The 40,472-nt window shown below is 41.0% G+C and carries 42 protein-coding genes, 2 rRNA genes and 1 pseudogene (2 of these 45 cut by a window edge); 35 read left to right on the top strand and 10 right to left on the bottom strand.

The features are described from left to right. A 5S ribosomal RNA gene (gene rrf, locus EEL30_24965) occupies positions 1–112 on the top strand; it begins 3 nt to the left of the window's first position. Between the two features lie 273 nt (positions 113–385). Next, positions 386–3,317, top strand: a 23S ribosomal RNA gene (locus EEL30_24960). Between the two features lie 504 nt (positions 3,318–3,821). On the opposite strand, the gene EEL30_24955 is transcribed toward EEL30_24960, so the two are convergent. Continuing rightward, positions 3,822–4,385 carry a class I SAM-dependent methyltransferase gene (locus EEL30_24955; protein ID QDX95262.1) on the bottom strand — a complete coding sequence of 188 codons (564 nt, stop codon included), beginning with the start codon at positions 4,383–4,385 and terminating at the stop codon, positions 3,822–3,824. A 160-nt stretch (positions 4,386–4,545) separates the two neighbouring features. On the opposite strand from EEL30_24955, the gene EEL30_24950 reads away from it, so the two are divergent. Then, positions 4,546–5,244, top strand: coding sequence for a class I SAM-dependent methyltransferase (locus tag EEL30_24950; protein ID QDX95261.1), 699 nt, complete (start codon positions 4,546–4,548; stop codon positions 5,242–5,244). Positions 5,245–5,350: 106 nt separating this feature from the next. On the opposite strand, the gene EEL30_24945 is transcribed toward EEL30_24950, so the two are convergent. Continuing rightward, entirely contained in the window at positions 5,351–6,055 is a 705-nt protein-coding gene (locus EEL30_24945) for a glycosyltransferase (protein ID QDX95260.1), read from the bottom strand. A 265-nt stretch (positions 6,056–6,320) separates the two neighbouring features. Here EEL30_24945 and EEL30_24940 point away from each other — a divergent pair. The 7 genes and pseudogenes from EEL30_24940 to EEL30_24910 all read left to right on the top strand — a co-directional run bounded on the left by EEL30_24940 (position 6,321) and on the right by EEL30_24910 (position 12,449). Further along, positions 6,321–7,170: pseudogene (locus tag EEL30_24940) on the top strand (glycosyltransferase family 2 protein). 175 nt (positions 7,171–7,345) lie between these two features. Then, entirely contained in the window at positions 7,346–8,107 is a 762-nt protein-coding gene (locus EEL30_24935) for a spore coat protein (GenBank protein QDX95259.1), read from the top strand. Then, positions 8,100–8,555 carry a spore coat protein gene (locus EEL30_24930; protein ID QDX95258.1) on the top strand — a complete coding sequence of 152 codons (456 nt, stop codon included), beginning with the start codon at positions 8,100–8,102 and terminating at the stop codon, positions 8,553–8,555. Before EEL30_24935 ends, EEL30_24930 begins: the two co-directional genes overlap by 8 nt. A gap of 13 nt (positions 8,556–8,568) precedes the next feature. Beyond that, complete coding sequence (gene rfbB, locus EEL30_24925) at positions 8,569–9,624, top strand: dTDP-glucose 4,6-dehydratase (GenBank protein QDX95257.1); 1,056 nt, start codon at positions 8,569–8,571, stop codon at positions 9,622–9,624. 27 nt (positions 9,625–9,651) lie between these two features. Continuing rightward, positions 9,652–10,512, top strand: a complete 861-nt coding sequence (gene rfbD / locus EEL30_24920) for a dTDP-4-dehydrorhamnose reductase (GenBank protein QDX95256.1) — start codon at positions 9,652–9,654, stop codon at positions 10,510–10,512. Further along, positions 10,509–11,330, top strand: coding sequence for a glycosyltransferase family 2 protein (locus EEL30_24915; protein ID QDX95880.1), 822 nt, complete (start codon positions 10,509–10,511; stop codon positions 11,328–11,330). The genes rfbD and EEL30_24915 overlap by 4 nt, the downstream gene beginning before the upstream one ends. Positions 11,331–11,351: 21 nt before the next feature. Further along, positions 11,352–12,449 (top strand): glycosyltransferase, encoded by a 1,098-nt coding sequence (locus EEL30_24910; protein QDX95255.1) that lies wholly within the window; start codon positions 11,352–11,354, stop codon positions 12,447–12,449. A 75-nt stretch (positions 12,450–12,524) separates the two neighbouring features. Here EEL30_24910 and EEL30_24905 read toward each other — a convergent pair whose 3' ends face one another. Beyond that, positions 12,525–12,761 carry a hypothetical protein gene (locus EEL30_24905; protein ID QDX95254.1) on the bottom strand — a complete coding sequence of 79 codons (237 nt, stop codon included), beginning with the start codon at positions 12,759–12,761 and terminating at the stop codon, positions 12,525–12,527. 208 nt (positions 12,762–12,969) lie between these two features. Here EEL30_24905 and EEL30_24900 point away from each other — a divergent pair, with 208 nt between their 5' ends. The 16 genes from EEL30_24900 (at position 12,970) to EEL30_24825 (ending at position 26,292) form a co-directional block, all read left to right on the top strand. Then, positions 12,970–13,200 (top strand): hypothetical protein, encoded by a 231-nt coding sequence (locus tag EEL30_24900; GenBank protein ID QDX95253.1) that lies wholly within the window; start codon positions 12,970–12,972, stop codon positions 13,198–13,200. 166 nt (positions 13,201–13,366) lie between these two features. Further along, positions 13,367–14,137, top strand: coding sequence for a hypothetical protein (locus EEL30_24895; GenBank protein QDX95252.1), 771 nt, complete (start codon positions 13,367–13,369; stop codon positions 14,135–14,137). A gap of 69 nt (positions 14,138–14,206) precedes the next feature. Next, complete coding sequence (locus EEL30_24890; protein ID QDX95251.1) at positions 14,207–14,629, top strand: holin; 423 nt, start codon at positions 14,207–14,209, stop codon at positions 14,627–14,629. 409 nt (positions 14,630–15,038) lie between these two features. Then, positions 15,039–15,353, top strand: coding sequence for a YbjQ family protein (locus tag EEL30_24885; protein ID QDX95250.1), 315 nt, complete (start codon positions 15,039–15,041; stop codon positions 15,351–15,353). Between the two features lie 131 nt (positions 15,354–15,484). Beyond that, on the top strand, positions 15,485–16,750 hold the full coding sequence (locus EEL30_24880) for an MFS transporter (GenBank protein ID QDX95249.1): 1,266 nt from the start codon (positions 15,485–15,487) through the stop codon (positions 16,748–16,750). Between the two features lie 104 nt (positions 16,751–16,854). Further along, the gene (locus EEL30_24875; GenBank protein QDX95248.1) at positions 16,855–17,682 is read left to right on the top strand and encodes an amino acid ABC transporter substrate-binding protein; all 828 of its coding nucleotides are present in this window, start codon (positions 16,855–16,857) and stop codon (positions 17,680–17,682) included. 15 nt (positions 17,683–17,697) lie between these two features. Next, complete coding sequence (locus EEL30_24870; GenBank protein ID QDX95247.1) at positions 17,698–18,378, top strand: amino acid ABC transporter permease; 681 nt, start codon at positions 17,698–17,700, stop codon at positions 18,376–18,378. 15 nt (positions 18,379–18,393) lie between these two features. Beyond that, complete coding sequence (locus EEL30_24865) at positions 18,394–19,137, top strand: amino acid ABC transporter ATP-binding protein (GenBank protein QDX95246.1); 744 nt, start codon at positions 18,394–18,396, stop codon at positions 19,135–19,137. 299 nt (positions 19,138–19,436) lie between these two features. Continuing rightward, entirely contained in the window at positions 19,437–20,627 is a 1,191-nt protein-coding gene (locus EEL30_24860) for a WG repeat-containing protein (protein QDX95245.1), read from the top strand. A 141-nt stretch (positions 20,628–20,768) separates the two neighbouring features. Beyond that, positions 20,769–20,969, top strand: a complete 201-nt coding sequence (locus EEL30_24855; GenBank protein QDX95244.1) for a hypothetical protein — start codon at positions 20,769–20,771, stop codon at positions 20,967–20,969. A gap of 128 nt (positions 20,970–21,097) precedes the next feature. Then, complete coding sequence (locus EEL30_24850) at positions 21,098–21,364, top strand: hypothetical protein (GenBank protein QDX95243.1); 267 nt, start codon at positions 21,098–21,100, stop codon at positions 21,362–21,364. Between the two features lie 389 nt (positions 21,365–21,753). Continuing rightward, positions 21,754–22,464, top strand: coding sequence for a 2,3,4,5-tetrahydropyridine-2,6-dicarboxylate N-acetyltransferase (gene dapD / locus EEL30_24845; GenBank protein QDX95242.1), 711 nt, complete (start codon positions 21,754–21,756; stop codon positions 22,462–22,464). Between the two features lie 75 nt (positions 22,465–22,539). Then, a complete protein-coding gene (locus EEL30_24840) occupies positions 22,540–23,760 on the top strand; it encodes an aminotransferase class III-fold pyridoxal phosphate-dependent enzyme (GenBank protein ID QDX95241.1) in 1,221 nt (406 codons plus the stop codon). After that, complete coding sequence (locus EEL30_24835) at positions 23,761–24,903, top strand: N-acetyldiaminopimelate deacetylase (protein QDX95240.1); 1,143 nt, start codon at positions 23,761–23,763, stop codon at positions 24,901–24,903. 333 nt (positions 24,904–25,236) lie between these two features. After that, positions 25,237–25,830, top strand: coding sequence for a hypothetical protein (locus EEL30_24830; protein QDX95239.1), 594 nt, complete (start codon positions 25,237–25,239; stop codon positions 25,828–25,830). Positions 25,831–25,926: 96 nt separating this feature from the next. Further along, positions 25,927–26,292 (top strand): DUF4912 domain-containing protein, encoded by a 366-nt coding sequence (locus EEL30_24825; GenBank protein ID QDX95238.1) that lies wholly within the window; start codon positions 25,927–25,929, stop codon positions 26,290–26,292. 58 nt (positions 26,293–26,350) lie between these two features. On the opposite strand, the gene EEL30_24820 is transcribed toward EEL30_24825, so the two are convergent. Continuing rightward, the gene (locus EEL30_24820) at positions 26,351–26,989 is read right to left on the bottom strand and encodes a muramidase (GenBank protein QDX95237.1); all 639 of its coding nucleotides are present in this window, start codon (positions 26,987–26,989) and stop codon (positions 26,351–26,353) included. A gap of 141 nt (positions 26,990–27,130) precedes the next feature. Continuing rightward, positions 27,131–27,559 carry a DUF1885 family protein gene (locus EEL30_24815; GenBank protein ID QDX95236.1) on the bottom strand — a complete coding sequence of 143 codons (429 nt, stop codon included), beginning with the start codon at positions 27,557–27,559 and terminating at the stop codon, positions 27,131–27,133. Positions 27,560–27,739: 180 nt separating this feature from the next. On the opposite strand from EEL30_24815, the gene EEL30_24810 reads away from it, so the two are divergent. From EEL30_24810 to EEL30_24795, 4 genes are all read left to right on the top strand, one after another. Further along, positions 27,740–28,264 carry a MarR family transcriptional regulator gene (locus tag EEL30_24810; protein ID QDX95235.1) on the top strand — a complete coding sequence of 175 codons (525 nt, stop codon included), beginning with the start codon at positions 27,740–27,742 and terminating at the stop codon, positions 28,262–28,264. 225 nt (positions 28,265–28,489) lie between these two features. Further along, complete coding sequence (locus EEL30_24805) at positions 28,490–28,786, top strand: DUF3055 domain-containing protein (GenBank protein ID QDX95234.1); 297 nt, start codon at positions 28,490–28,492, stop codon at positions 28,784–28,786. A 321-nt stretch (positions 28,787–29,107) separates the two neighbouring features. Then, on the top strand, positions 29,108–29,230 hold the full coding sequence (locus EEL30_24800) for a GapA-binding peptide SR1P (protein QDX95233.1): 123 nt from the start codon (positions 29,108–29,110) through the stop codon (positions 29,228–29,230). 181 nt (positions 29,231–29,411) lie between these two features. Continuing rightward, entirely contained in the window at positions 29,412–31,322 is a 1,911-nt protein-coding gene (locus EEL30_24795) for a hypothetical protein (protein ID QDX95232.1), read from the top strand. Between the two features lie 73 nt (positions 31,323–31,395). Here EEL30_24795 and EEL30_24790 read toward each other — a convergent pair whose 3' ends face one another. Next, complete coding sequence (locus tag EEL30_24790) at positions 31,396–31,905, bottom strand: hypothetical protein (GenBank protein ID QDX95231.1); 510 nt, start codon at positions 31,903–31,905, stop codon at positions 31,396–31,398. A gap of 162 nt (positions 31,906–32,067) precedes the next feature. Further along, positions 32,068–33,540, bottom strand: a complete 1,473-nt coding sequence (locus tag EEL30_24785) for an aminotransferase class I/II-fold pyridoxal phosphate-dependent enzyme (protein ID QDX95230.1) — start codon at positions 33,538–33,540, stop codon at positions 32,068–32,070. Between the two features lie 164 nt (positions 33,541–33,704). Between EEL30_24785 and EEL30_24780 the strand changes: the two genes are divergently transcribed. Continuing rightward, on the top strand, positions 33,705–34,676 hold the full coding sequence (locus EEL30_24780; protein ID QDX95229.1) for a nitronate monooxygenase: 972 nt from the start codon (positions 33,705–33,707) through the stop codon (positions 34,674–34,676). A gap of 118 nt (positions 34,677–34,794) precedes the next feature. Here the strand turns inward: EEL30_24780 and EEL30_24775 are convergent, their stop codons facing one another. Continuing rightward, entirely contained in the window at positions 34,795–35,427 is a 633-nt protein-coding gene (locus EEL30_24775) for a DUF1054 domain-containing protein (protein QDX95228.1), read from the bottom strand. Between the two features lie 377 nt (positions 35,428–35,804). On the opposite strand from EEL30_24775, the gene EEL30_24770 reads away from it, so the two are divergent. The 4 genes from EEL30_24770 to EEL30_24755 all read left to right on the top strand — a co-directional run bounded on the left by EEL30_24770 (position 35,805) and on the right by EEL30_24755 (position 39,206). Further along, positions 35,805–36,407: a hypothetical protein gene (locus tag EEL30_24770; GenBank protein QDX95227.1), complete on the top strand. Its 603-nt coding sequence runs from the start codon at positions 35,805–35,807 to the stop codon at positions 36,405–36,407. Positions 36,408–36,625: 218 nt separating this feature from the next. Beyond that, the gene (locus tag EEL30_24765; protein ID QDX95226.1) at positions 36,626–37,132 is read left to right on the top strand and encodes a DUF4446 family protein; all 507 of its coding nucleotides are present in this window, start codon (positions 36,626–36,628) and stop codon (positions 37,130–37,132) included. A 341-nt stretch (positions 37,133–37,473) separates the two neighbouring features. Then, complete coding sequence (locus EEL30_24760; protein ID QDX95225.1) at positions 37,474–38,070, top strand: hypothetical protein; 597 nt, start codon at positions 37,474–37,476, stop codon at positions 38,068–38,070. 731 nt (positions 38,071–38,801) lie between these two features. After that, positions 38,802–39,206: an adenosylmethionine decarboxylase gene (locus tag EEL30_24755; GenBank protein ID QDX95224.1), complete on the top strand. Its 405-nt coding sequence runs from the start codon at positions 38,802–38,804 to the stop codon at positions 39,204–39,206. Positions 39,207–39,350: 144 nt separating this feature from the next. On the opposite strand, the gene EEL30_24750 is transcribed toward EEL30_24755, so the two are convergent. Then, positions 39,351–40,073 (bottom strand): sporulation protein, encoded by a 723-nt coding sequence (locus EEL30_24750; GenBank protein QDX95223.1) that lies wholly within the window; start codon positions 40,071–40,073, stop codon positions 39,351–39,353. Positions 40,074–40,124: 51 nt separating this feature from the next. Next, positions 40,125–40,472, bottom strand: partial view of a hypothetical protein gene (locus EEL30_24745; protein ID QDX95222.1) — the 3' portion only. 822 nt of this gene lie beyond the right edge of the window; only the last 348 of its 1,170 coding nucleotides appear in the window; the start codon falls outside the window, past its right edge — the gene reads right to left on this strand; it ends in the stop codon at positions 40,125–40,127.

The raw sequence follows: 40,472 nt of genomic DNA, 5'->3' as shown, positions 1-40,472 counted from the left end.
GGTGATGATGGCAGAGGGGTCACACACGTTCCCATTCCGAACACGACCGTTAAGCCCTCTAGCGCCAATGGTACTTGCTCATTCGAGCCGGGAGAGTAGGACGTTGCCAGGCCGGTAACCTCATTAGGTTACTGCAACTAATTCTATAGCCAATGAAGTAGTAAACGTCTCGACGTTTGCTATAAAAGCTTCAACCCCGACCGCTTGCGGTCAACAATTGGCGTAGACAATTGTTCTTTGAAAACTGGATAATGTAGAAAGCATACAAGGCAAACGTTCTTACTTTTAGTAAGGACATGCAACAACATTAGTGCAAACCGCATGGATGGTCTACTACAGACGCCACGTCATGTGGCAACGTAGACACTAGCACATCCTGTGCGTCGTGGTTAAGTTAATAAGGGCACACGGTGGATGCCTTGGCGTTAGGAGCCGAAGAAGGACGCAGCGAACTGCGATAAGCCTCGGGGAGTGGTAAGCACACTTTGATCCGGGGATTTCCGAATGGGGGAACCCACCATCTGTAATGGGATGGTATCCTTCACTGAATACATAGGTGATGAGAAGGCAGACCCGGTGAACTGAAACATCTAAGTAGCCGGAGGAAGAGAAAACAATAGTGATTCCGTCAGTAGTGGCGAGCGAACGCGGAAGAGCCTAAACCGTAGGATTTATCCTACGGGGTTGTGGGGCGTTTCATATAGGAGTTACAAAGGACAGATGTAGGTGAACAGTTTGGGAAGACTGACCAAAGAGCGTGATAGTCGCGTAACCCAAACATCTGTCCCTCCGAGACCAACCCCGAGTAGCGCGGGACACGAGAAATCCCGTGTGAATCTGGCAGGACCATCTGCTAAGGCTAAATACTACCTAACGACCGATAGTGAACCAGTACCGTGAGGGAAAGGTGAAAAGCACCCCGGGAGGGGAGTGAAATAGTACCTGAAACCGTGTGCTTACAAATAGTCGGAGCACTTTCTATGTGTGACGGCGTGCCTTTTGTAGAATGAACCGGCGAGTTACGATAGCGTGCGAGGTTAAGTCGAAGAGACGGAGCCGCAGCGAAAGCGAGTCTGAATAGGGCGAAAGTACGTTGTCGTAGACCCGAAACCGTGTGATCTAGCCATGTCCAGGGTGAAGGTAGGGTAACACCTACTGGAGGCCCGAACCCACGCACGTTGAAAAGTGCGGGGATGAGGTGTGGCTAGCGGTGAAATTCCAATCGAACTCGGAGATAGCTGGTTCTCCCCGAAATAGCTTTAGGGCTAGCCTCGGATTTAGAGTCTTGGAGGTAGAGCACTGATTGGACTAGGGGCCCTCATCGGGTTACCGAATTCAGTCAAACTCCGAATGCCAAGTACTTATATCCGGGAGTCAGACGGTGAGTGCTAAGATCCATCGTCAAAAGGGAAACAGCCCAGACCATCAGCTAAGGCCCCCAAGTGTATGTTAAGTGGGAAACGATGTGGAGTTGCCCAGACAACCAGGATGTTGGCTTAGAAGCAGCCACCATTTAAAGAGTGCGTAATAGCTCACTGGTCGAGTGACTCTGCGCGGAAAATGTAACGGGGCTAAACATACCGCCGAAGCTATGGCAGTCCTTATGGACTGGGTAGGGGAGCGTTCCAAGCAGCAGTGAAGCCGTATCGTAAGGAGCGGTGGAGCGCTTGGAAGTGAGAATGCCGGTGTAAGTAGCGAAAAGACAAGTGAGAATCTTGTCCACCGAAAGCCTAAGGTTTCCTGGGGAAGGCTCGTCCTCCCAGGGTTAGTCGGGACCTAAGCTGAGGCCGAAAGGCGTAGGCGATGGACAACTGGTTGATATTCCAGTACCACCTCTGTTCCGTTTGAGCAATGGCGTGACGCAGGAGGATAGGGTGAGCGGCCTATTGGATGGCCGTCTAAGCAGTAAGTGTGGTGTGTAGGCAAATCCGCACACCAGTAAGCACAAGCTGTGATGGCGAGGGAAATTATAGTACCGAAGTCCCTGATTTCACACTGCCAAGAAAAGCGTCTAGCGAGGAACAAGGTGCCCGTACCGCAAACCGACACAGGTAGGCGAGGAGAGAATCCTAAGGTGCGCGGGATAACTCTTGCTAAGGAACTCGGCAAAATGGCCCCGTAACTTCGGGAGAAGGGGCGCCTCGGTAGGGTTTATAGCCCGAGGAGGCCGCAGTGAAAAGGCCCAAGCGACTGTTTAGCAAAAACACAGGTCTCTGCGAAGCCGCAAGGCGAAGTATAGGGGCTGACGCCTGCCCGGTGCTGGAAGGTTAAGGGGATGGGTTAGCGCAAGCGAAGCTTTGAACCGAAGCCCCAGTAAACGGCGGCCGTAACTATAACGGTCCTAAGGTAGCGAAATTCCTTGTCGGGTAAGTTCCGACCCGCACGAAAGGCGTAACGACTTGGGCGCTGTCTCGGCAAGAGACCCGGTGAAATCATAATACCTGTGAAGATGCAGGTTACCCGCGACAAGACGGAAAGACCCCATGGAGCTTTACTGTAGCCTGGTATTGAAACTTTGTGCATCATGTACAGAATAGGTGGGAAGCTGTGAAGCGAGGGCGCCAGCCTTCGTGGAGCTGTCGTTGGGATACCACCCTTGATGTACGGAGTTTCTAACTTGCCGCCCTTATCGGGTGGAAGGACCATGCCAGGTGGGCAGTTTGACTGGGGCGGTCGCCTCCTAAAGAGTAACGGAGGCGCCCAAAGGTTCCCTCAGAATGGTCGGAAATCATTCGTAGAGTGTAAAGGCACAAGGGAGCTTGACTGCGAGACCTACAAGTCGAGCAGGGACGAAAGTCGGGCTTAGTGATCCGGTGGTTCCGCATGGAAGGGCCATCGCTCAACGGATAAAAGCTACCCTGGGGATAACAGGCTTATCTCCCCCAAGAGTCCACATCGACGGGGAGGTTTGGCACCTCGATGTCGGCTCATCGCATCCTGGGGCTGAAGTAGGTCCCAAGGGTTGGGCTGTTCGCCCATTAAAGCGGTACGCGAGCTGGGTTCAGAACGTCGTGAGACAGTTCGGTCCCTATCTGTCGCGGGCGTAGGAAGTTTGAGGAGAGCTGTCCTTAGTACGAGAGGACCGGGATGGACGCACCCCTGGTGCACCAGTTGTCACGCCAGTGGCACAGCTGGGTAGCTATGTGCGGACGGGATAAGCGCTGAAAGCATCTAAGCGTGAAGCCCCCTTCAAGATGAGACTTCCCATAGCGCAAGCTAGTAAGACCCCTCATAGACGATGAGGTTGATAGGTTCGGTGTGGAAGTGCAGTAATGCATGGAGCTGACGAATACTAATCGGTCGAGGACTTATCCACATTGCCTGTATGCTGACTTTCATTATCTAGTTTTCAGCGAATAAAAGTAAACGTTCTTTCTTTAAACAAAGAGGGAGCGTTTTTTGGTTGTTAATAACCCTAGTGTCCTTTAGAAAAAACAGTATATACATATAAAAGAAGATTTAGATAGAATGACAAGATACAAAAGTAGGAATTAAGAAAATAATGAAATACTTATTACATTTATGTGAAAAATTGAACAATCATGTTGCTATTCTCAGAAAATTGGGTAAAGTAGATAAAGAGAGCAAGAAGAAAAAAGGGAGGGAACCTCATGAACAGAAGAATAGCTGTAATGGAAAGGCCGGCAAAGAAAGAAGAACAAATTGTTTGGCAAAAGCAAGTGATACGTGAGGAATTGCTCAAGGAACCAACCTTAACAAAGAAGAGTAAATAGCATTAACATATATTTAAATGCGCTTGTTCTTAATCGAACAAGCGCATCTTTACTATATTTGATCAAATTACATACAAATAAAACCAGTTACGTAATATCAGAGGTACGTTTCCAATAGCTGAGTTTTCCCAGTAAACGCTCCTTAATATCCTCAGGCAAGGCACCTTTTACGCCTATTCCAACTACTGTATGAGGAAATTCTGGTTCTCCCAACGATTCGACTAATACAGTATCAAAAGCTTGCAACAAGCTCTTGAATCCTTCAGGTGTGAATCTCCAATAATCAGAAGGATAATCATGAATCGGAAAATCAAGAACAGAACTAATAACGCAGACTCCATTAGGTTTTAAGACTCGATAGCATTCTTCCATGGCCTTCCGGGGATATTCCACATGTTCCAATGTATCTAAACTGAGGATAGATCCTGCTGTTTCATCAGGTAAATCTATATCGTGTAAATTTAATATTTGATCTACTCCAGGTCCTTGTCGCATATCGCATCCGATATAGGTATGACCCGGGAAAAAGGGACGAAGATCTGCAAAGATTTCTTGGGAAGGCACTTGAAAGGAACCAAACTCATAGATGGGGTCGAGAATCGGTAGCTCCTCTGAACATAGTCGGACAAAATGTTTAATACAAAAACGCATGTATGAACCTCCTCAAAAAGCTTATTTCCTCTTATCTTATGAAGGATATTTTGGATAGTGACGGCATTACATAAATTCCTTAGACATACAAAGAGTATCGATATTTACTTTTCATCAAATTGTATCTGTAGAATATTCTGGTGAAAGGAGGGATGGAATAATGAACCGTTTTTGGGATAAAATTATTAAGCCTATACTGTTAAAAGAACAGCCAAAAAGCATTGTAGAAATTGGCGCAGACTACGGATTCAATACCGTACGAATACTGGAGTATTGCAAATGGCTTCATGCAAAGGTGTATGTTGTAGATCCGCTACCTAAGTTTGATGTGAATGCTTTTCAAAATTTATTTGGAGAACATTTGGAAATGGTTCGGCTACTGAGTCACGATGCATTACCGAAGATTCCAGAATATGATGTAGTACTCATTGATGGTGATCATAATTGGTATACCGTCTATTTTGAACTAAAAGCAATCGAAGAACGTTCCAAAACGACGGGAAAGTTTCCAATCGTTTTCTTCCATGATGTGGATTGGCCATATGGCAGACGGGATATGTATTATGATCCAAAACAGATACCTGCCGAATATTTGAAACCATATGCATTAAAAGGTATGATTCCCGGACAGTCCGAATTATCGGTTGAAGGGGGCATTAATAACAATCTATATAACGCTGAATACGAAAATGGCCCGAAAAATGGCGTACTTACAGCAATTGAAGATTTTTTACAGGATAGTAGTCTAGATTTATCATTCCAAAAGGTAGTTAGTGAGAATGGGCTGGGTGTTTTGTATGAAAATGATCCTGAAAAAGATAAGTATATCCGCTATGTGATAACCTCCTCAGGGATGTAATCCACATATATAAAAAAAGAACCCTGCAAATGGGTTCTTTTTTTATAGCTCTTATCTATATTACATACGTACAATTAATCCCTTATCTAAGTATAGGTGGGATATTCTAATTTTTTTCGCTAGTTGAGGGATTGAAGTTATATTCTTTCCAGTCCTCAAAACGATAATGGTCGAGAAAAATAGAACGTGTCTTATTATATTCTTCAAAATTAATGTCGTCTAAGCAATAATGCAGGATCCAGCTGTCTTCTTGATAAGGCACTACGACTTTATGGCCTGCTTTGCGGAAAGCTAATGACTGGGAGGTATCATAAAAATGAAAATTGGTTATATTTTCATCCCATTCCAAATCGTATTGCGTTACCATCATGACCCCATCAATACTGGTGACTTCTTGAAAAGGATGTGGAACGGCTCCAAACTTGTGTTGACCAAAGGAATTAATATAGGCCATTACCCTTCCAAAATGCCTGCTACCTTCCCACCACGCCCCTGAAGGTGGGAGATCATCTGTACCTGCCATCCCAAACATTCCAACTTCTTTATGCATAAAAACTTTGAGGCAATCAACCAAAAAATGGGTGTTCATAATGTAGGTATCCTGATGTAAATAGATTTTATAGTTAGCTTTACTTTGTCGCATTGCTCTATTATAGCCTTCCGTCATGCTAACTGCGTCATAGATCGAGATAATTTCCACTGAAAAACCAGGTGGAACCCAAAGGTGTCTAATGTGATTCAGACATTCCTTATAGAGGACATGGTCGTTCACGCAACTGATAAACGCGAAGGAAAGCTGTCTATTCTCCATTGCGTATTTCTCCTTTTTTAACGGATAAGAATGCATTCTTACCGCTTAATAGCCAATTAAATGCTCGAATGATACGAGTACTTTGACATTTGGTTTTTTAAACAAAGCTATACCTTCTCTTACCATATTCAAAACAAGCTAAATCGGCACCAAAAGAAAAGCCCGCTTCCCTCTGTTCCTTTTCTTCTACTTAACAAAGAACCGTCTCTGCCCAATTTCATAGATTGGTAAATGTGGTAAGTGTTCAAAAAAAGGAGGAAGTCGCGTGTCACATGAATATTCAAAGGTCTTTCCAAAGGTAAGTATTCTCATTCCAACTTATAATAGACCAGTTTACTTTGAACTGGCATTGCAAAGTCTTTAGCCCAGAATTATCCCAATCTTGAGATTATCGTAGGTGATGACAGCACGAATGAAGAAACCGAGTAACTGATCAAACCTTATTTGGAACAGCATCCTCATCTTATCTATTACAAAAATCCTCAAAATTTGGGGCAGTTGGATGATGATTTATTTTATTCAGATAAAATTAGCAGGATGATGGTCTATTTTTTACAAGATCCTCAAGAAGAGATTGCACTCGTTACTTCTAAGCGTGCAATTATCAATGAGGCAGGTATCATTCAACCAGATATTATGGAAACAAAAACAGGCTTCACACAAGATACAATCTTAGATGGACATGACATGATTGATATGTTAGTTGGTTTGCGATGGGGCAATTTTATTGGGGAGCCAACAACGGTACTATTTCGTAAAAAATATCTAACAGAACCGTTTGGTAGCTTATTTGGTAGAAAATATGTATGCACAGTTGATATGGCTTCTTGGATCGTATTATTACGAAATGGAAAAGGCGTATATATGACCGATACGTTAAGCTACTTCCGCATGCATGCTGCTCAACAAATTAATAACCGTCATATAACCATTTCAGGTTCTATTGATTTAGTGCATCTGATCCTACAGGTACCATCTCTTGGTTATTTAGAAGCGAAGGATAAGCTCACGATGGCCTACATTAATACTCTTCGGTTTATTCATGGCGCACTCTGTATTACCGATCCCGATCAAGTGGCGATGATACGTTAGAATTGCGTTCTTGCCGAGAATGAATCATCACAATGACACCTCATGTATAGGATTGTCATTTGTGACAGGGTACGAGATGATTTTCCATAAAAAATGAGCGAATTGGCACCTTAAGCATAATATAACATATCGTGCAGATGAAAAAGTCTGTTCTAGACGTATTGACCTGAACGTCAAACGATTTAGGGAGGCCCATATATGAAAGGAATTATTTTAGCCGGCGGAACAGGTTCTAGGCTATACCCCTTGACAAAGGTTACCAATAAACACTTATTACCGGTTGGAAAATATCCAATGATTTATCATCCTATTCATAAGTTAAAAGAGGCGGATATTTACGAGGTATTAATCGTAACTAGCCGTGAACATATGGGAGATGTAGTAAACCTGTTGGGAAGTGGAGTAGATTTTAATATGCAATTCACTTATAAAGTACAAGATGAACCAAAGGGAATTGCTCAAGCGCTAGGGATGGCAGAAGATTTTGCACACGGAGAACTCATTACTGTTATCTTAGGTGACAATGTATTCTCAGATAATATTTCGGACCATGTGAAAAGGTTTAGAGAACGCGGTTCTGGAGCCAATATCTTAATAAAACAAGTCATTGATCCAGAACGTTATGGTGTACCAAAATGGGAAGACGGAAAAATTGTTTCCATTACAGAAAAGCCGTCTAAACCAGACAGTGACTTTGCTGTAACGGGTATATATATGTACGATTGGAAGGTGTTTGAGATTATTAAAACTCTTTATCCTTCAGCACGCGGAGAATTAGAGATTACTGATGTTAACAATGCGTACATTGAGCGTAATGAAATGACTTACGATGTGCTTCAGGGATGGTGGACAGATGCAGGCACTCACCATTCGATTTTACATGCAAACCAATTAGCAGCCACATTAGAACTGGATAAATGGGAGAGCAATAAGCTAGAGGGAGAGATAGAGCGTGATTGATGGTGTGAAAGTAAAAAAGCTAGTAAAGTTTGCTGATGACCGGGGCTATTTTATGGAAGTGTGGCGTGACGATGACCTTTTATTAGAGAAATTTGGTCAATTATCAGCTTCCTTAACATATCCAGGGGTGATTAAAGCTTTCCATTACCATAAAAAGCAGGATGATATTTGGTTTTTTCCTGCTGGTAATGCACAGGTCGTCTTGTATGATGTAAGAGACGACTCACCTACTAAGGGTTTAACAGATGTCTATTATATGGGTGAGAATCATTTAATTTCACTGTTTATCCCACGTGGGGTGGCTCATGGTTATCGGGCATTAGGACAACAGCCAGCAGTTATTACTTATTTAACTAATATTTCTTATGACCCTAAAGATCCTGACGAATATAGAATTGCTCACGATGATAAAACCATTAATTTTAATTGGAACACCGTGTTTAAATAAGGAGGAAATACGCATGAAAGTATTGGTGACAGGTGGAGCGGGATTTATTGGAAGCAATTTTATTCATTATCTCCTACATCAATACCCCCATTATAAAATCATTAACTTAGATTACCTCACATATGCCGGAAATTTAGAGAATTTACAAGACATTGAAGAACATCCTCACTATCGTTTTGTGCGAGGCTCCATTTATGACAAGAAAGTGGTCGAAAGCCTTTTGTCAGGAGAAAAAGCTTTGTATTCCGATGACAAAACTCCGATTGATATAATTGTCAATTTTGCAGCAGAATCGCATGTTGATCGTAGTATTTCTGATCCGAGTTACTTTGTGAAGACAAATATAACAGGTACACAAGTGCTATTGGAATATGCCAGACGATATAAGATCAAACAATTTCTTCAGGTATCCACCGATGAGGTATATGGTTCGTTAGGAGAGACAGGATTGTTTACCGAAGATACTCCGCTTGCCCCCAATAGTCCTTACTCCGCTTCTAAAGCCGCAGCTGATTTGTTAGTACGTTCCTATCATCAAACATATGAGATGTATACCAATATCACACGTTGTTCTAACAATTATGGCCCGTATCAATTCCCAGAAAAATTAATACCGCTCGCCATTACTAACGCGATTGCTTATGAAAATATTCCCGTATATGGAGATGGACTACACGTCCGGGATTGGTTGCATGTAGAAGATCATTGTCGAGCTATCGATCTTGTTATGCATAGAGGAAAGCCTGGAGAAGTATATAATATTGGCGGCAGTAATGAATGGACTAATCTTAGTTTGCTTCAGACATTACTTCGCGCGTTAAATCGAGACGAGAATTTACTTCAATATGGAAAGGATCGCCTCAAGCATGATCGACGCTATGCCATTGATTCCACCAAAATACAAATAGAATTAGGGTGGGAGCCCATTCATACATTTGAGGAAGGTCTAACGAACACAATTCATTGGTATCAACAACATAAAGAATGGTGGCAGCGAGCTAAGTCAGGAGCATTTCGCGAATATTATAAGCAGCAATACGGTCATACCATCCAAGACCATCCTCATTAGCGTGTAATGTAAAAGGGAGGGAGCAGTGTGAAAGTGTTGGTCACTGGGGCACAAGGGCAATTGGGGCGAGACCTGGTTGCATTGTCACAGGGCATGGCTCATGTTCAGGGATACAGTCGACAAGAGTTAGATATTACACAATTGCATCAGGTAAGAGAGCAGGTGCAAGCCTATCAACCTGATGTCATTATTCATACAGCAGCTTATACAAATGTAGATCAGGCTGAAAGTGAACCTGATCAAGCTTATGCTGTAAATGCTTGGGGAACACGTAATGTGGCACTTGTTGCTCAAGAAATAGGTGCCAAAATGATTTATATCAGCTCAGATTATGTTTTCTCCGGGCAGGGAAATGAGCCATATGTTGAATTTGACCGTCCTGCTCCTACAAGTGTCTATGGGAAAAGCAAGCTAGCTGGAGAAGAATTGACTAGGAGCTTGTGCCCTAAACATTTTATTGTCCGAACGTCCTGGGTATTTGGGAAGTACGGTCATAACTTTGTGAAAACAATGCTTAAGCTAGGACAAAAACAATCAGAAATCTCAGTTGTCTCTGATCAAATAGGAGCACCAACATACACTGTTGATCTCGCTCAGTTTTTGTTGCAAATAGCTAAAAGTGAATGCTACGGCACTTATCATGTCTCAAATCAAGGTTGTTGTTCTTGGTATGACTTTGCTGAGGCTATCTTTGCGGAATATCAGCAGGATGTGAAGGTTGTTTCTATTACAACGAAAGATTTTCCCCGCCCCGCCCCCCGTCCCGCCTATTCTGTCATGGATCATATGGCCATTCGTTTGCATGGTTTTCAATTGCTTCGTCATTGGCGAGATGCATTACATGCGTATCACCTAGATTGTATGGCTACAAAGGAGGGAGAGTCATAACACTTACCCTCTCCATTGTGATATTGACGCGTAATGGGTTACCTTTTACAAAAATGTGTGTAGAAAGTATTCAAAAGCATACAACCAATTATGAACTTATTTTTGTCGATAATGGATCTTCTGATAGCACGGTTTCTTATTTGAATTCTCTTCCCCATACTGTTGTCATCTCTAATGAAGAAAATCGTGGCTTTGCAGCAGGCAATAATCAAGGATTCCGACAGGCTCAGGGCGAGTACATTGTCATGTTGAATAATGATACGTTGGTTACACCCGACTGGAGCCAATTGCTTATCAAATGGTTAGAGAAGGATTCATCTTTATGTATGGTGGGACCTCGCTCCAATAATTTGTCAGCAGAACAGCAAATTAGTACGGAAGAGAATGTACAGGTTACTACTCTTGATTCATTCGCGATTGATTGGAGCAAACACTATGCCAATCATGGATTCTATGGGCGAAAGTTAATTGGTCATTGCATGTTATTTCGACGGAGTCTTCTTGAACAAATTGGTGGATTGGATGAGCGATTCTATCCAGCAAGCTATGAGGATGATGATTTTTGTCTACGTGCTCGTCTTTACGGGAAAAAGCTGTGGATTGCTAATGACGTATTTATCTATCACTTTGGCCATGCTACCTTTCTAGCGAATAGCATTAGGTATCGCGATTATTCGTGGGATAACGCTAGACGGTTTATAGAAAAATGGCAGCTTCCGATTAGCGTGCATCAGTTAGAAACACAGGGATATGAACCAAATGATATAGTGGAGCGGATTGGAGTATTTGACCCGCAATGGCATATCGAGCCTATGTAACAGGAAATTGGGGGTGAGGGTTTGGCTACGATCAGTTTATGTATGATTGTAAGAAATGAAGAAAAATCCATTGCTCGTTGTCTACGCTCTGTCAAGGGAGCTGTAGATGAAATTATTATTGTGGATACTGGTTCAACTGACAAAACGATTAAAGAGGCAAAGGAATTTACCAAAAAGATTTTTCATTTCAAATGGGTAAATGATTTTTCTAAAGCGCGTAATTTTTCTTTTCAACAAGCTACGATGGATTACATTATGTGGATGGATGCAGATGATGTACTAGAGGAGATTGATCGGAAAAAATTGCAGTTATTTAAACATAAGATTGACCCCAGTATTGATGTAGTAGTGATGCCTTATCATACTGATAAAGATGAGTTTGGAAATGTCATCCTTCCTTATTTTCGTGAAAGAATTGTGAAGCGAACGCATAAACACTGTTGGGTTGGCATGGTACATGAATATATTCAGTATTCGTTTGGCAGAAGCTTTGAAATTGATATTGCTGTTACCCATCGTCCACGTCAACAAAAAAATTACAAGCGAAATCTAAGCATATATGAAAATGCGATTGCAGATGGCGTTTTATTAAACCCTCGAGAAAAATATTATTATGCCAATGAATTAAAAGATAATGAAAGATATGAAGAGGCTATTGGGATTTATCAGCAATTTGTAAATAATGAATTGCCACGAGCAGAGGAACCAGAGCTATTAATGGAACAAATATGCTTTTGCTATGAAAAATTACAGCTTCCAGAACAAGAGATCAAATATGCTTTAAAAAGCTTAGAGTATGGCTTGCCCCGAGCTGAAGTATGCTGTCGATTAGGATATTATTGGTTACAAAAAAATGAGCCGAAAAAGGCAGTTTTTTGGTATGAGTTGGCTACTACATTACCCAAACCTCATACGTGGGGGTTCCGTAAAGAAGCATGTTGGACTTGGCTTCCACATTTGCAATTATGTGTTTGCTACGATCACCTACAACAGTTCGAGAAATCTTACAAACATAATGAGTTGGCATCAGCATATCGTCCAGCAGATCCAGCTATTCTGGGCAATCGTGCGTACTTAACAAATCGACTGAAGGATTTGGGTATTGCCATTCCTACGTAACCCATGAAAAAACGAAAAACAGCGCGTCTCTGGAAAGTGAGACATGCGCTGTTTTTTTTGAAAGATAAGCTGTTGTTACTCTTCGGTGTTCTCTTCGTGTTGCTGTTTTCCATGATTTGAATTAATTTCCATATGTCTCAAAGTTGACTTCACTTTGTCCGTTTGTGATTGATAGTCAGTAATGACTTCCGTTAGAACGGCCACAGATTCTTTTAATGTAGGCTCATTGCTAATATGATCAATGGCTCTATGAATATGAATCATTTTATTTTCTGTTTCTCGTAAAAATTCGACTAGTTGCATGCCATTCATTTTGTTCACCTCATCATTTTTGATTCGGTTAAAACCGTTTCTTTACCCTAAGTGTGCGTTATAAAGCCATTTTGTATGCATCATTCGGTAAAGAAAATCATGTTCTTCTCGTAAGGTTACAAAAATTGGTCAAATCTACTGTTTCTATCGTCCAAGCATGGCTTCCCTCTTATACATAACTTAGAGTATCACAGTAGGAGGTGTTTTTATGAGGAAAAAGCATTCCAAACATCGTCACTATCACTATCATCACTATTATCACCATCGTCATGAAGAGCGTTCTGAATCAAGAAGGGAAGAAAGATCAGAGTTTGTTCAAAATGAATTCCGTTCTATCCAGCCTTCAGAGGATCGAGAAAATCATCGCCACGTCACAGTTATTATAAATCCTGGGGAAACTCTAGTGGTTCACGCGAGAGACAGAAGAAGCTCTCGATAAAAATCGTTATTGCTAATAATTGATTTTTTGCCAAATAAGGGGTCATTGGCTATTGCCGGTGGCTCTTTGTTTAAAGAACTGGATTGTAACTAATTTTGTTAACATAGATTGAAGCCGTGCCAAATCTTGTCTAAGTAAAATAATGTAAAATAGAGGAGGCATGGCTATGAGGAAGAAAGAGGCAAGCTGGGTACCTGTTCGAAAATATGATCGCCCTTTAGGCCCTGTTTGGCAGGTTAGAAAAGGAAGAGACGGGAACCAACAAACTGGTTTTTTTAAATATACGAATAGCAATACCGCAAAAAAGCTTGGTCCTGTTTTAGCCATGGAATTACTTTCGTATAGGCTTGCACGCAAGCTAGGCATCTCAGTCGCCAAAATTGAAGTAGTCACCATCCAAGGAAAAAAAGGCGTTATTTCCTATAAAAAAGGGAGGGGACGCCTATATAACTGGGAAGAATTTTATCAGCGAAAAGGACCAGGTGCTATCTACAAATTGCGATCCCCAGAAAGATTGATAGAGCTATTCATCTTTGATATTTGGATTGTCAATGTGGATCGACATGACGAGAATATCATAATATTCCCTACTCGGAAAGCATATGACTTTTATGCTATTGATCATAGTATGTCCCTGTTGGGGGCCTTTACTTTTCGCAAAATGCCATGGTATTCCAGACAGTGGGAGCATGTAGCTAAATATAATCATCATTATTTACAGGGTCTTCCCCACTTTATCAGAAGTTATGATCAGTTGAAGCCATTTATTCAAAAGATTCAACAACTGACACCTGTAGTTATAAAACAAACAGTAAGAAGAATTCCTCCATCCTTGTTAACAAGGGAGCAAAAAAAACAGGTGGAACGAGTCCTGTTGCGTCGACAGAGAAAATTGCATCGATTGGTACAGCTCTGGTTTTTGGAATATAAAGGATAGCTATACGCATAGAAAAGGAAGGTACCTCGGTTTACACCAGCCACCAGGCAGGAGGAGGTAGCCAGAAATATGATGTACTCAGGGGAAGACAGCTCTCATCTCATATGGACTGGGGCCGTAATTGCGATTATCACTTATTTAGTGGGTGGGATAGATAAACTTTTTACGGCATTTTGCATCTTTATGATTGTTGATTATATAACGGGAGTACTTGCCGCCTGGTATAATAGATCACTAAGCAGTCAGGAAGGGTTTCGAGGGATTGCAAAAAAAGTTGGGATGTTTGCTTTTATTATCATTGCTAATCAATTGGATTTAATTAGTGGTAGCAGTCAAGGCTTCTTACGAGATACAATCATCTTATTTATGATAGGGAATGAAGGAATTTCCATTTTAGAAAACTGTCATCGGTTAGGTTTACCTGTACCCGATTTTTTATTACGGGCTTTACAAAACGTGAAGAAGTTTAAAAAAGATGATAACTGGAAATAGTCATTTTTCAGATTAATTGGAGGTAAGGTACTTTGTCCATGCACAAAGTACCTTACCTCGTTCATAAATAAGAGAAAGAGCCTTGTGAAAAAAACTTTCTTAGAGTGTTTACAAAAATAGACAGTTTTTTTAACGAAGAGCGCGTATAATACAGCGTACTGGGAGAAGGAGGAGTTAAAGATGAAATTTACCTGCATACATTGCTGTAGTATTTTTCATGATCAACAAAGGTGTCCGATATGTGGTAGCACAGAGATAAAGCCGATTATTGTCGAGGTACAAAATGCTACTGAAACCATTGTGATACCTGCAAAAAAGAGTTATTTCTAATACAAAACATGAAACCTGCTGTCACAGTGAAACGTCATACTTGTTAAGACAAGATATGCAACAGGTAGGAGGAGCCAGCATGCTAGTAACAACAACACACACTGTGCAAGGTAGAGACGTCGAGCAGTACATTGATATTGTAACTGGTGAAGCGATTATGGCTGCCAACGTTGTTCGTGATTTCATGGCAGGCGTTCGAGATATTATAGGTGGACGAAGCGGTGCTTACGAGGACAAGTTGGCAGAAGGAAGATCAATTGCCATTAATGAAATGAAAGATAAAGCTGCTAAATTAGGCGCTAACGCAGTTATTGGAATTAACTTAGATTTTGAAACGATTGGTAATGGTATGATGATGGTTGTTGCTTCTGGAACAGCAGTTCGAATTCGTTAAGTTTCTGTTAGAATTTATAAGGGGCAAATACCTGAAGAAAGGTCTCTCTTTGCGCAAGTGAAGAGGGCTTTTTTACATGGTATGGAAAAGCCGATAAATCAGTCATTGCAAAACGAGCCTAGATCACTACAATTAAGTTATTACACAACACGTATATAACGGAGCTGATTATTATTCAACCTATTCACAAGAACAAGTCATTTCTTTTATTAATGTCAGGTGAAATTGTTGCTGGAATTACCATGTGGGTGTGCATGTTATTGAATCTACAGTTTATGTCAAAGATCATGCAAACCAATTTGGGAACTGGCCTATTACTAATGACAGGGATGCTTGCAAGCATTCTATTTTTACCTACAGTGGGGAAAATGATTGATCAGTATGATAAGCAAAAAATTCTGATTGCCTCCTCATGCATAAGGTGTTTTGCCCCTGTATGTATGTATTTTGCTATTAGCTATACCTCGATCGGCTGGTTAGTCGCTTCGTTAATTGTGAATCAAGTAGCAGGTTCCATGTATTTACCAACGGTACGCGCGGGATTACCAGCTTTGGTCGGGGAAGCTAACCTGCTATCTGCAAACACGCTCTATATGAACATTGCTACCATGGCTAGAATTGCTGGGACAGCTGTAGGTGGCTTACTGCTATCATTATTTTCTATGCAGACCGTCACAGTGGGGGCTTTTTTCGGTTTTCTGATGTTAGTAATCATTGTGTTGTTTGTTCAAATTCCACAGTCGCACCAGAAGAAAAAACAAACTGGAGAAAAGTTGAAATTCACAGAAGTTTTCGAATTAATGAAAAAGGAGCCATCAGTAACCGTTGGGCTGATTAGCACGGGGGTAGTGACACTCTTCTTGGGTGGATTTAATCTATTGGTACTTGCTTTCGGAAAATTGCAGGATTCATCAACAATCATGGGTTATATTTATGCGGTAGAAGGATCAAGTGTACTACTTGCCGGTATTTTTGTACAAAAATTGGTAAGTCGAGTAAATCTAGTACAGGTGTCGTCTTTACTCGTATTGGTGATCGGAATGGCAGAATGGGGAATGTCGTTTGGCACAAATCAAATCATGGTTTTGCTTTCCTTTGGATTGCTGGGTTTTACATTAGGTTTTATATATCCGATGGTGACCACTGTTTTTCAAAAAAGGTTACCAGAAACGGTACAGGGACGCTTTTTTAGTTTTAAAGAGATCGTGGATCGCATCATTATTCAAGTTGCTATGCTCATTACGTCAGCCAGTTTAGATTTTATTGGACTCTCTACCTTCCTTATTCTACTAGGTTTCTTCACGATATGTACGGGACTATTTACATACCTATACGGAAAAAGGCAAAACCTAGTGGTAACGCATCTTGGATCTCAGAATGAATCGGTACAGGGATAAACTTTGATGTAGTAATTTATTTTGCTTGTTATTGACAAGTTGCTTAAATGTTACTATGATTTTCAAAGGGGCAAAATCCGATAAGAAAACTGGGGGTTTAACACATGAAAAAATCTTGGTACTCTACTGCACTTGTTTCTATTCTAGCGCTCTCTCTATTTGTAGCTGGTTGTGGGTCATCTAATCAGGGAACTACAGACGAGCAGGGAGGAAACACTACAGCGAAGAACTCCTTGGAAGCAATCAAAACGGCTGGAAAGGTTCGCATTGGTACAGAAGGCACCTACGCACCTTTTACGTACCATGATTCTACAGGTCAGCTGACTGGCTTTGATGTGGATATTGCCCGTGAAATTGCTAAACGCCTCGGCGTAGAACCTCAATTTGTCGAAAGCAAATGGGATGGTATAATTGCTGGACTTGATGCGAATCGTTTTGACATGGTTGTAAACGAGGTCGGCATTCGAGCAGACCGCAAAGAAAAATTTGATTTCTCTGACCCATACATCGTATCTAAAGCAGTGCTCATCGTTAACGAAGATAATAATGAGATTACCTCTTTTGCAGATTTGAAAGGGAAAAAATCAGCGCAATCACTGACAAGTAATTTAACAGACTTAGCTCGTGATAATGGAGCTGAGATTGTACAGTCAGAAGGATTTAATCAAGCGATTGAGCTTTTATTGTCTAAACGAGTAGATGCAACGGTTAACGATGGTTTATCCTTCCTTGACTTTAAGAAACAAAAGCCTGATGCGAAAATCAGAATTGCAGCGGAGCATCCAGATGCGACTCAAAATGGAATTATGTTCGCGAAGGGCAAACATAAAGAACTGATTGAAGCAGTAAATAAAGCTTTAAAAGAGATGAAAGCAGATGGTACTTATTTGAAAATCTCCGAGAAATATTTTGGTGCAGACGTCTCCAAATAACACAGATAGGACTGAATGGAAGTGGAACAATCTGATCGTATTATTGGTATTATCGTGGATTCATTTCTCCCGCTGTTAAAGGCGGGAATTTTGTACACGATACCTCTTACGTTACTATCTTTTATCATTGGATTGATACTTGCTTTTTTTACTGCGATTGCCCGGTTATCCTCCAATAAATTGTTGTATGGGATATCCAGCTTTTATGTGTGGGTTGTTCGGGGTACTCCATTGTTGGTGCAATTATTTATTATTTTCTATGGATTGCCTAAGTTGGGCGTTACTATCGATCCATTCCCGGCTGCAATTATTGGTTTTTCTTTAAGTGTGGGAGCATATAACTCCGAAGTAATTCGTGCAGCCATTCAGTCAGTGCCTAAGGGACAGTGGGAAGCCGCGTATACAATCGGGATGACCAAAAATCAGGCAAGACGCCGAATCATTATTCCCCAAGCTTTACGTGTAGCGATACCACCGCTTGGTAATTCATTTATCAGCTTGGTGAAGGATACTTCTCTAGCTGCTACCATTACCGTGACAGAAATGTTTCAGATATCTCAACAGATCACTGCAATGACATACGAGCCTTTGGTATTGTACTGTGAGGTAGCGGTCATCTATCTATTCTTCAGTACGATATTGTCTGCATTGCAGAGCCGTGTGGAACATCGTCTGGAACGCCGTATGGCTAGGTAGGAGGAGAGGAACATTATGATCGAGATTAAAGGACTTCATAAAAGCTTTCAACAGGTTGAAGTATTAAAAGACATTTCGCTTGGCATTGATAAAGGAGAAGCTGTCGTCATAATAGGTCCCTCTGGTTCTGGAAAGACTACCTTGCTCAGATGCATGAATCTTTTGGAAATACCTACAAAGGGCAGTATGCAGGTAGGTGGTCAACGCCTAGAGTTTACACCTATAACTAAAATGAAGGAAAAGGATTTGCTACCTGTTCGTAAGCAGTCAGGAATGGTTTTTCAGAGTTATAATCTTTTTCCACACATGACAGCATTAGAAAATGTGATGGAAGGACAGGTCATTGTCAAAAAACGCTCAAAGGAAGCCGCTCAAGCAAGAGCAGAAGAAATGCTTACAAAAGTGGGGCTTGCAGATCGTATGAACATGTATCCTCATCAGCTATCTGGAGGACAACAGCAGCGGGTCGGTATTGCCCGTGCGATGGCGCTAGATCCGACAGTGTTACTCTTTGATGAACCTACCTCGGCTTTGGATCCAGAATTGGTTGGTGAGGTACTAAAGGTCATGAAACAGTTGGCAGAAGAAGGCATGACAATGGTGATCGTGACGCACGAAATGAACTTTGCGCGGGATGTAGCAGATCGTGTAATCTTTATGGACGGTGGCGTCATTTTGGAGCAAGGTACGCCTGAGGAAATTTTTGAGCATTCGAAAAATGAACGAACTCGCCAGTTTTTGCGGCGTTTACAATCTTAAATGGAAAGGGCACTGGATATTGATTCCAGTGCTTTTTTACTTTTCTCACATATTGATAAAGCTTGTATCAGCAAAAAGACGTAGGGGTTACATACAGTATGCGAAAATTGGTAAAAAAAAGATGAAAACGTTTTGGCAACTAAGTACGTCTAACAAGTAAGGAAACAGGAAAGCCTAAAGCTGAGCACAAAAACAAGAGACAAACTTTAATAAATAGCACTCATTTTTTATGTAAAGAATACATAGACGACGTGTCTCTTCTTCATATGATTTGAAATTCGAGGAAGCAGGTGGATAGAATGAATCTCTCAAAATGGACAAAAGCCGGTATTGTTGCAGTACTTTGTCTGCCGCTGATGCATGTAGCGGGTTCACACAATTTTTTGCAAGCAGCTGAGAAAAAACCAGCGTACGTAGATCAGGTTTCCTCATCATCAAAAGCATCAGTAGCTACTGGGCAAGGACTACAAACGATAGCAAAAACAAGTGGGGTGGAAGAATCCACATTAGCAGATGATAAACAAGAAATTCGCCTGTATTCCATTCAGGATCAAGATAAACATGGTTTTATCGATGCAACAGGAAAAGTGGTAATCACTCCGCAATTTGAAGTGGTTGGTGAGTTTCATGAGGGGCTAGCCGTAGCCAAAAAAGATGGGAAATACGGGTTTATCAACCAACATGGGTCTTTTGTAATTCCAGCACAATATGAAGAAGCAGATTCGTTCTCAGAAGGAGTAGCTGCTGTTAAATCTGGTGATCGTTTTGGGTTTATTACCAAAGATAATGAGATGGTAATCCCAGCAACGTTCCAGTTTGCTCGCGGCTTTCAAAATGGCTTAGCTGCTATTGGAGAAAATAATAAATATGGTTTTATTAATAAGCATGGGCAAATCGTGATTCAACCAGAATATGAGATTGTGTGGGGTTTTCAAGAAGGTACTACAGTGGCGTATAAGGATGGGAAAGCAGGCTATCTTGATCAAACAGGAAAAGTCATCATTCCATTCGCCTATCAGATTGCTAATCCATTCCAAGAGGGACTAGCTCTGGTATATGCAGGTGAAGACAAAGGATATAGTCTGATCAATAAACAAGGTCAAGAAGTAGTTAAACCAGATGGATTTGAGCCTGGTAGCTTTTCGGAAGGTGTAGCTGACGTGATGGTAGATATAGATGGCGCTGGAGATTTTAAAGCTGGCTATATCAACAAAAAAGGAGAATTTTTGCTCCCTCCCACCTATGAACGTACGTTACCTTTTTCAGAAGGGCTGGCTTCCGTTAAAGTGAATGGTAAGTATGGTTTTATTAATAAACAAGGTAAAATGGTAATTAAACCTCAGTTTGAATCAGGTGGTGTGTTTCATAATGGTTTGGCTTATGAAGTGACCCATGACGAACAAGGATATACCTTTTGCTACGTAAATAAACAAGGAGAAATCATTTGGAGAAGTTCTGTTATGAAGGAGTTTCCAGGTGATTTAGAGTAAATAAAGTGAAGCTCTCGCAAATAACCGCGGGAGCTTTTTGTTTGGAATAAGAAGTGTGTCTAAAATATGTCTTAAATCATTTGGATTTTCTGTTAAATAAAGTATAATATTGGTAATGATTTAGAAAGGGGAAATTGAACCATGGAAATTGGCATTGCCATGTATCCGATCATCGGTTTCTTAGTCTTCTCTTTCATCTTGTTCTACTACTTGTATAAAGGTCTTATGAAGGATACAACGAAACACGACGAGGAGCATGTATGGGTTGAATACGACACTAGCTTCATGAAGGAGACTCCTCACTCACAGAAGAAAAAAGCAAAAAGTAATCAGCAGATGTAAATACAAAGGATGGATGAAGCACTCCTGGCTTTAGGGGTGCTTTTTTACTTTTTTAATTTGCTGAATTTTATGGTATAACTAGTATGGAAAGAGTACGAGCTCGTCATTATGAGCAAAGGAGATCGTCAATGCGTAAACCATATCTTATTGGACTTGCGTTACTAGCTGTGTGGTTTGTCTGGCTCCTCTACGGAATTAGCGCTTATCGAGGAGAACAATTTAGTACATTGTTTTTATTAGTAGCTTTCGGAACAGGGGTTTTTCCCATCTATTTCAGTTTCGTTCATTTAGTCATTGGGGATCGTTCGAAGCAATGGATCAGTTGGGTAGGAATTGTCACTACGGCTTTTGTGATCGTACCAGCCTCGATTTTTTTATTATATCGATTTGCGTAAAAAATTCATTCAAGCAAAGCGGTTGTCAGGTAGGTATTTATCTGATAAAGTGAAGTGAATTACATAGGAATAATCCAAAATAGAGGTGCGCAGCGGATGAGTCATCCTGTTTGCTTTACATCGTCGGGACGATGAGAACAGGATAAAAGGTCAATGCGCCGAAGTCGTTGCTGACCCGCAATCTACGGCTGGGGTGTACGTGAATAACGTACGTCTTGTCATGAAAGGTGAACCTTTCGTGGAGCGCTATTTATGAGTTGCCATGGTAGAACCAGCAATGAGTAGGCGAACCCACTCATTGCTTTTTTGCTTATCTTGGGATTATTCTTTTTCCACACAGTAATTTTGCAACAGCTTATTATAAACCAAATTGGTAGGAGGAAATTCCAATGAACATGATGGATGCCCACGAAATTATCAGCTTTATTCAAAAAAGCGAAAAGAAGACGCCTGTGAAGGTACATGTAAAGGGTAATTTAGAAGGTATCGATTTTGGTGAGAATACCAAAACCTTTATTACAGGCAATGTAGGCGTATTGTTTGGCGAATGGAAAGACATACAGCCTGTAATTGATGCGAATAAGGACAGCATTGTAGATTATGTGGTAGAGAGCGACCGTCGCAATTCTGCAATTCCGATACTAGATACAAAAGGAATTCAGGCGCGTATTGAGCCAGGTGCAGTCATTCGCGATCAAGTACACATTGGAAATAATGCGGTTATTATGATGGGTGCAGTTATCAATATCGGTGCTTCTATCGGTGAGGGTACAATGATCGATATGGGTGCTATTATTGGAGGACGTGGTACTGTTGGTAAAAATTGCCATATTGGTGCAGGAGCTGTCGTTGCTGGTGTTATTGAGCCACCCTCTGCAACTCCGGTAATCATTGAGGATGATGTATTGGTTGGAGCAAATGCTGTCATTTTAGAAGGTGTACGCATTGGACAAGGTTCAGTGGTTGCTGCAGGAGCTGTCGTTACACAGGATGTTCCAGCGAACGTGGTAGTAGCGGGTACACCAGCGAGAATCATCAAAGAGATTGATGCAAAAACCAAATCCAAAACGGAGATCATGCAAGAACTTCGTCAGCTATAAACGGGTACGAAAACATGCTAGATAGAAATCATATCAGCTAGGAATTGATTGAGCTGAATAAAGGGGTGTATTCCCATGACGGATTGGCTACAAAAAGATGAAACCTATTTGATGTCCACCTACAAACGATTGCCGATTGCGATCGAAAAGGGAGAGGGCAATTATTTACATGATACAGAGGGAAAAGCTTATCTCGATTTGTTTACTGGTCTTGCTGTCTCTGTTCTGGGTCACTCTCACCCCAAAATTGTAGAAGCTCTTGTAGAACAAGGAGAAAAATTCTTGCATATCTCCAACATTTTTTTGAACAAGCCAGCCATCACATTGGCAGAGCAGTTAGTTAAGCATACCATTCCAGGGAAAGTGTTTTTTAGCAACTCAGGGGCGGAAGCAACAGAAGCTGCAATAAAGCTTGTGCATAAATGGGCCAAAGCGACGGGAAAAGAGAACGCTGGGGTTATTGTGTTACAAAACAGCTTTCACGGTAGAACGCTTGGTGCTGTCAAATTAACTAGACAAGCTCACGTTTATCAGGATTACCCTCTACCGGCGTTCCCTGTATATGAAGTCGCGCCCGGTGATGTAGAGGGGTTGCGAGAGATTATCACGAGGTACTCCCCTGCATGCTTGTTAATGGAGCCTGTCCTCGGATCAGGCGGAGTCATTCCTCTTTCTGGGAGTTTTTTGGAAACAGCTTTTGCTCTATGTAAAGAACATGATGTTCTATTTGCCATGGATGAAATTCAAACAGGTATGGGGCGAACTGGTAAGTTGTTTGCCTACCAGCATGCAGCGATACAACCTGATCTGATCTTATTTGCCAAAGGTGTAGGTGGTGGGCTACCGCTAGGTGGGGTAATTGCTGGTGAGAAACTGGCGAATCTTTTCGTTCCTGGGGACCATGGAACAACGTTTGCTCCTTCTCCATTGAGTGCAGCATTGGGTAATGCAGTTATGGAAGCGTTGCTGGTAGATGGATGCCTAGAAGAGGGTAAAAAGCAGGCTGAGTATTTGTGGGAGAGAATTGTTAGTTTGATTGCAGAATATCCACATTTACTAGCGGATATTAGAGGCAAAGGTATGATGCTTGGCATTCAGACAAAACTTACTCCAGAACAGGTTAGTCAGATTCAAAAAGAGATGCTAGAAGCGGGATTTTTAATTGATGTTACGCAAAAAACGATTATTCGTCTGTTACCACCTCTCACTTTAACCAGTGAGGAAACCGATCGATTTGTGGCGTGCTTCCGCGATGTGTTAAAGCAAACGACCCGCTTGAAGGGGGAAGTTAGTTAAATGATATCTCCCTTTGTAGCAATTCGCCGAGAGTTGCACAAAATCCCAGAGCCTGGATTTTCTGAGTTTAAAACGCAACAGTTTTTGCTTTCTTTTATCGCTCAAATGCCTCAGGAGCATATAGAAGTGACGACTTGGAAAACAGGTGTGCTGGTTAAAGTGAACGGAACCTCTCCAAAGCGGATGCTGGCTTGGCGTGCTGACATGGATGGACTACCGATTGAAGAAGAGACCAACTATGATTTTCGCTCGGAACACCCAGGATATATGCATGCATGCGGACATGATATACACATGGCAATTGGGCTTGGTATCTTGAACCAGTTTGCTCAATGTCCTGCTATAGACGATCTACTATTTATTTTTCAACCTGCGGAAGAGGGACCAGGAGGTGCGGAACCGATGCTGGCAAGCCCTGAGTTTCGTCGCTATCAACCTGATGCCATCTTCGCATTGCATATTGCACCAGAATATCCAGTTGGGACCATTGCAATGAAAGAAGGAGTTTTCTTTGCTAACACTTCTGAGTTATTCATTGATGTGAAGGGAAGGGGTGGTCATGCAGCTTACCCGCATCTTGCCAATGATATGGTGGTTGTAGCGGCCCATCTGTTGACCCAATTACAAACGATTGTTGCTCGCAATGTGAATCCATTGGATGCTGGAGTCATTACGGTTGGTAAAATAGAAGGCGGTACAAAGCAGAATATCATCGCTGAGACGGCTCGACTAGAAGGAACTATTCGTACGCTGTCTCAAGATTCCATGCAAAAAATGAAACAGCGGATTGAAGCACTTGTCCAAGGTGTGGAAACAGGCTTTGACTGTCAAGCGTCAATTGATTACGGAGCCATGTATTGTCAGGTATATAATGATCCAAAGCTTTCGGAAAAATTTATGACCTGGTTGGACCAGCAGGAAGACGTTACGTTGGTTCGGTGCACAGAAGCGATGACTGGTGAAGATTTTGGGTACTTTTTGGCTGAAATTCCTGGCTTTTTATTTTGGCTTGGGGTAGATACTCCTTATGGATTGCATCATGCTAAGTTGGAGCCAAATGAACAAGCCATTGAGAATGCAATTGGAATCGTTACACGTTTCTTTCGTCAGTATGCAAACGTGATGTCAAACGAAATCAAATAAAAAGCAATGAAAGGCGGCCTGCGGGTCGTCTTTTGCTATTCCCACAGATTAGGCATCGGTTATCCACAATCTAGTACAGATTGACGGGGAAAAAAGTAGGCTTTTAGATCAGGATTGGCACAATAATCACTATATCCACTTGTGAGTAAATTTTGAAAACATACTGTGGATACTGTGGATGAAGGTAAAAAAAGTTCCTTTTCATGCACAACTATTTGAAGTGTGGTGCGTCTAAGATTAAGAGAAACAAACAGGAACAAATATCCTTTTGACCTGGAAGCATACGAGTACAGCTTCGGCTTTCTATATATTACGATTGATGGAGGGAATGAGATGAAAAAGCAATGGATGGCAGGACTAGCAACCATAATCGTTGTAGCTACAGCTACGACCGCATGGGGCGATACAAGCATACGTACATACTTCAATGGTGAGCGCAATAGTAAAATAGAAATCACCGCTTCAACACTTGATACCACACAGGAATTAATCAATAGCCTAGGTGGATTTGCGACTTATGATAAAGATACAGGAAAATTGTTCATCGATAAGCCAAACGTGAATATTATGGTTTTGGAAGGGGTTCAACAAAACAAAAACAATGATATCGTGTTGACTAATCCAGTGACAGGATTTCTGGAAAAAAACATTCCCCGTAACTTTGGCGTGTACGTAGAGGTTGATAATGTGGTTGATGCCAAAGATATGAGTGTAAGAGTAAATATTATTGGCCCAGATGGCAATGTAGTGGATAATAGTAAGGAGAAATCCTACTCAGTACGTGACGGTGGATTCTTTTTCTCCCAGCCTTTTGTCTCTACAAAGTTAAAAAAGAATGGTACATATAAAGTTCAATTGACAATGAAAAAAGAAAAAGATGCAAATATGGTCGTAGTGGGAGAGAATTCCTTTACAGTAGGCAAATAAAATGCTATTCCACCGTTTTCAAAATTAGCTGCCTAATGATATAATGGTTAGAAGTAATTTCTATTATGTAATGTAGGAAAGGAAAGATGAAAGCGAATGAAGACAAAAGCCACGCGGTCATCAACAGATACAGACGGCCCGAGTATACGTATTGCATGGAAAGACCCCCAATCAATTTTAGCCTCTTGGCTTGTGACGGAGGAATACCAGCAAGAGATTGAACAAGAATTTGCCATCCCATTCCATGAGCTGCCGCTAGTTCTTCGTCTGTATGATGTAACGTACCGGATTGAAATTAAGAATGACGGGCTAGACAGCTACACAGATTATGACATCAATTATCGGGCAAGCAATTGGATTCTTTACGGAGTAATGGAAGGGTGCAAATACTGTGTTGATCTTGGCATACGTATGGTAGACGGAAGGTTTTATTCGCTATCCAGATCCGAAATACTTTCGTAACACCTATAGGAAAGACAGGTCCGGATCACGGAACCTGTCTTTTGTTTTCTTTCTTGGCTTATTTATTTTCAAGGCATTTGTCATACACACGTAGCGCCACAGCTAGCACAGCCCATGCAGGCATAGGTTTATCTAAATCCTGTAGCCATTCAGGGGATGTGATGATTCCCTCTTCCAAAGCACGTTTCCCCACTTCAAGCTTCCAAGCGGCTACAGCTTCCTCCGATGGGGACGTTTTTTGATCATACTGGGTCAAGCTGTAGGCTGTAATCAATTTTTGTAGCTTTTCTGCATACTGTGGGTCGGTAGCGTAGCCTGATTGCTCCAGTTGTTCAGCTGCTAGATAAGGAGTATTTGCTGTAATAACAGTCTTATAGCGAGGTTTTAATAACAATTGTGAGTGGTCTTCGATAGATTGAAGAAAACTGTTATAGGCTTTGAAAGCCTGTTTTTTCGTTATCCACTTTCCCTGCAGATACTCTTTGGTTTCTACAAGAACGGAGCCGGCTGGACCTACTCCTTTTATCCCGAAAATATTATAAGATAACAGGCCTGTTGCAGGGTCTTTTGGAATGGAGTTACCAAATCCAGATTCTAGAATAGCTTGAGCTATGATTATGGAGGCGTAAATATGATACTTTTCAAAGGCAAGCTGAGCAGGTGCACTTACAAGTGATATGAATTCTGAGCGTTCCATAAAAAGGCACCTCCTTTTGTCCAGATATTGGAGTAAAAGCAAGGTACTCATTGATGGTAAGCACCTCCACAATGTATCATATTAGGAGGATGCCATTTTGCTTGGGCAGATGTGTAGAATGCATGCATAGAAAATACAAATTTAAGGCTTGCGTGGCTGAAAATACTGAATTCTTCCGTTAAATAGATGAAGTTCTCCTTTTACTTCACGAGCTAGGTAGCGGCAGTATTCGTTTCCTTTACTTTTATCGTTTTGGGTTGCCGTGTCCGGGATACTAATTTGAATAAAAGCGCGTTCCTGATTGTCTTTATGATGTGTGCCTACGCCAATGATCACATATTTATAAAGATCTGGATCTTTACCCTTTAAAATGAAAAATGTATCTTTTCCTTCCACTGGTTCTTCGATATGATAGGGAAAGGAAGCATCTGTATAGCTCCAATCCAATTGTTGACCTGTTTTACTGGTTTTATCTCGATAGTTTTGTAAAAATGTTTTGACATCATCAAGAGTAACCGTGGAGCCGATGGAACCATCTACTAGATATACATAGGCGGATTGCATATTCACGAATCAGTTCACTCCCATATCAAAGGTACAAATCTTTTCTGTTTCAAGTGTAGCATTACAGTTTAGGCTTCTGCAAGCGGATACAAAAAGCGGAAAGTAATTGATTATATTTTCTGAAAATAGTACAATGATGAAAATTTACAATTGTAGAGAGACAAAAATCAGTTGGGGGAATGGGAAATGAAGGATACAGCGATACGGCAGGTGCATGAAGCATTAAATACATTGCGGGCAATCAATGTTGTGAACAAAGACGATTGGGAAAGAGCTGCAAAAACAGCGAACTTGGATTCATCGGTACAATTAAATATTTTGTGGATCATTTGCTGCTATGAAGGAGTGCGTGTTACACAGATTGCTGATTGGACGTTTTGGCATCCCTCATCCATTGTCATTCATATAAAAAAGCTTATGGAAAAACAATTAGTGAGCATTGAAAAATCCGATATTGATGGTAGGGTCGTTCATGTGTATCCTACAAGCGCAGGACGTCAGGTTATTGAAAAAAGCAGGGAGAACACACCTAGTCTATTCCGCTTAACAGAGGCGTTGGAAAAATTAAAAGAGCGCTACTCAGTTGTAGTAGTAGAACTGTTTTTTGAATGCATATCATTCCTTGCTCAAACCCTACACGGTGCAGATAAAGTTAGATGGATTCAGGAAGGGGAAGAGCGTTTTCCTGAGAATCAAAGCTCTGCTGGATGAATATCCTCTGTAGTAAAGTACGGATATAAAAAGGGAAAAGTTTCATATTATTTAAAAAAGGTTATATAGTAATGTGTGATTTTCCAAATGTAAGGATTGTGTGATGGGTGAACCCTTTTTAGCTCCTTCTCATATTCTGATAAAGCGATCGGTGGGCATTTATCCCAGTCGAGAAAAGAATGGGGCGAGGAGAAAAAAGATCATACAAGATGGGAGGGTATCGCGATGGAAGTAATGGAATTGTTGTATGACGTGAACGAAGAGGCCAAGGTTCGTTTTCTGGGCTTTGCAACCGAAACGACTCGCTATGATTTTGGGATAGTGTACACACACCGTTTTTTTGGAAAACCAATGGTGGTATGTATGCAGACTGGACAATCAACGTTATTAAGTTCAGAAGACACACTGAATCCAAAACATCTGCAAGAAATCTTTAAATTGTCATGTTTGACCCAAGCAAATGAGCTCTCTCAATTCTTTCGTGATAACTTACCGTCCATGCCATTTCAGGATCAATACTAACCTAGATGTAAATAGACAATCCTTAATATGACAGCCTCCTCCGTTGGAATGGAAGAGGCTGTTTTTTTTCTGAAAAGATGTAGATCTATTTCAAACAATAGCTTAAAATTTCGTGTCGCCTAAATGTGACATACTAATTAATGTGTAATAAGCTTATCAAAGTAGTTATTATAAGAAACAAAGGGATGTTACAGTTGATTTCAGTAGCCTATTGACAGATAATGTATAGCATATTAAGATGGATACAACACATACTTTAATTAATGTGACATACTAATTAAAATGTTTTTGAAAGTAGACTTATTTTATAGGGGGCTTATCATGACGACAATCGTTTGTCAGAAATGCGGAGACATCATTGAACATTTAGAATCGCCACAAGTGAAAACACTTTACGGTTTATGCGATTGCCCGTGCCATCAGCATGATAATGAACATGAATAGGCTATTTTGAAGATATATTTTTGAATATATTGAGTCTTTCGTTTATTGAACACGCTCATTATGAGTGTGTTTTTTGCTTTTTCATTTTATTTCTAAAGATTTTTATTTACTTCTTCATTTAGTTGATAAATAATAAGAAGGATAGAGAAAAATGGAATATTTTGTAGAGAGGAGTTAAATTATGACGAAGAAGAGCTTTCAGCGATGGATAGCTGTTTTTGCCATGGCAACGACTTTAGTTAGTAGTGTGAACCCAGTATTAGCAGCCAATTATGATGAGGAAAAGATTACAGTGAATGGTGACACTGCAGCTGCCCCTTATGGTATGGATTTCGATGGGGATTATGCTGTATGGGTGGAGGAATCCGGGAAGAATTATTCCATTGTGGTTTATGATGTGGATGATGAAAAAATATCAAAGAAAATTTCTAGCAATAAATCTAAGAAAGTAGCACCACGTATCGATGGAAATACGGTAGTTTGGGCTCAAGTGGAAAACAATCGTTACCAATTATATGCTTATGATCTGAAAAAGGATAAAGAGCGTGAACTTACGAGCCAAAGTGCAAGAGTAACTGATCCAGAAGAGCTAAGCTTTAAAGATGGTGTAGTTGTTTGGAAAGACAAGCGTGATGGTGGAACAAATATTTATGCGATTGAAGTAAACAACAGCAAAGAACAACGCATATCCACAAGCGGAAAAGCTAGCCATCCTTCCGTTTATGATGACCAAGTGGTTTGGCAAGATGAGCGTAACGGAAAATCTGAATTGTATCATAATATATTAGGATCTTCTAAAGAGTATAAAACTTACTGGGGGAAGGCTACACCAGCTCATCCCATCATTGTTGACGATGATATCGTTTTCTTGAACCAAATAAGCGGTAATATTGAAAAAACGCAACAAGAGAGCAGTAAATCCAAAGTGTTGACCCACGAAAGAGGAGATGAAAAGCTGTTTGATTTCAACGGACGTTATCTTTTATATGGAACGGGTAGCTCATTGTATTATCTAGATACCAATAAAGATAATTCGTATAAAGTTAATAGTGATTACAATGAAAAAATGCCTCCTGTGATGAGTGGACGCTACGTGCTATATGCTACAGGTAAAAGCAACAACTTGACATTGAAATTATATGACACGAAAAAAGAGAAAAGCAAAGTGCTTGGCAAGGGCGAAAATTTAAAAAATGTAGCTTCTCCAGCAGCTAGCAAAAACCATGTTGCCTTCTTGAAGGAAGGTAAAAAAGAATCTCGCGTTATGCTGTATGATGCCAAAACTCGTAGAACTACTACTGTTTCTCCCGAAAAGCATGAAGCAGAGCATCCAGTGGTAAGTGATTCTTACGTGGTTTACTACGATAATGATGATAATGTATTAGTGGCTTACGACATCGAAACAGGTGAATCTACCAAGATCACTACTAAGAAAACAGATGTCGTAGAAGGTTTGTATGCTATTTATAATGAACATCTTGTTTGGGTAAGTGGTAGCAAACGCTCGAATACCGCTAATCTAACCAATTTAAAAAAGAATAAAACATCTGAACTGCATGAATCCAAAGGTGGCATTCGCAGTGTTGCTATTAATCATAAAGCTGTAGCTTTGATTGATGGCGATGACGATAATTATCAAGATGTTGTCATTTATGATTATGAAGATGGCGGACGTATCATGAAGGAAGAAGTAGAAAATGCAGACAGTATCGGTCTTGGCGATGGATTTGCAGCTTGGTCTGCTTATAATAGTGATACAAAAGATAAAGACATTTTCGTGTATTCATTCAAGATGAATCGTACTGATCTTCTATATGAAGAAGAAGGAGATCAAGAGAAGCCGATCGTATCGAAAAATATCATTTTCTATGAAACTGAAGTAGAAAAAGGCGGAGACGATCTTGATCGCTATGTCATGTATGATATGGATAAGCAACGTTTCAGATCTCCATTTGATAGTGATGCTGAACCATCTGAGATCGCAATCGGTGGCAATCGTTTAGTATGGTTGGATGATCGTGATGATGAGGAAGGTCTGTATACATCCTTATTTAGTTCTTATGACGACGATGATGAGGACGAAGACGAATAATAATACAAAAAGGCTGGTAGGATATAATTTCCTATCAGCCTTTTGATATGGTAAGCAAGTAGTTTTTAGTTTATTAGAACATCTTACTGAAAAAGTATAAAAAGAATATACCGAACCCATCTAACAGCGCAAGCCACAAGAGAAGGGATAGTTGTTTTGGAAAATTTTGGGTTTTCATTTCGCTGATATAATGATCGGCCATTAAAATGTTGGAGAAAAGGACAAGTAAGATATTGGGAGTTACCATCAATAAGCTTGGGAAATGCAATCCTCTTGCTATAAGGTTAACTAAAGAGGCAGCAATAAGAACGGTAACACCGTATACGGTGGTCTCCAAGCTAATTTGAACCAGCCAGCGTAAACTGATTTTCTTATAGCCAATCAGATAGGTGATTCCAAATAAAAGAATCCAGCTACAACTAGCGGATATGATGACCCAGTACGCACCGAGATCAAATGACCAGTGATCAAAATGTAGGCTGAGACTACCTCCATATAAGGCAGAACCGCCAATAGCAAGGATAAGATACCCGATCCATAGCAAGTAGGAATAGGGATTCGTGGTGGTGGATGTGGTGTTCATGTCATTTCTCCTTTTCTCAGGCGACGTAGGGCATATATTAAGTATGGACTACCTAATTTACTATACGTCATAAAGTCTAGAAAAGTTTCGAAGTTTTGTTAAATAGAGTGACAAAAAATCCTCTCCTTGTCAATATCAGAAAGGAGAGGACCTTTTTATGTGTTATTCATGTATAGCTGCTTGGCGTTTTACGACCTTGATAGTTTGAATGGTTTCATCTTCAGGACCTTGTACAGGAAGACCTACACGCAGGTTCTCTTTGATGTAATGAATGTTGTCAGATGTGACAACCTCTCCTGGGAATAAAATGGGAATACCAGGAGGATAAACCATAATGAATTCCGTGATGATGCGTCCTTCTGCAAGTTCGAGTGGGACAATTTCCGTTTCAGAATAAAAAGCATCACGTGGTGAAAGGGAGATCACGGGGATTTCAGGCAATGAAATTTCAATTAAATCACTTGGTTCCGCATGAGCAAATTCAACTGCTAGGTGCTGCAAGGCAGAAACTAATGTACCAACGGTTTCTTCAGTGTCTCCTGCCGTCACAAAGCAAAGAATGTTGTAGAGATCGCTCATTTCTACTTCAATGTTATATTTTTCTCGTAACCAATTCTCAACTTCCCAGCCAGTAATTCCGAGGTTACGTACATGAATGAGCAATTTAGTCGGGTCCATGGCGTACTCAGCCGGCATCCCTAAAATTTCTTTTCCTATACAACGCAGACGAGGGATTTTGTTAATTTCATCTCTCGCAGCGTTAGCCATACGAATGGAGTTTTCTATCATTTGCTTTCCATGTAAGGCTAAATGCTGTCTAGCCATGTCTAAGGAAGCGAGCAAAATGTAGGAAGTGGATGTTGTCGTTAGCATGCTCAGAATGGTTTTCACTCTGTCGACGTCTACAAGCCCTTCTCTTACGTTTAAAATGGAGCTTTGGGTGAGGGAGCCTCCCAACTTGTGAACGCTGGTAGCAGCCATGTCTGCGCCTGCTCGCATAGCAGATAATGGCATATCCTCATGAAAATGAATATGAGCACCATGAGCTTCATCTACTAGGACAGGTACATTATACTCATGGGAAATTTCTACGATTTGTTGTAAATCCCCAGCTATCCCAAAATAAGTTGGATTAATGACCAATAGGGCAGCTGCATCAGGATGGGCGCTCATTGCTTTTCGTACTGCTTTTGGTGTGATGCCATGAGCAATTCCTAGCTGTTCATCCATGATTGGGTGTATAAAGACTGGAATAGCACCGGCAAAAATAATGGCAGCGGTCACAGACTTATGCACATTTCGAGGCAAAATAATCTTATCTCCAGGATTGCAAGTTGCCATGATCATTGCCATGATTGCACCGCTTGTCCCTTGTATAGAGAAAAAGGTATGGTCAGCACCAAATGCTTCTGCCGCCAAATCCTGTGCTTCTTTAATTATTGCTTTTGGATGGTGCAAATCATCTAGTGGGGCGATATTAATTAAGTCAATTGATAAAGCGTTCTCCCCAATGAATTCTCGGAACGTAGGATTCATTCCCGTCCCCTTTTTGTGGCCTGGAATATGAAATTGAATGGGATTCCTCTCTGCATGTTCCACCAATCCGCTAAACAAGGGGGTTTTATCCTGTCTCATTATCGTATCGCCTCACTTTATTTTATAATAGTTTGAAAAACAACAAAATTGAGTATAGCAAATTGGGGGGGAAAGCAAGTGTTTTTTTTTGCATAACTCCCGTAATAGCAGGATTTATCCCTTTTAAAGCAGAAGGTTAAGAAAAACAGAAAGGAGGGTTAAGGATGAATACGAGAGTTACTGAGATGCTCAACATTATGTACCCCATTATACAAGGGGGATTGGCACATCTGGCATATGCCGAATTGGCAGCTGCGGTATCCGAGGCAGGTGGACTAGGTCAAATAACGGCCATGTCGTTACCTTCACCAGATTCTTTGCGAGCTGAAATCCAAAAGGTACGTACATTAACGACAAAGCCTTTTGGTGTTAACTTTGCTATTGGTCAGCATGATCGTCCTTATGAAGAAATGTTGGATGTAGCCATAGAAGAAGGAATTGGCGTCATCAGTATCACAGGAGGGAATCCAGAGCCGCTGATTCGTCGTACGGATGGATATGGTATGAAACGTATGGTGCTGGTGGCAGCGGTCAGACAAGCACAAAAAGCGGAAGCGATAGGAGCAGATGCTGTAATGGCAGTTGGTCAGGAAGGTGGGGGCCATTTAGGACGTGATGATATTGGAACCTTCGTGCTTATTCCCCGTGTAGTTGATTCGGTAAATATCCCTGTACTTGCAAGTGGTGGTATCGGTGATGGTCGGGGATTATTGGCAGCGCTTGCATTAGGGGCGGAAGGAGTGGAAATGGGGACTAGGTTTATTGCAACACAAGAATGTGTTCATGCACATGCTGCCTACAAGCAGGCGCTTATCCAGGCGACTGAGCATGATACTACCGTTATCAAGCGTTCACTGGGTACTCCTGCACGTGTGGTGAGTACGAAAGGCTCTGAGCATATTATAGAACTAGAAAAACAAGGCGTAGGATATGAGGGCTTGCGTGAATATATTAGTGGCAGGAACAATTGTCGCTTTATCTACGATGGGGATGCAGAGCATGGATTTGGTTGGGCAGGACAAGTGGTAGGTTTAATCCATGATGTCCCTACTGTTCAGGAGTTGTTCAATCGAATGATGGGGGATGTAAATGAGTTTCAAACCATTATACAAAAAACGTTCCAAGGGAAGCCATGACGCTCTTTTTGAACTTTTTATTAAAAAGAAGAACAGGTTCTTTACAATTGCATGAAAAAGGACCTGTTCTTTTGCATATAGATAGTAGAAAGCATACCAATTTACTAGAAAGTGCCCCCTATACTTGCCGATTTAGCATGTACAAACGAGTAAGGACTTGGAAGGTTTCCTCTAAGTGAGCTACAAGCGCTTCACCATCTCGTAAAATTGAATCATTTTTATCAATAGTGATTCCGCAAAGGATTTCTGCTTTTTTTACAGTTTGAAGACGTTGGATAAGGTTTAATAGTCCTTCTTCACCCAACTCAACTTGTGACGTACTGTGTGGTTGCATATGATCTGGAGACCACTGAAAATGTCCTGGCACAAGGGACATGATCTTCTTCAAATGTTTTTCCATGTTTTGTCCGATTTCTTGTTTAAACGGAGACTCATAAATAAGGGCGTACCAAACAAATAGGTGAGTGCCCCACAGTCCAATTTGAAAATGAGGATGTTTTTTGTAACCTCGTTTGTCATTTGCCCAAGCTACCCATGTATCTTTAGGTGGATTAACCGTACGACGTGCGTGTTTGGCTACATGATAAAACATTTCATCTCCTAGTGCCAGACCAAGTTGAGGAGCAAAATGTTCACCTAGAAAGGTTAATTTGGGCCGAATTTGATCTTTGATGCCTTCCATTCTCTCGTCTAATCCTTCAACGGAAAATACCTCAAAATCCTCAGATTGAAAGCCAGAAAAAGTGGTCATATGTAAACTCCTTTCAAGTGAGTACGTTGTTCATTTTATGTAACTGCAGATGCCTCTTTCCTTTATCACAGAGCAAAAAGGGCTCTAGAGCCGTGAAGAAAGCGAAATTCTCTCCATATGATATCATACCACACAGATAAGCAGACTATCGGGGGTTTTTCCTAGAGTGTAACTTGTTTGGTTTCATGAACCTAAATCGGGGTAAGTAAGGAACAGAACAACATTCCTACCATGTATCCAATAGGGGTGGCAATCCAACAGGAAATACTTGCAAGGGAGTGTCACAAAAATCGCTGGACAGTAATAGGATATACAACCCATTCCCAAGGGCTTATCTATAATCTGATAATTCGGTGTATTTTGGGGGGATGAAGTGTATGAAGAAAACCTATAACGAGTTAGAGTACAGCAATATCATTGTTTGGTTTGACCGAACTACTTTCCTTTCCTTATTGGAGACGCTTCATCAGAATGGATTATCTGTCAAAGTAAAAGAAGCAGCTCATACAATTCGAATGGATATTACAGCAGATAGTGGTGGACATCAGTTGGTTTTAGCCAAAAGTGGAGAACGATACAAGCTTGAGGAATATCATTACGCCGTTCGAGATATTAGACTGGCGATGGTACTGTACCAATTTATCGAGCAGGCTAAAGGCCATGCAGTGGTCAAAATTATTAATGAACATCAAACCCTAGTGAAGAACATCAGGTACGGTGAGGCTGTACGAATTGTAAAGATTAAAGGAGCTGAGAAAAAAGTGATCTATGAAAAAGCGTGTAACGTAACCATGGACCAAGTAATTGCTGCCTTGAAAAGAAGGGATGCCGAAGAAAGAATACCTGTATTGCGACTAGAGCTTGATTATGAATTAGCGACTCTACACGAAGCATTACAAAACAAAAATAAGGAGCAAGTGAAACGTTCAAAAGCACAATTGAGATTGCTACGTAAGGAAATGCTATTACTGGAAGTATAGCAGAAATCATGATGGAATGGGCAGGGTGAGAATGAACGTTCAAGACACGGAGTTTATATGAAAAACGGCTTCTTCGATATGAAGAGAGGCCGTTTTTCTTGTTATAGTAATAAAATGAGTAATTTTTTTACTGGAAACAGTCTCAAGTAATTGATCTTTTCAATAGCTTGGCGTTAAAATGGGTTAGTATGAAGTTGGTCGAGAAAGGAAGTATTTCTATGCAGCAAGCTTTACTCGCGATTCAGTCACCGTATATCCTCTTTGGATTATGCGGAATTACACTGCTGACCCTCGTGTATATTATCGTCTTACATACCAAAATGAATCGTTTACGTAAAAGAATGAATCGTTTCTTTGTTCGAAGCGAAGGAGACAATCTGGAAGAAACATTAAACCGCTTGCTTGGAGATATGGATGCATGGGAAGGAAAGCTTAGCGATCAGCAATTTATAGTCAATCGTTTATCCCAAAAAATGTCGACACAAGCGGGGAATATTGCTGTACATCGGTATAATGCTTTTGGAGAAATGGGAAGCGATTTAAGTTTTTCCTTGGCATTTTTGGATGAGCAAGAAAATGGTGTAGTTATTACAAGTATTTATGGTAGGGAAGAATCGCGGACGTATGCTAAGCCAATTGAGAAAGGTACTTCCGTTTACCACTTATCAGAAGAAGAGCAGATGGTGATAAAAAAAGCGATTACTTCTTCTGTATCCGTCCTGTAAATTGTATAAATCTGCGAGATAGTGATGATGTAGGAGGTTTTTCCATGAAACCGTCTGTAAACTCTCTAAATCGCTTTTTTCTTTGGAATCCTGCGTTTATAGGGCAGGATTTTTATTTTTGTTTTGTGTATAATCAAAAGTAGAGAAGTGTATAAAGATAAAAGTAGGTGATCCGCCTTCATTACCCATTTTGAGTTCAGACTCACGGGGCGGCAAGGTCAGGTTCTACAGCGATCTTTTGTGGATACTTAGCTCCCTTTTCCGCATTACCAGTCAACCAACCAGATACACATGCGTAACCGATTGGTATTTAGGAAAAACAATGAATTGGGGAGATTTGTATGGCACAGCGTTTAGCTACTAGTTACGCAAACGCCTTTTTTACCATGACAGAGCAGGAATTAATGCAATTTGTTCAACTCTTTGCAAACGAAAGAGTTCTCTTGATGGAACAGATATTTGAAAATGGGGATCGTGACATCGTCGTTGTGGATGGTAGTTCCGAAATACATCTTGCCTTCCAGAGATTTGAAAATCACTTTATTTGCGACAGTTCCTATACGATCAAAGATATCGGGCTTGCCAACGTGATGCGTAAAGCGATGAAAGCTTTTAAGGGTCACGCTGTTGTGCATCGAATTTACGAGAACTTCACAATTATTTATCATTACGATGAAGGTTCAGTGACGAAGATTGAAGAAGTGAATGACACCGAGGAATCCGTCATCTTTGAGCAGGACGGTGCAAGCTACGTCAAGGAATTACAACATCTATATGTACAAACGTCTAGTGAACAAGAGATTACACAGTTGCGCCAAGAGACCGATCGTCTACTTGACCTGCGCAATTGGGTAGGGGAACACAAACCGGACACGGTGTCAGTAATTGATCAAAAGCTGTCTGCTGTTTCACATCGTTTGTTTGTACTAGAAGCATAAAAGAAACGTATAAAAATGGGCGCTATTGGTGCCCATTTTTTGTACAAACGGAAAGCTTGAACCTCTCATGGCTAAAGCCACGAGATTCCTGCGCTATCACATCCAACGAAGTGAGAATTAGCAGGCTATCCCCGTAGTCCCTACGGTTATTGAAAAAAAGTGTACGTTGGACTCTTCTCTCTGACCTACTGCTTGGTTTTCGCTTTTCGGTCAGAGAGGACGAAGGTGCTTGAATGTTTTACGACACAAAGCATTCCTTATGGCAACCCCATACATTCCGTTTTCAATGAGCAATCTGTACAAGATTAGTATACCTGTTCTTGTTAGTTATTCAAAGAAGTAGTCGGTCAATTAACGTGTCAGAAGACACGCTTTGTCCGAAGCCGATTCATCTCATGATTAAAATCACGAGTGTTCTCGGCTAATTCATAAAATTTTAAAAAACATAGTTCTAATAGAAGAGCAGCTTTCCCTAGAAGGGCTTGGCAAGCCTATGGTTTCGTGGTATCCTGTGTTTATATTTGTTGAAAAATTTGGTATTTCCAGAATTAATTTTTAAAAAAGTATTGTGTTTTTCCCAGAACCATGATAATTTAAATCTCGTTGGAAAAACTAGATAGGAACCAGGATTCACTTCAAAGGGTGGACCAAAGACCCGCCCCCGTTAGTGAATGACGCAGGTCCTAGCGATGTTTCATTATCACACATGCTAGGAAGGGGGAACCGAAAGAATGGAATATTCTACTTTCGGAAGACACGTTGCCATTGACACTTGGGGAGTACAATTTGATTTACTGAACGATGCAGATTTCTTGAAGAAACAAATGGTTGAAGCAGCAGAAGCATGCGGTGCGACTGTTCTAAGTGTACAGTCTAAACAATTTGCACCACAGGGAGCAACTGTATTGGTTCTTTTGTCGGAAAGTCATCTTTCCATCCACACCTACCCAGAGCGCGGATTCGCCGCTTTGGATTGCTACACATGCGGAGAGACAGTGGATCCGCAGGTTGCCATTGACTACATGGTTTCTGTATTAAAACCGGAGAAAGTCTTTGCTAAAAAACTAATTCGTGGTTTAGGTGAATTAGAAGTTGTGGAACCAGAAATGGAACTTTCTACAACGACTAACGCATAAGACAACCAATTGATTGACTAACAAGCAGAGGCGTCTGGCTAATAGCAGGCGCCTCGTTTTTTATTTATTTTCTATAACAACAAAAAAACAGGGCAGACGTTGACCGTTGCCCTGTTTTTTTGTTGTGCATAAAGATCGTTAGTTTTAACGGAATGGAGCAGTTATCGTACGACCAATGTCCATGACTAACGTGCCAAAATCTGCACCGACATTAGACAGATTGCCCGTAACGGTATTTGGACCAGACGTCATGTTAGACCCGGACGAGCGATAGTTGTTATCGATTCCTTTTACACGTGATATCATCTTGGTATCAGATGTAACGTAAATTCGGTGATGAGGAGCAGCTTTAACTGCTTCATTGTTTACCTCTCGTTCAATGGTACGGCGGTGAGATGAATTTTTATGATCTTTCAACTCAATACCAACAACCGCTTCATTTCCATAGACGACGGTAGTAGCTGATTGTACCCCTTTAATTTTCTTTGCAGCTGTAGTAATGCGATCAGCTAACTCACGGTTGTAAGCATGGTTCGGGGACATGAGAGAATGTGCATTTCCTCGATAACGTTGGCCATAGCCACTATTTGCGTAGTTATTACTAAAACCATGCATGCGAGAGTCTGTAGATTGGTATAGGCCAGAATGAGGGTAATTTCCTCTGTCTGTACCGTATCCATTGTAACCATAGCCGTTGTAAGTCATGGCACCATTGTAATTGTTAGTACCCATTGTTCCATAGCCACTCGGTGTCATTTGATTGGATCTGTAAGAATGGGTTTGGGCACCTTGCTTTGTAGTAGTTCCACAAGCAGTTACTGCTGTCAACAATACGAGACATGAAGCCGTATACAGGATTTTTTTCATGTTAGTTGGCCACCTCCATTAGGTAGTGTTAACAGAAGGTAGCCGAATTACTTAGGAAGTGCTCTCCAAGGAAAGAGCAGGAAAGGCCAGACCTGGCACGTCCCATACGGGTTTACGCACGGAAATTAAACTTTTGGATAAAAATAGTGTAAGACCAGAGACAGGAAATAACCAAGAGGATAGTAGAACGGGTTTACCGTAACGAAAAAGTGTAGCCTGTGGACAAAACAGATGCTCAGTCTGCAATGGGTGGTAATAATTGGGTATGTCCAAAGTGGGGATAAACAACACTTCAGGCTGACTTTGTAACCAAGGATGAAAAGCCACCTGTGTATTTGCTTGTGCTACCAAACCAAGAGCTATCTCATCCTCTGGCAAGTCTGGGAGCAGATGTAGTTG

The sequence above is a fragment of the Brevibacillus laterosporus genome, from assembly GCA_007833815.1.
In the GTDB taxonomy this organism is placed as follows: Bacteria; Bacillota; Bacilli; order Brevibacillales; family Brevibacillaceae; genus Brevibacillus_B; species Brevibacillus_B laterosporus_D.
This window is presented reverse-complemented; position numbering and strand designations above follow the sequence as displayed.

Coding starts and splice junctions, on each gene's coding strand:
- EEL30_24955 (QDX95262.1), bottom strand. CDS start 4,385: ATGCGTTTTTGTATTAAACATTTTGTCCGACTATGTTCAGAGGAGCTA.
- EEL30_24950 (QDX95261.1), top strand. CDS start 4,546: ATGAACCGTTTTTGGGATAAAATTATTAAGCCTATACTGTTAAAAGAA.
- EEL30_24945 (QDX95260.1), bottom strand. CDS start 6,055: ATGGAGAATAGACAGCTTTCCTTCGCGTTTATCAGTTGCGTGAACGAC.
- EEL30_24935 (QDX95259.1), top strand. CDS start 7,346: ATGAAAGGAATTATTTTAGCCGGCGGAACAGGTTCTAGGCTATACCCC.
- rfbB (QDX95257.1), top strand. CDS start 8,569: ATGAAAGTATTGGTGACAGGTGGAGCGGGATTTATTGGAAGCAATTTT.
- EEL30_24905 (QDX95254.1), bottom strand. CDS start 12,761: ATGAATGGCATGCAACTAGTCGAATTTTTACGAGAAACAGAAAATAAA.
- EEL30_24900 (QDX95253.1), top strand. CDS start 12,970: ATGAGGAAAAAGCATTCCAAACATCGTCACTATCACTATCATCACTAT.
- EEL30_24895 (QDX95252.1), top strand. CDS start 13,367: ATGAGGAAGAAAGAGGCAAGCTGGGTACCTGTTCGAAAATATGATCGC.
- EEL30_24890 (QDX95251.1), top strand. CDS start 14,207: ATGATGTACTCAGGGGAAGACAGCTCTCATCTCATATGGACTGGGGCC.
- EEL30_24885 (QDX95250.1), top strand. CDS start 15,039: ATGCTAGTAACAACAACACACACTGTGCAAGGTAGAGACGTCGAGCAG.
- EEL30_24875 (QDX95248.1), top strand. CDS start 16,855: ATGAAAAAATCTTGGTACTCTACTGCACTTGTTTCTATTCTAGCGCTC.
- EEL30_24870 (QDX95247.1), top strand. CDS start 17,698: ATGGAAGTGGAACAATCTGATCGTATTATTGGTATTATCGTGGATTCA.
- EEL30_24865 (QDX95246.1), top strand. CDS start 18,394: ATGATCGAGATTAAAGGACTTCATAAAAGCTTTCAACAGGTTGAAGTA.
- EEL30_24860 (QDX95245.1), top strand. CDS start 19,437: ATGAATCTCTCAAAATGGACAAAAGCCGGTATTGTTGCAGTACTTTGT.
- EEL30_24855 (QDX95244.1), top strand. CDS start 20,769: ATGGAAATTGGCATTGCCATGTATCCGATCATCGGTTTCTTAGTCTTC.
- EEL30_24850 (QDX95243.1), top strand. CDS start 21,098: ATGCGTAAACCATATCTTATTGGACTTGCGTTACTAGCTGTGTGGTTT.
- dapD (QDX95242.1), top strand. CDS start 21,754: ATGAACATGATGGATGCCCACGAAATTATCAGCTTTATTCAAAAAAGC.
- EEL30_24840 (QDX95241.1), top strand. CDS start 22,540: ATGACGGATTGGCTACAAAAAGATGAAACCTATTTGATGTCCACCTAC.
- EEL30_24835 (QDX95240.1), top strand. CDS start 23,761: ATGATATCTCCCTTTGTAGCAATTCGCCGAGAGTTGCACAAAATCCCA.
- EEL30_24830 (QDX95239.1), top strand. CDS start 25,237: ATGAAAAAGCAATGGATGGCAGGACTAGCAACCATAATCGTTGTAGCT.
- EEL30_24825 (QDX95238.1), top strand. CDS start 25,927: ATGAAGACAAAAGCCACGCGGTCATCAACAGATACAGACGGCCCGAGT.
- EEL30_24820 (QDX95237.1), bottom strand. CDS start 26,989: ATGGAACGCTCAGAATTCATATCACTTGTAAGTGCACCTGCTCAGCTT.
- EEL30_24810 (QDX95235.1), top strand. CDS start 27,740: ATGAAGGATACAGCGATACGGCAGGTGCATGAAGCATTAAATACATTG.
- EEL30_24805 (QDX95234.1), top strand. CDS start 28,490: ATGGAAGTAATGGAATTGTTGTATGACGTGAACGAAGAGGCCAAGGTT.
- EEL30_24800 (QDX95233.1), top strand. CDS start 29,108: ATGACGACAATCGTTTGTCAGAAATGCGGAGACATCATTGAACATTTA.
- EEL30_24795 (QDX95232.1), top strand. CDS start 29,412: ATGACGAAGAAGAGCTTTCAGCGATGGATAGCTGTTTTTGCCATGGCA.
- EEL30_24790 (QDX95231.1), bottom strand. CDS start 31,905: ATGAACACCACATCCACCACCACGAATCCCTATTCCTACTTGCTATGG.
- EEL30_24785 (QDX95230.1), bottom strand. CDS start 33,540: ATGAGACAGGATAAAACCCCCTTGTTTAGCGGATTGGTGGAACATGCA.
- EEL30_24780 (QDX95229.1), top strand. CDS start 33,705: ATGAATACGAGAGTTACTGAGATGCTCAACATTATGTACCCCATTATA.
- EEL30_24775 (QDX95228.1), bottom strand. CDS start 35,427: ATGACCACTTTTTCTGGCTTTCAATCTGAGGATTTTGAGGTATTTTCC.
- EEL30_24770 (QDX95227.1), top strand. CDS start 35,805: ATGAAGAAAACCTATAACGAGTTAGAGTACAGCAATATCATTGTTTGG.
- EEL30_24765 (QDX95226.1), top strand. CDS start 36,626: ATGCAGCAAGCTTTACTCGCGATTCAGTCACCGTATATCCTCTTTGGA.
- EEL30_24760 (QDX95225.1), top strand. CDS start 37,474: ATGGCACAGCGTTTAGCTACTAGTTACGCAAACGCCTTTTTTACCATG.
- EEL30_24755 (QDX95224.1), top strand. CDS start 38,802: ATGGAATATTCTACTTTCGGAAGACACGTTGCCATTGACACTTGGGGA.
- EEL30_24750 (QDX95223.1), bottom strand. CDS start 40,073: ATGAAAAAAATCCTGTATACGGCTTCATGTCTCGTATTGTTGACAGCA.